This is a genomic window from Pseudomonas sp. PA27(2017) (assembly GCF_001945445.1).
Taxonomy (GTDB): Bacteria; Pseudomonadota; Gammaproteobacteria; order Pseudomonadales; family Pseudomonadaceae; genus Aquipseudomonas.
This window is the reverse complement of sequence record NZ_MSXW01000022.1, coordinates 224,417-282,087: the sequence shown is the minus strand read 5'-3', so window position 1 is coordinate 282,087 and position 57,671 is coordinate 224,417. Positions and strand designations below refer to the sequence as shown.

Below are 57,671 nucleotides of genomic sequence, written 5' to 3'. Positions count from 1 at the left end.
GTGGGTGGATGCCGATACCCTCGGCGAGCAGGACGAAACCTTCTCCGTGGTGCTCAGTGATGCCGAAGGCGCCACCATCCTCACCGGCGAGGCAAGCGTCACCATCCTCAACGATGACCGTGGCCTGAGCATCGCCGCCTTGGGTAGCGACCGCCAGCGCGAGGGTGATACCGGTGACATCACCGAATTCGTCTATCGTGTGGAGCGCGTCGGTGACAGCGCCGGCAGCGTCAGCGTCGACTGGTCGCTGCGCGGCAACGGCACCTATCCGGCCAACGCCGGCAGTTTCGACGGCGGCGTACTGCCTTCCGGATCGCTGGTATTCGCCGATGGCGAAACCCACAAGGACCTCGTCATTCGCGTGCGTGGCGACGATGTACTCGGCCCGGATCAGGGCTTCGAGGTGGTGCTCAGCGAGCCGCAGGGCATCGACCTGATCAACGACCGTGCCAGTGGCACCATCGTCAACGACGACAACCAGTTCGCCATCCGCGTGGTGGATAGTGTGCTGGCCGAAGGTAATGGCGGCGCCACCACGGTGTTCCGTTTCACCGTGACCCGCAGTGGCGATACCGCCTCGAGCGCCAGCATCGACTGGTCGGTGGCCGGCAGCGGCGCTGCTCCGGCGGACGGCAGTGATTTCGTCGGTGGTGTGCTGCCCACCGGAACCCTGCAGTTCGCCGCTGGTGAGACCAGCAAGGTGCTGGAGATCGTCGTCAACGGTGATGACCTGGGTGAGTCCGACGAGCAGTTCACGGTGCAGCTATCCAGCAGTGGCGGCGGCAGTAGCGTCAACCCGCTGCAGGGCAGCGCGCGGGCGACCATCCAGAGCGACGACGTCGCCGTGACCGTACTGGCGCTGGACAACAGTCGTCTGGAAGGCGCTCCGGGTACCACCACGCCGCTGACCTACCGCATCCTGCGCGCCGGGCCGGATGGTGCGGCACTGACCATCGGTTACAGCATCGTCGGGGCGGTAGACGCCAACGATTTCACCATACCGCTGACCGGCACCATCACCCTGGCAGCCGGTGTGTCGGAGATGATCTTCAGCCTGCCGATCCGCGGTGACTCGCTGCGTGAGGGCGACGAGTCGTTCAACCTCACCTTCACTCATCCGGCCATCGCCGGTGGCGCCACCACCCTCGGTGGCACCATCCGCGACGACGACCTGGGCCTGGCCATCACCGGCCCGGACAGCCTGGTGGAAGGCGACAGTGGCCTGCAGACGGTCACCTACCAGCTGACGCGCAACCCCACGGGCAGCGCCGAAACCTTCTACTGGAGCGTCACGCCGGGTGCGGGGCAGGGCGTGGACGCCGATGACTTCGGTGGCACCCTGCCGGCGGGCAGCGTCACCTTCGCCGCCGGCAGTACCACGGCCAGCTTCAGCTTCCAGGTCAGTGGCGACCGTGCCGTGGAGGCCGACGAGATGATGTCCATCGTGCTGCGCGCCACGGCCAACAGCCCATACGTGCTGATCAGCAAGGACGTGGTGCTGCGCAATAACGACCAGGCCGGGGCCGGCGACGACCTGCTCACCGGGACGGCGGGTGCCGACAACCTGTCCGGCCTGGGTGGCAACGACCGGCTGTTCGGCGGTGCCGGCAGCGATGTACTCAACGGCGGCGATGGCGACGATCTGCTGGTCGGTGGCGCAGGGGCCGACGTGCTGAGCGGCGGGGCGGGGGCGGATCGCTTCCACTACAGCTCGCCAGCCGATGGCATGGACGCGATCCTCGACTTCCAGGCCGGGGTTGACCACCTGACCTTCGACCCCACTGCATTCGGTGGCCTGAATAGCCTGACCTCGGTGTCGCAATCCTTCACGGGGGACATCATGGACACCCTGGCGCAGCTGGCCGGGCAGGGCAACGCCGACGTCTATCGCGTCAGCTTCGCGCCTGGGCAGTTCCAGTTCGGTACCGGCAGCAATGGGCATCTGGACGAGTTGGAGGCGGCGATCAGCGGTAATGGGCAACACAACGGTGCCGCCTTCTTCCTGATCTCCAATGGTGATGTCACGCGGCTCTACTACGATGCTGATACCGCCAGCGGTAGCGATGGCAGCGGCCTGGTGGCGCTCGCCGAGCTGGCTAACCAGCCCGATGCGCACAGCCTGCCGCAGGACATCATCCAGCCCTACACGGTGTAACCCCTTTCCCTGCGCGGTCGTGCGCAGGGAGCTTTTCCCGAGTGTCACGATGAACGAGTTTCTCCGCCGCATCGCCCTGCAACCCAGGTTACGCCTGGAACTGTGGCTGTCCTCGCTGTTGATCAACCTGCTTGGCCTGGCCAGCTCGCTGTACAGCATCCATGTGCTCAACCGCTACCTGGCGCTGGGTGTGGATGCGACCCTGGTGACCCTGACCATCGGCGCCGTCATGGCGGTGGGCTTCGAGGTCTTGCTGCGCAACGCGCGTTTACGCCTGGCCCAGTGGCTGTGCGCGCGGGCAGATACCGAACTGGGCGAGACGCTGTTCGAAGGTGCCGTGCGTGGCCAGTACGCCCTGGTCGAGCAACTGCCGCATACTGCTCGGCGGGAAATCCTTTCCGGGCAGAGCACCGTGCAGCAGTGCTTTGGCGCGCCCAACCTGGTGACCCTGCTGGACACGCCGTTCGCCTTCGTGTTCGTCGTGGTGCTGGGCATGCTCAGCCCGTTCCTGGCCTGTATGGCCCTGCTGGTGATGGCCGGTGTGACGCTGGTGTCGTTGTTGGCCCAACGCCGCCTGCGTGAACCGATGGAGGCGCAGAGCCGCATCGCCATGCAGATGGCCGGCTACCAGCACAACCTCACCGCCGGTGGGGAAATGGTACGGGCGTTTTCCGCAGCCGATGTGTTGAAGGAAAAGTGGCGGGCCTGCGCCGACGAGCAGGCCGAACAGCGTGCCCAGCTCAATCGCCTGCAGAACACCATGCAGAACGCCAGCTATGCCGGCACGCTGATTCTCAGCATGGTGATCATGGGCCTGGGCGCCCGCGAAGTGCTGGCCGGTAACCTCGACATCGGTTCGCTGATCGGCTGCAACATCCTCGCCAGCCGGGCCCTGGCGGCCCTGACCCGTGCCCTCGGTCTGGGCGAGCAGATCGGCCGAGGCCAGCGTGCGCTGGAACTGGCCCGCCAGTTGTGCGCCATCCCTCGCGAGCGCGGCGAAGGCGTGCGCCTGGGGCAGACCCGCGGCAGCCTGCGTTTCGAAGACCTGGCCTTTGGTTACCCCAAGCAGGCCGTGCCGGTACTGGAGCATTTCGATTACCAGCTGGAGGCTGGCAAGGTGCTGGCCTTCACGGGTGCCAACGGCAGTGGCAAAACCACCTTGTCGCGCCTGTTGGTCGGGCTGCTGGAGCCCAGCCGCGGGCATCTGCTGGTCGACGGCATGGACTTGCGCCAGGCCGACCCGCAATGGTGGCGCCGGCAGGTCGCCTATCTGCCGCAGGAGCCGCAGTTCTTCGACGGCACCCTGCGCGAGAATCTCTGTGTGCTGGCGCCGGAAACGACCGATGCACGGGTTTTGGAGGTGTGTCGTGAACTGGCGGTGGGCAGCTTCGTCGAGGGCGGTGCTGAAGGCCTGGGGCTGACCGTGCGCAATGGCGGTGGCAGCATCCCATTGGGGATCCGCCGACGCCTGGCGCTGGCGCGCGCCGTCATCGGCGGTGGCCAACTGGTGGTGCTGGACGACCCCACCGAGGGAGTCGATGCGGAGGGCTGCAAGGCCATCGCTGCCTTGCTCAGCCGCCTGGTACGCGAAGGCCGTACGCTGGTGGTGATGAGCAACGAAGGCTTCATTCTCGGCGCTGCCGATACGGTGATCGACCTCAACCATAAACCGGTACCACGCGTGTTGCGTGACGGGCCGCGCGAACCTGCTCAGGGAGGTGCCGACCATGGCTGAGCACGATATGTCGATCAATGACGCACCGAGCCGCCTGGGGCGCCTGGGTGACCGGGTACTCGGCACCTTCGAGAACCACCCGCTGCTGAGCCGTTTCGCCGGCTTCTTCCTGCCCGGCAAGACCGACCCGGCGCTGCCCGGTGACGAGCTGCTGGGCAGCCGCCTGACCATTCGCCTGCTGGCGCTGATGCTCGGCGCCATGTTGCTGTGGTCGCTTTTCTTCCCGCTGGACATCGCCAGCCACTCGACCGGTGAGGTGACGTCGCTGGGGCAGACCAAGCTGGTGCAGCACCTGGAAGGCGGCATCGTGCGGCGCATCCTGGTGCGCGAAGGACAGCGCGTTACCGCTGGGGAGCCGCTGGCGGAAATCGAGCGCGTCGCCATGCTGTCCGAAGGTCGCGAGACCGAGGCCCTGTTGGCCGCGCTGCGTATCCGCGCCTTGCGCCTGGAAGCGCAGTTGGCGGGTGCTGCCGATATGGCGGTGCCGGAGGAGTTGGCCCGTGACTTTCCCGAGCAGGTCAAGGTCAACCGGGATCTGTTCATCGCCCAGAAGAGCCGCCTGGACAGCCGCTCCGAGGAGCAGCAGCAGAAAATCCAGCAGCGCCGTGCCGAGGAAAAGGAGCTCAAGGCGCGCATCGGTCACGTCAGCTCCAAGCTCAAGTTGCTGCGCGAACAGATCGCCATCAGCCAGAAACTGATGACCGAGGGCCTGGCCAATCGTTACGAGCACCTGGAGCTGCTCAAGGACGAACAGCAATTGCGCGGCACCCTGCAGGAAACCGAGGCTTCCCTGGGCCGCGTATACGCCGGGCTGAAGCAGGAGCAGGCTGCGCTCACCAGCCTGGACTCGGGCGGTAACGAGGAGCTGCAGAAGGAGCTCGCCGAGGTGCGCCGGCAGATCACCGAACTGCAGGAACGCCTGACGAAGTTCTCCGACAGCCGCGATCGCCAGGTGGTGCGCTCACCCATCGAAGGCGTGGTGATGACTCTGCAGGTGGTCACCGAAGGCGGCGTGATCCAGCCCGGTGGCACGCTGATGACCCTGGTACCGGCGGACGAGCCGCTGATGATCGAGACACGCCTGCCGGTCGGCGACATCGGCATGGTCACCCCGGGTCAGCCAGCCCGTATCCAGCTGGTATCGTCGATTGCCCGCGGCTTCCAGCCGATCGACGGCGAAGTGATCGACATCAGCCCGGACTCGGTGCTCGACGAGCAGCGCGTACCGTATTTCCGCGTGCGTATCCGCCCTGCGCAGGACGCCTTCGAGCACGCCGGCACGCGCTATCCACTGCTACCCGGCGTACCGGTGAGCGTCGCCATCCTCACCGGTGAGCGTTCACTGTTCGACTACGTTGCCGGCCCCCTCACCGATGGCATGCATCGCTCTTTCAGCGAGCCTTGAACCTTCAGCCATCGTTTGCCTTGCCCTGAACGCACCGCGTCACAGGGCGGGGCGGCTTCGCCCGATGTCAGCTTTTGTCAGTTTTGATGGGATGTCATATGGCTATCATTCGGTAGCGGCTCCGCGTGCCTGCCAAGGCGCCGGGCCGCGCTCACCGATATAGCCAGAAAAAGACGGTGAGCCGCCACACTTGCGTGGCTCGGACCAGCCTCTGCCCTCATTTCCATCGAGCGATCAACTATGCGTTCAACCGCCCCTGCGCAGCGTCGTGCGAGTCACCCGCACAGCCACCTCTCCCATGCCGTCGTACTGCTCATGTTGGGCACCGCCTCGGGCCTGAGCCATGCCCAGACACCCGGTGACATCGAGGCAGCGGCCCGCCAGGCCGAGCAATTGCAAAGCCAGCAGCGTGAGTTGATCGAGCGCCAGCGTCAGGAGGACGTCCGCTCCGATGCGCCGCCGACACGTCTGCAAGTGGCACCACGCCCTTTATCCGAACGGGTGTCGACGAACTGCCGGCAGATTCACAGCATCAGCGTTTCTGGTGTCACGCTGCTGCGCCAGGGCCAGTTGGATGATTTGTTGGCGCCCTATCAGGGGCAGTGCCTGGGCGTAGCGGAAATCGAGCGCATTCTCGGCGCCTTGACCAATGCCTACATCGACAAGGGCTACGTGGCGGCGCGAGCCTACCTGCCAGCGCAGGATCTGAGCCAGGGCACGCTGCTGATCCAGGTGGAGGAGGGCCGCCTGAAGAGCATCGTGGTCGAGGATGGCGGACAGAGCTCGCTGTGGTTGCCCAACCTGACCCCCGGCATGCTCGATCGCCCGCTGGATCTGCGTGATCTTGAACAGGCCCTGGATCAGATCAACCGCCTGCGCTCGAACAGCGCCACCATGGACATCGCGCCCGGTCAGGCGCCCGGCGACAGCGTGGTGACCTTTCGCAATGCGCCCTCGCGTCGTCTGCACCTGGGCGCCACCTACGACAATTACGGCCAGAAGGCTACCGGGCAGAACCAGCTGGGCGCCAACCTGGCGCTGGACAACCCGTTCGGCCTCAACGATTTCGTCAGCTTTACCCACCGGCGCTCCCAGCCCTATGACACAGGGCGCCATTCGTCCTACCTGAGCAACCTGTCGTATGTGGTGCCGTTCGGCTACAGCACCTTGAGCCTCGGTGCGTCGACCTCCGAGTACGCTAGCATCCTCGATGCGCCCAGCGGCGCCGAGCTGGAAACCTACGGTAATTCCAAGAACTACTCGGCCCGCCTGGATCATGTCGCCTGGCGCGGGCAGGACTCGATGTGGACGCTGTCCGGTAGCCTGACCAAGAAAAAGAACGAGAACTATCTGGAAGGCATCCTGCTGGAAGTCAGCAGCCGCAGCCTGACCGTGCTCGATCTCGACTCGTCCTTCACCACCCGGGTGCTGGGCGGCGCCCTGACCCTGGATGCCGGCGTCGCGCGGGGTCTGACCTGGTTCCATGCTCTCGAGGATGCCGACAATCTGCCGGACTGGGCGCCGCGCGCGCAGTTCACCAAGCTGAAGTACGGCGTGAGCTTCTACCGGCCGTTTCAGGTCGCTGGCGAAAACCTGTCGCTGAACAGCGCCTTCTATGGCCAGCATGCGCTGGACACCCTCTATGGCTCCGAGCAGATGTCCATCGGCAGCCCCTTCACCGTACGCGGCTTTGCCGAGACCCCGCTTAGCGGCGACCACGGCCATTACCTGCGCAACGACCTGAGCTGGTTGAAGCCTGTTGCCCTGCTGGGTGCGCAGACGCTGACCTTGCGGCCTTATCTGGGCGCCGATTACGGCCGGGTCTGGAACCGTGTGGCGGACGTGCCAGAGGGTGAACTGAGCAGCGTCTCGGTCGGCCTCGGCGTCTACCTCGGCCCGCTCAGCCTCGACCTGCTGCATTCGCATCCGCTTAGCTCGCCGGGCTTCATGGATGACGACGCCCGCGGCGATTCGACCTTCTTCAACATCAGCCTGGCCATCTGAGGGAGCCACCATGAACCATGTATTCCGGATCATCTGGAGCTTTTCCCGCCGTGCCTTCGTCGTCGTTTCCGAGCACATAAGTGCGCGTGGAAGGCAAGGTGGCCGAGGGGCGCTCGCGGTCGGCAGCCGCCCGGGGCTCTTCTGGCTTACGCCGATCTGCGCTGCACTGGTCGCCAACACGGCCTGGGCGGCCGGGGTCGAAGTGGCCAGCGGCAATACTGCGGTATTCAACGCTCCCAACGGCGTGCAGGTGATCGATATCGCCACCGCCAACGGTGCCGGCGTCTCGCACAACCGCTACATCCAGTACAACGTCGACCCCAGCGGGCAGATCCTCAACAACAACTCGGCGCTGACTCGCGCCGGTGCGTTGCAGTCGCAGCTGGGCGGGCAGATCGTGCCCAACGTCAACCTGACCAACGAAGCCCGGGTAATCCTCAACGAAGTGGTGGCGCCCAACCGCTCCTCGCTACGCGGCTACACCGAGGTGGTGGGCGGCAAGGCCGACGTGATCGTCGCCAACCCCTACGGCATCACCTGTTCGGGATGCGGCTTCATCAACAGTGACCGCGCCACGCTGACCACGGGCGTACCGACCATCGGTGCCGACGGCCGGGTAGCCGGCTTCACCGTCAACCAGGGTGACATCCTGGTGGAAGGCAACGGCATCGACGCCAAGAACCAGAAGGTGCTCGATCTGGTGGCGCGTTCGGTGAAGATCGATGGCCAGCTCAACGGCCAGGATGTCGCGCTGGTGGCCGGCGCCAACGACTATGGCTACGCCAACCGCGAGACCACGGCGCGCGCGCCCAGCGGTGACACGCCGCTGTATGCTATCGACTCCACGGCACTGGGCGGCATGTACGCCAACCGCATCAAGATTCTCGCGACCGAGGGCGGCGTTGGCGTACGCATGCGCGGCGAAGCGGCGGCGACTGGGGATGACTTCACGCTCAGCGCCTCAGGCAAGATCGAGATCAACACCCGCCTCAGTGCCGAGCGTGATCTGGCTCTGAGCAGTTCGACCAGCGGCGACGCCATCGTCGTCGAAGGTGCGAATACCCAGTTGAGTGCCAAGCGTGACCTGGCGCTGAGCGCCAGCAGCGGCGCGACCAGGCTCGATGAGGCGACCTTGACCGCGAACCGTGACCTCAACGTGACCGCTGCCACCCTGAGTGATACCAGCAGCACCGGCAAGAAGCGCTATGCCGGGCGTGACACCAGGATTCAGACCCAAGCGGCAACCACCCTGGCGGGAACTACCTGGGGGGCGGGTAACGACCTGTCCGTGCAGGCTGGCAGCCTGACGGTGACCAACACCGGCAACCTCTACAGCGGCGCCGATGGCCAGGCAGCGAGCAAAGCCCTGACGCTGCGCACCACCAGTGGCGACCTCAAGCTGACGGATGCCAACTTACAGAGCACGGGCGCTCTGAAACTGGATTCGGCCGCTGCGTTGTCCGTTGGCAGCGCTACCACCATCAAGAGTACGGGCGACTACGAGCTGAAGGCGGCTCGCTCGATCGACAACGCCGGCAAGGTCAGTGGCTCGGCCGGCGGCAAGGTCAACGCCGGCACGACGCTAAGCAACAGCAACCTCTTGCATGCCAATGGCTCTTTAGCGGTCGAGGCCGCTTCGATCGGCAACAGCAGCACTGCGGGTATGTCCTCGCTCAATGAGTTGAGCCTGAAAGCCAACACCAACATCGACAACCACGGCGCTCTGTATGCCGCCGAACACCTGAATCTGCAGGCTGGTGGTCAGTTGAGCAACTACGCCAGCGGTACGCTGAGCGCAGCCAACAAGCTCGATATCCGGAGTGCCCGTCTCGTCAACAACGGCGCTATCGTCAGCTTCGGCGATGCCTATATCAAGACCACCCAGTCGTTCGTCAACGAGACGCTGTGGAGTGGCGGCACCTTGACCAAGCGCGACGGCGCGGTTTCTTACGGCGGTGTTATCAGCGAGGACAAGATCGCCAACGAAGGTTCGTTCGACAGCGGCATGAACGCCTGGCTCTACGACGAGAAATACAGCTTCGACGAGCAGTTGGTGGGCCTGACGCTGAGTGAGCTGCAGAACCTGCAGAAAGCGCAGATCATAGCCTACGGTGCCGGCAGCAAACTGACGCTCGACTATGGTTCCAGCGGCCTGAACCGGGTTGGCGTGATATCCGCACCCAATGTCGAGATCACGGGTACCGGCACCTTTACCAACCAGGAGTTGGCGCTTTACCACTACGAGAAAACCCTGCGCTGGATTCGTATCGATGACGAGTCGAGCGGTGATGACGACTTCATCGCCTGGGCGCGCACGGATTCCACTGTCTACTGCTATAACGGTGCGCCTGCCAATTGTTCGGGCCGTGATGATGACCTGGCCAATAGCCCGGATGACGACGACTACAACTGGGACGAGTGGAGCCCGGGCGCCGGCTGGACCAAAACCCGGCACCTCTCGGGAGGCGGCTTTCCTTCGGTACTGGGCGACGAGGCCAGGGAAATGGCTATACAGGGCGGCGTTTTCCGCGATGCCAGCGTTATCGGGCGCAGCGGCGCCGGCATCTTTGCCACCAACATGAGCATCACTGGCACAGGCACCCTGGTCAACGATGGCTCACCGTGGCCAGACGACCAGGCGCGGGTGGCCCAGACTACGCTGGTCACTGGCTCGGCCAACGGCCCGGCTGGTGGTACATCGACCATCAATTTACCGACCAACCCCAATGGCGATTTCGTCCCCAGCAAGAACCCGAATACCAAATACCTGATCGAGACCAACCCCAATTATGGGGTCGGCTCAAACTTCGTTGGTTCGGACTATCTGGCCAAGCGTTATGGCTTCAACCCGGACGACGTACAAAAGCGCCTGGGTGACGCCAATTACGAGGCCTACCTGATTCGTCAGCAATTGATCCAGAAGACCGGCAGCAACGTCATCAATGGCTACGCCAATGAGGTCGACCAGATGCAGCGCTTGATGGATCAGGCCTATGGTGAAGGTCAGAGGCAAGGCCTGCAGTTTGGCAAGCCATTGACTCCCGAACAGGCGGCGAACCTGACCCAGGATATCGTCTGGATGGAAGAAACCGAGGTCCAGGGGCAGAAAGTGCTCGTGCCTCGGGTCTACCTGGCAGCCTCCACCGTTGCCGCCATCGCCAGCGGTGCGGTGATCGCCGCGGACAATCTGGATATCGCCGGCGGCGGTCTGAAGAACACCGGCGGCACCATCGAAGGGCGTGATTCGCTGAGCGTGAAGACCACCGGTGACATCACCAACACCAGTGGCACCATCAAAGGTGGCAACGTCAGCCTGACCTCTACCGAGGGCAGCATCCGCAACGAAACCCTGGCGGTCGGGCAGGGCGATGGCACGACCTATACGACGGCTATCGGCAAGACCGGCACCATCGAGTCGAACAACAACCTGAGTCTGGATGCGGCCAAGGACGTGACCGTGCTCGGTGCCGACGTCAAGGCAGGTGGCGACGCCTCCATCGCTGCAGGCGGCGATGTGACCTTCGACACCATCGTCGACAAGAACACGACCACCAGTTACACCGAGCGCGGCGGCTTCCTGGGCGGCAGCAGCACACGCACGTCGGTCAGCACCGAGAAGAACCTCGGCTCGAATCTGTCCACTGGCGGCAACCTGACGGTCAAGAGTGGTGGTGATACCACCCTCGCCGGCAGTAACGCCGATATCGACGGCAACCTCGATGCGCAGACTGGCGGCAGCTTCAATGTCGTGGCCCGGCAGGACAAGGAGACCGTGGAAACCCAAACCAGCACATCGGGTGTCGGTGTTGGTGGCGGTCTCTACGGCAGCCAGAAAACCACGGTGAACGACTTCACCGGCACCAACAAAGGCTCGACCCTGAATGTCGGCGGCAATGCCAACGTCAAGTCGGACAAGGCCATCGTTCTGCAGGGCTCGGATGCCAACATCGGCGGTGACGCCAACCTCGAAGGCAAGGAGGGCATCGCCATTCTCGATGGCCTGGACGAGAAGCGCACCAGCACGCGCGTCGAGACCACTACCTTCCTCAAGGTGGACAGCTCCAGCGGTGCCGAGGCCAAGGCCCAGGCCAGTGCTGTCGGCCTGCAGTCGGAGGCTTCTGCAGAGGCCAGCGCCAAGGCGTCGGCCAACCTCAAGCTGGCGGAAACCAGCGTCACCACCACCAACGAGGGCAAGAACACCAGCGTTGCCTCGAACCTGAAGGTCGGCGGCAGCCTGGGCATGAAGAGCGACGGTACGGTTACCGTGCAGGGCTCGAACGTCGAGTCCGGTGGTGATCTGGCCATCGATGCCAAGGATGTTCAGGTACTGACCGGGCGCAACGAGGAATGGCGCGAGAGCGAAACCAACACGACCTCCGTCGGTATCTACAACGATGCCGAAGCCAAGGCGGGCGCGTCGGCCTCGGCGGGTGTGAGCGGTGGCGGCGTGGCCAGCGGCCAGGCGCAAGCCGGTGCGGATGCCGGGTCGACCACGACGGCCGGGGTGCGCCACGAGCATTCGCAAGAGTCCAGCTACAGCCTGACCAACTCGTCCTCGACCCTCAAATCCGGCGGCAACATGAGCGTGACCGCCAAGGACACCGCGACCTTCCTGGGGGCCAACGTCGAGTCCGGTGGCGACATGAACATCCAGGCCAAGGACATCAGGAATGTCGCAGCCCAAGATGTCAGCCGCTCCAGCAGCTCGGCCGAGACCCACACGGCAGGCGTTTACCTGGGCACCGGCGCGTCGGCCGAGGCCAGCGCCAATGGCAATTCCCAAGGTCAGGGCGATGCGTCAGCCAGTGCCTCGGCCGAGGCCAGTGCAGGCCTTCGCTATGCCTACGAGTCTGAGAAAAACAGCGAAGGCTCGATCACCCAGGTGACCAACAGCTTCAAGTCTGGCGGCAACTTCACCCGCCAGGCGCAGGACACCATCGTCGATCAGGGTACCCAGGTGGAGGCGGCTGGCAACATTACCCAGTCGGCGCGAGTGATCCGCGACGAGGCGGTTTCCGATTCCAGTTGGTCGAGCAGCGATGCGCAGAGCCACGATGCCCGCGTTGGCGTTTACGCCGGCGCGGAAGCCAACGCCAGTGCCAGCGGTGGCGCCGAGGCCAGCGCCGGGGTTGGGGTCAAGGCGTCCTATCAGGGCTCCATTTCCAGCGAGAGCGAGCAGCAGAGCACGGCGGTCACCAGCCGCTTCAAGGCCGGTGGCGACATCAGCTCGACGTCGAAAGAGCAGACGACCCTGGTCGGTACCCAGTTCGAGTCGGGTGGCGACACTACCATCGACGCCGGTTCGCTCGATTACCAAGCGGCGAAAGACACCTCCAGCGCCAAGGGCAGCAGCCACGACATCAATGTCGAGGCCAAGGTCGCCATCGCTGGAAACGACGCCAGTCTCGACGCGGGCTATGACATGGCCAAGAGTTCCGAGAGCGCTTCGACCGCGCGCACCGGTAGCATCCAGACCGGAGGCAACCTGACCATCCGTACGCGCGGCGATGCCACGTTCACTGGCACCGAACTGTCGGCTGGCGGGAAGACCAGCATCGATTCCGGCGGCAATGTTACGTTCAACGAGGCGCGTGACACCGCCAACAGCTCGTCCCTCGACCTTTCCGTCGGTGTCAGCGCGTCGTCGAGCAAGACCGACACCGGTGGCAAGGAAAACGAAGGTGAGCTGGGGCTCGGTGTCGGCTACGGCACGGCCTCGAGTTCTACCGCGCGGGTTGGCAGCATCAGCGGCGGGCAGGGCGTGAGCATCAGCAGTGGCGGTAATACCACGCTGGTGGGAACGCAGATCGAGTCAGGGGCGCAGACCGACATCAGTGCCGGGGGCAAGGTCAACCTGCAGGAGGCCGTCAGCACCTCGTCGAACTTCGCCGTTCGGGCGGAAACCTCGGTCAGCGGTAGCAGCAGCTCGGAGCCGGCCAAGCCAGCTGGCGAGGGGGCCTCCAAAGGTGCTGCGAACAAACCGGCAGAGGATGCTGGCGGGGACGAGGATGGGCCGATCGGGGCGTCGGGGCTGGAGCTCGAGGTGGGCAGCAGCCGTGAAGCCACCAAGGTCAACATCCAGTCAGCCGGCGGCACCACGATCAGGCAGGGGCAGCGCTGAGGGGCAACAGCCCGAATGCAGAAAAAGCGCCTGGGCACTAATGCCCAGGCGCTTTGGTGTTGGTCTGTCGGGCTCTGCCAAGGGCGTACGAGCACTCACACCTTGAACTGATCCATCAGCTTCATCTGCTGGTTGGCCAGGCTGTTGAGCTGATTGCTGACCTTTGCCGACTCGGTGGCTTGTTCGGTCAGGGTTTCGGTCACGGTGCGGATGGCAGCGACGTTGCGGTTGACCTCTTCGGCCACGGCGCTCTGCTGCTCGGCGGCGCTGGCGATCTGCAGGTTCATGTCGCTGATCACCGACACCGCGTCGCTGATGCGCCCCAGCGCCTGGGCGGCATGCTGGATCTGCTCGACGTTGGTCTGCGCGTGCTGCTGGCTGGCGTGCATGGTGGTCACCACGCCGCGGGTGGCGCCCTGGATGCGTTCGATGACCAGGCGGATTTCCTCGACCGAGTCCTGGGTACGCCGGGCCAGGTTGCGTACCTCGTCGGCCACAACCGCGAAGCCGCGGCCGCTGTCGCCGGCACGGGCCGCTTCGATGGCGGCGTTGAGGGCCAGCAGGTTGGTCTGTTCGGCGATGCTGCGGATCACCTCGAGCACCGAGCCGATCTGTTCGCTGTTGAGGGCCAGGGCTTCGACTTCATTCACCGCCTTGCTGACCTCGTCGGCCAGCAGGCGAATATCCTGGCTGCTGCGCTCGATGATGCTCTTGCTCTGCTGCGCTGATTCGTCAGCACCGCGGGCGGCTTCGGCGGCGTTGGAGGCGCTGCTGGCGACCTCCTGGGCGGTGGCGCTCATCTGGTTGGAGGCCGTGGCCACCTGGTCGACTTCGCGGAACTGGATCTGCATGCCTTCACTGGTCTGGCTGGCGATATGCGAGGACTGATCGGCCGTGCCGCGTGCCTCGGTGATGCTCTGCTTGATCTGTGCGATGGTCGGCTGGAGCTTGTCGAGGAAACGGTTGAACCAGCTCGCCAGTTCGCCCAGTTCGTCGCGCTTGTCGTAGCGCAGGCGCTGGGTCAGGTCGCCTTCACCGCTGGCGATGTCTTCGAGCATGTGCGCCACCTCGTTGATCGGCCGGGTGACGCCGGAGGCGGTCAGCCAGATCAGCACCAGCCCGATCAGGCAGGCAGCCAGTGCCATTGCCAGCGCCTTGAAGGTGCCGCTGGTCTGCGCCTGGTCCAGGAGGTTCTGCAGCTTTACCGCGTCGGCCAGCAGCACTTCCTCTGGCAGGCCGATGGACACGCCCCAGGGCTTGGCATCGGCGATGGGGCTGACCGGGTGGATGGCATAGATGAAGTTGCCCTGGCTCAACACACTGGACGCCTGGTTGCCCACTGCGGCGAGAATCTTCTTGCCTTCGTCACCCTGGGCTTCGCCGATGTTCTTGCCGATCTGGCTATCGTCGGTGCTGTAGGCGGCGAGAGTGCCGCTTGGCGACACGATCAGCACGCGGCCGGCGTTGTCGAACAGGCCGCGCTGGGCTTCACTGGCGGCCGCCTGCAGTGCGGCAAGTTCCAGGTCGACGCCCAGGGTGGCGATCACCTTGTCGCCGTCCATCAGCGGGATGGACAGCGAAGTCATCAGCAGGCGCCTGCCTTCGGTCGTATCGGCGTAGGGTTCCAGCAGGCAGGCGCCTTTACGCTCGCGGGGGCAGGTGTACCAGCTGTTGTAGGGCGTGCCGCTGATGCTCAGCTCGGTTTTTTCGATGTCACCCTCGGTGATCATGATATTCATCGGTTGCGGGGTACTGCGCGTCCAGGCACTGGAAAATCGACCGGTCTCGTTGGAGCCGCGGGCGCTGTCATCGACGAATTCGGTATCCCGACCGTCCAGGGCGTTGGGCTCGAAAGCCAGCCAGATGCCCAGTACTTTGGTATTGCGCTCGAAGGCGGTCTTTATGCTCTGGTTGATCGCCGCCCTCAGGTCGCCAGCCGGCATGCCCGTTCTGGCCGCCAGGGCGCGCACATCGTTCACCTGGTCGGCGAGGCCGGTGATGACCAGTAGGCTTTCGCCGAAGGTGCGTTGCAGCTTGATGGCCTGCTCGGCGGCGCGAGCTTCGAGCAGGTGCTCGACGCTGTCGGTCAGCATCTGACGGCTGGAGGTGCTGGTCAGCTCGTTGTTCTGGCCGCTCTGGTAGAGGTTCATGCCCACGATCAGGGCGGTCACGCCAAGCAGGCACAGGCCGGAGAGCAGGACGATTTTCAGTCGAATGGACATGGAATTGAACATGGCGCTCTCTCTTGTCTTGAGCAGCATTGCAGCGAGGCCTGCGTGCTGTACTGCATGGTTGAGTACTTGATCTCTATCGGCGCAAAGATTTCTTTCGTGAGGGACAGGTAGACGAAATGACGCTGCCTAGCAGCCGCCTGTCGCTTGGGGTGTCATATAGACACTAGTCGACTTGCGAGGTAGCGCCCTGGCGTCATTGCCGAGCCGCCTTGAGTTTCTGCCAGGCACCATCGAGCGCCGCCTTTTGGGCATCGCTCAGGGACTCCAGCAGGTAGCTGCCGCGCCGCTGGGTAGCGTTCATCACCTGCATCGGGTGCTCGTTGGCGAAGCGCTGCATGAGCGCCGAATCGCTCGGCAACGGTGCGTAGAAACGCGTGGCCCGAGCATTACGCACGGCATTTTCCGGCGTGATCATGAAGTCGATGAAGCGGTAGGCCAGTTCCGGGTTGGGCGCGTTGGCGGGAATGGCCAGGGTATCGATGTACATCGCAGCGCCTTCGTCGGGAATCAGGTAGCTGAGCGCCGGGTTTTTCTCGATGGCCATCAGGGCGTGGCCGCTCCAGCTCATGGCAATGCACAGCCGGCCTGCGGCCAGGGCGTCGATGTATGCCCAGTTGTTCAGTTCGGCGAGCTTGGGCATCAGCGACGCCAACGGCTGCAGGGCCTTGCTGATCTGCCGTGGGCTGCTGACTGCCGGGTTGCGGCCCTTGTAATTGAGCAGCAGCGAGGTCACTTCCTGGGGCGCGTCGGGTAAGCCCACGCCGCAGGTGAGCAGGCGCGCCACCTGCTGGGGCTCGAACAGCAGACTCCAGCTGGTGCGCAGCGGCTCTTGATAGGCGGCCTGGGCCTTGGCTTTATCCAACGCGATGCCCACCGAGCCCCACAGGTAAGGCACCACATGCTGCTTCGCCGCGGGTTGGCCGGCTAGCATCGACAACAACCAGGGATCGAGTTGCTTGTAGTGGGCCAGGCGGCCGGTGTCGAGTTTCGCCAGCTTGCCGTTGCCGGTCAGGTCGTTGAGCATGAAATGCGAGGGCACGATCACGTCATAGGCGGTGCCTGACTGCATGGCCTGCATCAACTGCTCGGCGGTGGTGAAACTCTCGTACTCAACGCGGATGCCGGTGTTGCGTTGGAAGTCCTCGATGACCGCGGGGTCGAAGTAGTCCTGCCAACTGAAGAAACGCAGCACCTGTTCGGCGTGGGCGCTGGTGCAGACCAGCATCACGAACAAGCAGATCAGAGGTTTCATGGCGTCGCTCCTTGAATGACCAATGCCACCGGTGTGCTGATCGAGCGAGCCGAGAGGCTCAACGGGCGTGGCTGGTGAATCGGTTGTCCGGCGAACCGAGTACGCTGGCCTGGTGGACGTCGCTCAGCCGGCAGCGGGGGAGCGCGTCATCACTGCTGTCCCGTGTGGGGTCGATGGTAGAAGCGGTGTTTGCGCGGGCGTTATCCCGAATTGGCAATGTCATGGAGCGGTGCTGAACGGCCGTGAACCATCTTGGCAATGGGGCATTTTTTGGCTGCCAATTTGGGATAACGCACCGCAGGGGAAGGGCCTAGGATCATTTTCGACAGCCAATAACAATTGCGTTTCGGTCGGCCAAGCGGGCGCGTTGCCTTCTTCCGGCCCTTGAAAACTGCCTCATAAAATAAGGTCAAGAGAATGAGCGTATCCATGAGTTCGCCTGCAGGCTCGAACGAGCTGCGGCGCGGTGCCTTGAGCGTCGGTTTCATCATCTTCTTCGTGATTTCCGCGGCAAGCCCGTTGAGCGTGCTGGCCGGCGGGTTCCCGATCGGCATCATGCTGGGCAGTGGCGCGGGCACGCCAGCCCTGCTGGTGATAGCGCTGCTGGTGCTGCTGTCGTTCGCGGTGGGCTACACCACCATGGCGCGGCACGTCACCAATGCCGGCGGTTTCTACGCCTTCTCATCGCGTGGGCTGGGCGGCCTGGCCGGTGGCGCGGCAGGGATGTTGGCGATGTTCGCCTATAACATCCTGCAGGTCGGCCTGTATGGCATGTTCGGCGGTGTGATGGCCGGCACCATGTCCAGCGTGTTCGCCATCGACCTGCCGTGGTGGTCTTACTCGCTGATGGCCATGGTCAGCGTGGCCATCCTCGGTTACCGCAACATCGACCTGTCGGCGCGGGTGCTGTCGCTGATCGTGGTCGCCGAGTACCTGGCCATTCTGGTGCTGGACATCGCGATCCTGCACAGCGGTGGCGATAGCGGAGTGAATTTCGATTCCTTCAAGGCCGAACAGGTATTCAGCGGCAATCCGTCGATTGGCCTGCTGTTCTGTTTCGCCGCGTTCATCGGTTTCGAGGCGACCACCATCTATGGCGAAGAGGCGAAGAACCCGCAACGGGCCATTCCCATCGCCACCTATGTGTCGGTGCTACTGATCGGCTGTTTCTACGCCCTCTCGATCTGGTCGATGGTCATCGGCGTGGGCACCGACAAGATCGTACCGACCCTGCAGAGCCTGACCGATCCGACCACCTTCATCTACGGCCTGTCCGATCACTACGTCGGCGCCGAGCTGACTCAGGTGATCCGCGTGCTGTTCGTGGTGAGCATCTACGCAGGGCTCCTGGCTTTCCACAACTCTGCGGCGCGCTACTTCTACGCCATTGGCCGTGACGGCCTGCTGCCCAAGTCGCTGGGGCTTACCCACCGCATCCACCAGAGCCCGCACATGGGATCGGCCTTGCAGAGCCTGATCGCGGCAGTGGTCGTGCTGATCTTCGCGGTGATGGAGGCCGATCCGATCCTGCAGCTGTTCGCCTGGTTCTCCAGCCTGGCCACGCTGTGCCTGCTGTTGCTGATGGCACTGACCTCGGCCGCGGTGCTGATGTACTTCAAGCGCAACCCGCAACTGAAGCTGGGCCTGCTGCGTCGCCTCGTTATGCCGGCCTTCTCGTGCATGGCCCTTTGCGTGGTGCTGGTCATCGCGGTCATCCACTTCGACGTGCTGACCGGCTCCAGCAAGGCAATTTCCTATGCGCTCTGCGCGGTTATCCCGGCGGCGCTGATCGGTGGGGTGCTGCTGGCCATGCGCCTTCGTCGCAAATCGCCGGAGTGCTTCGCCAGGCTCGGCAGCCACAAGCTGTAAGCCACTCCCTTCTATGCCAATCCCACTGCGCGGTAACGCTGCCGGTGGGTGGTCATGAGCAGACCGCACACTCATCGAAAACGGCCGCCAGCGGGTGAGGGCGGCTGTTTCGAGGCGGCACCGTATCCGGGGCAAGCCAGCGAAGCATGCACCCGGACCCAACGCCAACCACGATAAAACGGACGTGAAAGGAGCATCACCATGGAACATCGCAAACGGGCAATTCGCCTCTCCAGTGGCGGCCTAGCCTTGAGCCTAGCCATCGGCCTGGCTGCGCCGGCAGGTGCTGTCGAGCTGTACAGCGACGATGACGCCCATCTCAACGCCGATGTGCTCGCGGTATTCGGCATGATGAACAGCCGCAAGAACTACGACGGCACCAGCGGCGGCTCGACCTGGCGCGAAGGCTTCATCAAGTACGGCCTGAGCGGCGACCAGGGGTTGGCCGGGGCGGGTACCGCCTACGGCGCCTTCAGCCTGGTCAGTTCGGCGACCTGGGGCGATGGCGATGCCGGCGGCAATTCGGACGGCTCCGAACGCACCACCAAGATCGAGGATGCCTACCTGGGCTGGCGCTCTGGCGACCTGTTCCCCGCGCTCGGTCAGGATGGCGTGGATTTCTCCGCTGGCCGTCAGGTGGTCAAGCTGGGGCGCGGCTTTCTGATCAACGACGACGGCACCAACCTGGGTAACGGCCCTCAAGGGCCGAACGGCGGGAGCCTCAACCGCGGCGGTGCTTATTACGCCGCCGCGCGGCATGCCTTCGATCGCACCGCGGTATTGCGTCTGGGTGGTCAGGAGGGCGTACATGGCTCGGTTCTGTGGCTCAAGTCCGACAACCGCGTGCAGGCGCAAACCGAACTGGCCGCCAGTACCCTGGACTACACCACCGATGCCGGTACCCTGGGGCTGACCTGGATCCACGGCCTGGACGTCAATGAGCGCTGGGCCAATCCGATCCAGGCGCAGCGCGACAACATGGACGTGTACAGCGTTCGCGGTGAAGGCAGTGCCGGTATCGAGAACGCCAACTTCGCTTTCGAATATGCCTGGCAGGATGTCGATACCGGCGTGGAAAAGGCCTGGTACGCCGAGGCTGGCTACACCTTCGCCGATGCGCCCTGGGCGCCCAGCCTGACCTACCGCTATACGCGCTTCTCGGGCGGCTGGGATTCGCTGTTCACTGGCCTCAGTACCGGCTACGGCACCTGGTTTCAGGGCGAGGTGGCGGCCAACTACGCCGGCCCGTTCAACACCAATACCGGTATTCATCACGTTGGCCTCAAGGCCACGCCGATGCAAGGGTTGACCCTGGGCGCGCTGTTCTTCGACTTCAGTACGCTGCACGACCGCGACACCATCAATCGCGACGCGCGTGAGCTCGATCTGTACGCCGAGTGGGCGGTCAGCGAGCACCTGACCATCGCACCGCTGGTGGGGTTCTATCAGCCCAAGAAGAGTTCCGACGACGGTGGCATCGGCAGCCAGGTTGGCGGCAATGGCACCAACGTCTACAGCCAGTTGATGGTCATCGTGCCGTTCTAAGAAACTGTTCACGATCCTTCTAGGCATGGCTATGGGCAGCTATAGGCAGAAGCGGACATCAGCGCAGTAGCTGTGGGAACGGGCGGGGACGCCTAGTCCATGCCCGCGATTTTTCGCGCGCATGGCGCGCTCCCACAGTGGATCGGGGAACGGCCGCTTGCGCCACGTTGCAGTCAAATAGATCAAACCCAGCATGAAGATCGTGAACTACGCGCCACCCGAGCGGCGTTCACCTAACCCTCTTGGCGACTCGCTCCACGCATTTGGTCGCACGACTGCCCGTTCGCGGGCAGTCGGTTTTCCTTTTCCCTTATCCGCTTCACGCCGCTGGTATCGAGCGCTGCGCGTGAATGTTCTGGGCGATGCGCCTGGTGGTGTCGATGAGCATGTCGAGCACCGTTTCCTGGCGTAGCAGGCGGAAGTTGGCCGTGGTACCCACCGCCGAAATACTGCCCATTACCTCCTTCTCATCGACGCTGACGATCGGTGCGGCAATGCCGGTGTGCCCGGTATTGAGCTCGTCGTGGGTGATGCTGTAGCCGTCCTTGCGGATCTTCTTGGCCATCCTGGCGAACTCCGACCAACTGCAGGCGCTGTACGGATTGCTGGGGTCGCGGGCGATTTCTTCATGCAGCTTCTGCAGGCGTTTGCCCTTCTGCGAAGCGACCAGCACCTTGGATTGGGCGCCGCGAAACAGCGGCAGCGGGTGGCCGCGGCCGAAGGCGAAGTGCGAAGCGTCGTGGGATTCGGTGATGTAGGTGTTGATGATATGCCCGTCGTAGAAAACGCTGGCGAACACCGCCAGGCCGGTCTTGTCGGCCAGCTCGTGCATCAGCTCGCGCCCGGCGCTGAGGATCGGGTCGTACTGGCGCATCATCCAGTCCAGCTCGATGATCCGCGGCCCCAGTCCATAGCTGCCGGCGCCAACGCGGGTCAGCAGGCCCGCCTCGCAGAGATCCTTCACGTAACGGTACACCGTGGCACGTGAAAGCCCCATGCGCGCGGCGATGGTCTCCGGGTCGACCTGCAACTGCTCAGGGCCGAACAGATCCAGCACGCCCAGAGTCTTGCTCAAGCTGCTCATCTCACTCCTTGCGCGGCATCTGCTTGCCGCTTCGCGTTTGCAAAACCTGCGGGCCCTGACGAGGCCTGCACGCATACGCCGTTGGCGCAGGCGGGGGCAGAGAATCTCGCAGGATGATAACTGATTGTCAAATTACGCTTAAAAATCTCATTTGTCTCGTATTTTGAGTAAATCTACAAAAATTGCTTGGAAGTTTTTTTATTTGATGGAATAAATCTCAAAAAACAAAGCAAGCCTGCGAGGGCAGACGAATGAATGGTGCCGAATTACTGATCGAGGCCGCTGCCGCCAGCGGAGTCGAATACTGCTTTGCCAACCCGGGAACCACCGAGATCCCCCTGGTCGCTGCCATCGCGAAGCATCCCGCGCTGACACTCAAGCCCGTGCTATCGCTGTTCGAAGGCGTGTGTACCGGTGCCGCTGATGGCTACGGACGCATCGCCGGCAAGCCGGCCATGACCCTGACCCACCTGGGCCCTGGCTTTGCCAACGGCATTGCCAACCTGCACAACGCCCGCCGCGCCAACACGCCGATCGTCAACGTGATCGGCGATCACGCTTCCTGGCACGTCAACTACGATCCACCTCTGGCCAGCGATATCGAGGCCCTGGCCGGCGCGGTATCCGGTTGGGTGCGAACCTCGCGTAGCGCCGAGCGCGTCGGCGAGGATTTTCAGAGTGCCGTGCAGGCCGCCTGGCAACCACGCGGGCAGATTGCCAGCCTGATTCTGCCGATGGATCTGCAGGCCAATGAAGTGTCGGCTGGCGCCTCGCGCTTCGCGCCGCTGCAGGCGCCGGTTCGTCGCCTGGCCGGTGACAAGGTCGAGCAGGTAGTAGCCGCCCTCAAGGCTGGTAAGCGTCTGGTGTTCATCGTCGGTGATAGCGGCCTCACAGCTGAGGGGCTGGAAGCCGCTGGCCGCCTGGCTCACCTGCCGGGTGTGCGCCTGTTCGCCGAAACCTTTCCGCGGGTCAGCCATCGCGGTGGGGGCCTGCCGGATCTCGACCGCCTGCCGTACTTCCCCGAAGTGGCCATCGAGATTCTCGACCAGTACGACCTGGTGGTGTGCGCCGGTGTGCCGGAGCCGATCAGCTACTTCGGCTACGAAGGCATCGCCTCGCGCCTGGCTGAGCGTGACCGCCTGCTGTCTCTGGCCGAGGTCGGTGACGACGTGGTCGGCGCGATCAGCGCGGTAGCCGACGCCCTGCAGGCGCCGGCTCATGTGCCTGCGCCGCAAGGCATCGAGATGCCGCCGGCCGAAGACGCGTTGTCGCCGCAGTCCATCGGCAAGGTGCTGTCGGCGGCCCTGACTCACGACTGCATCGTGTCCATCGAAGGCGGCACCTGCGGTTACCCGTTCTTCACCGCGTCGGCCGGCGCGACCCGCCACCGCGTGCTGACCAATACCGGCGGCGCCATCGGCCAGGGCATTCCGGCCGGCTTTGGTGCGGCCCTGGCCGAGCGCGGCAACACGGTGTTCTGCCTGCAATCGGACGGCAGCGCCCAGTACACCATCCAGACGCTGTGGAGCATCGCCCGTGAGCAGCTGCCGGTGATCATCCTGATCGCCGCCAACCACCGCTACGCGATTCTGCAGAACGAGCTGCGCCGCTACGGCGTGAACGACTTCGGCCCGCAGGCCCTGGCCCTCACCGAGCTGGATCGCCCGCGGGTGGACTGGAAGGCCCTGGCCAAAGGCTACGGCGTACCGGCAAGCACCGTGCGTACCAATATCGAACTGCGTCAGGCCCTGGCGAGCGCCATCGCCAGCGCCGCGCCCTGCCTGATCGAAATGGAGCTGTGAGCCATGAGCGAGATTCAACTGCTACCTGCCGTCCGTGAGTTCCTGGCCACGCCCAAGCGCCTGCTGATCGGCGGCCAGTGGGTGGAGGCGGCCAGCGGCAAGCGGTTCGCCGTCGAGAACCCGGCTACCGCCACCGTGCTGTGTGAAGTCGCCGAGGGCGAGGAAGCCGATGTCGATGCTGCCGTTGCCGCCGCCCGTGCCGCCTTCGAAGGCCCGTGGCGCTGGGAAACCCCGGCCCGTCGCGGCTACCTGCTGTTCCGCCTGGCCGAGTTGATCGACGCGCACCGCGAAGAGCTGGCGCAACTGATCACCCTGGAGAACGGCAAGACCATCGCTTCTGCCCGTGGTGAGGCCACCGCCGCTGCCAACATCGTTCGCTATTTCGCCGGCTGGCCGACCAAGATCGAAGGCAGCACGCTGCCGGTTTCGCCGGCCAGCGGCGCGCCGATGCTCAACTACACCCTGCGCGAGCCGGTGGGTGTGTGCGCCTTGATCGTGCCGTGGAACTTCCCGCTGAACATGTGCGTGTGGAAGCTCGGCCCGGCCCTGGCTACCGGCTGCACCGCGGTGCTCAAGCCCGCCGAGCAGACCCCGCTGGTGGCCGTGCGCCTGGTCCAGCTGATCGAGGAAGCGGGCTTCCCGGCCGGTGTGGTCAACCTGCTCACCGGCTTCGGTGCGCGTACCGGCGCGCCGCTGTCCCAGCATGCCGATGTCGACAAGATCGCTTTCACCGGCTCGACCCACGTCGGCCGGCTGATTGCCCAGGCCGCTACCAGCAACATGAAGAAGGTGTCCCTGGAGCTGGGCGGCAAGTCGCCGAACATCATCCTGCCCGACGCCGACATCGTGCGCGCTGCCAAGGGTGCTGCCGACGGCATTTTCTACAACCAGGGGCAGGTGTGTACCGCTGCCTCGCGCCTGTACGTGCATGAGTCGGTGCTCGACCAGGTGCTCGAGGAACTGCGCAAGCACGCTGCCGCCCACGTCATCGGCTCCGGCCTGGACAGTCGCAGCACCCTCGGGCCACTGGTTTCCGAGCGCCAGCTGGGCACCGTGACCGGCTACCTGGAGCGCGGCGTGCAAGACGGCGCTGAGCTGATCTGCGGCGGCAAGCGCCCGGCGCATCTGGAGCAAGGCCACTTCATCGAACCCACGGTTTTCTTCGACCGCGCCGAGCAGGCCTGTGTGGCCCGCGAGGAAATCTTCGGCCCGGTGCTCACGGTCATGAGCTGGAGCGACGTCGACGAACTCGCTCAGCGCGCCAACGACTCGCCGTACGGCCTGGCTGCCGGCCTGTGGACCCGCGACCTGCGCTCGGCGCATCGCCTGGCGGCGCAGCTCAAGGCCGGCTCGGTATGGATCAACTGTTGGAACGTGGTCGACCCGGCCTCGCCCTTCGGTGGCTACAAGCAATCCGGCTGGGGCCGGGAAATGAGCAAGAACGTGATCGACGCCTACACCGAGACCAAGAGCGTCTACGTCGATCTCGCCTGAACACACGATAACAAGAGGAATCATCATGGATCTGCAACTCAAAGACCGCGTCGCCATCGTCACCGGCGGCGGCATGGGCATCGGCAAAGAAGTCGCGCGCTTTCTCTCCGAGGAAGGCTGCAAGGTGGTGATCTGCGCACGCCGCATGGAATTCCTGCGCGCTGCCGCCGAGGAAATCACTGCGCAAACCGGCAATGAAGTGCTGCCGCTGTTCTGTGACACCAACGACATGCAGGCCGTGTCGACCATGGTGCAGCAGGCCAAGGATCACTTCGGCCGTATCGACATCCTCGTTAACGGTGCCGCTGCGCCGTCCGGCGTGGTGCGCAACGACATCGAGCACGCCGGCGACGACGAGCTGCTGTCGGACCTCAACACCAAGGTGATCGGCTACTTCCGCTGCGCCAAGGCGGTGACCCCGCACATGAAGGCCGCCGGCTTCGGTCGCATCATCAACATCGGTGGCCTCACTGGTCGTGGCAGCAAGGTGCTGTCGGGCATGCGCAACCTGGCCATCACCCACATGACCAAGACCCTGTCCGACCAGCTCGGCCCGTCGGGCATCACCGTCAACCTGATCCACCCCGGCGTGGTCGACACCCCGCACATCCACGAGCTGTACGAGCGTGAAGGCGTCAAGCAGGGCAAGACCCCGCAACAGGTCGAGCAGGCCTATATCGACTCCACGCCTATCCGCCGCACCCTGCAGCCAATCGAAATGGGCTGGCTGATCGGTTTCCTGGCATCCCCAAAAGCGGCCGCTGTTACCGGCGAATCCATCGGTATCGATGGCGGCCTGACCCGCGGCATCTTCATCTGAGGAGGCAACCATGAGCAACGGAACCCTGTTGGTGGCCACCGTCGGCCAAGCGGTGATCCGCAGCGCCGACGACGGCAAGACCTGGCATCGTCTGGGCCTCGGCCAGGACATCGAGTTCGACGCCATCACCCGCTCGCTGAGCGTCAGCCCGCAAGCGCCGGAAGTGATCTACGCCGGCACCGACGTCGGCCTGTGCGTGAGCCACGATACCGGCGGCAAGTGGACCCGCGTCGACTCGCCGTTCAATGGCGAGACGGTGTGGAAAGTGGCGGTCGACCCCAAGGATGCCAAGCGCATCTTCGTCGGCACCGGCGCACCGTCGCGTGCCGTGCTGTGGCGCACCCTCGATGCGGGCGCCAGCTGGTACCGCGTACCGGTGGAGATTCCCGAGTTCTGCGAGGGCGTCAGCAAGCCGCGCCTGCTGGCGTTTGCCTACGACCCGACCGACCGCAACCAGGTTTGGTTCGGCCTGGAAGAGGGCGGCCTGTTCCACAGCCGCGACGGCGGCGACACCTTCACCCGTGTCGATGACCGCCTGCTGTGGGACTACAACTCCGATGTTCACAACATCGTGGTGCTGCCCAACCATGGCAAGAAGATCATCGTGGTGGTGTGCGTCAACGCCGTGTACCGCAGTTTCGACGAAGGCGCGACCTGGACCGGAGTCATCGGCGCCGAAGCCTTCGGCCTGTACTACGTGCGTGTGCTCAATGCGCCGGTGGGCAGCGAAGACACCCTCTACCTGAGCATCTCCGACGGCACCCCAGGCACCACCAGCAAAGTGCTGGTCTCGCGTGACGCCGCTGCCACCTGGGAAGTGCTGCCGCTTTCGCAGCAGCCCAACTCCTGCGTCTGGGCCATCGCTTTCAACCCGGCCAACCCGCAGCAGATCGTCGCTGGCACCAAGTACGGGCATCTATTCACCTCGGTGAACGGCGGCAACGGCTGGCAGAAACAGTGGCGCGAATTCAGCGAGATCGCCGACGTGCTGTGGACGCCTGCGGTCGCGCAGATCAAGGCCGGGCACACGTCCGTCATCAAGAAGTGAGGGCCATGCGATGAAAATCGACATCTTGCGCACCCATATCTCGCTATTCGTCACCGACCCTGACGCTTCGGCACTGTGGTACGCCGATGTGCTGGGCATGCATGAAAGTGCCCGCGGCGAGGCCTGGGTGATGATGGCGTTTGGCAGCAAGCACCACGACATCGCACTGATCAAGGCCGAGCCCGGCGCCCATCAGGGCGGGCTGGGCCTGCAGCACTACGGGCTGGAAGTGGCCGGCGACATGACCACGCTGCGCGAGCTGTACGGCATGTTGCTGAGCAAGGGTGTGGAGATCGTCAAGATCACCGATCACGAGATCGGCAACGGCCTGTACTTCCACGACCCGGACGGCAACCGCCTGGAATTCTTCTTCGAAACCGAACACGACGACGCGCTGGCCAAGGCGCGTTTCAAGGCGGCCGGGGCACCGAGCCGCAACTTCACCGTCGACCCCCTCTGAGCAAGGAACATACCGATGAAAGCCAAGAATTTCGCCAGCTACCACATCCGCAAGTGGTACAGCTTCACCGAAGAAACCCACGCCAACGAAACCGGCCAACTGGCCGATGGCGAGCCGGTGTTCAAGTACGTGATCGCCGCGGCTATCCATAACCCCTACGCCGGGCGCTTCAGCGAAAACCTCGATGAGCTGATCAATGATTCGCCGCTGCTCGGCAAGGAGTTCGGCCGTCGTATCAATGAGCTGGCCGCCGGTCGCAGCGTGATCAGCTATGGCAAGGCCTGCCTGGTGGGCAGCGCCAGTGAGTACGAGCACGGCAACGCCTTTCTGACCAACCCGGCCGCCGATCCGATTCGCGTCGCCCTGGGTGGCGGCAAGTCATGGGTGCCGTCGACCGGCAAGCGCGGCGCACCGGGTGTGACCATCGACATTCCGCTGGCCCACAAGGATGCCCTCTATGTGCGTTCGCACTACGACACCGTATCGGCCTCCTTTGGTGACGGCCCGGCGCCTGACGAAGTGATCATCATCTGGGCCTTCGCCACCCGCGGGCGCCTGCATGCACGCCTGGGCGGCCTGACCGCCGACGCCATCAAGGGCGACAACGGGCTGACCTGATCGAACCTCGCCGGCCGGAGAACCGCCATGTCCAACAGTCACTTTTTCCACAACCGCTCGATGCTGCCGCTGCACTTTTTGCAGTGGGGCAAGCTGGACGCCGCGCCGGTGATCCTGCTGCACGGCCTGCGCGCCTATGCGCAGACCTGGCAATCGCTGGCCGAGTCCCTGGGGGATGCGTTCTGCTGCTATGCGCTCGACCAACGCGGACGCGGACTGAGTGACTGGGCCTACAGCCGCACCTACTGCACCGAGTATTACGTGCGCGACCTCGAAGACCTGGTCGAGTACCTGCACCTGGACCGTTTCATGCTGGTCGGCCATTCCCTGGGCGGCGCCAATGCCCTGGAGTACGCCCGCCAGCATCCGGGCCGCCTGTCGGCCCTGGTGATCGAGGACATCGGCCCGGGCTCGTCGAGCGTGGGGGACGGCGCCGAGCGGATCCGCCGCGAGATGCGCGAAACCCCCCTGTACTTCGCCGACTGGGAGCAGGCGCGGGCTTTCTGGCAGCGCTCGCGTCCGGGCCTGTCGGCTGAGGGCTTGGCCTCGCGGCTGGCGCATTCGATGAAGGAAACCGAGCAGGGCATCACCTGGCGCCATGACCAGCAAGGCATTGCCGAGGCGCGTCTGAGCATCACCCCGACCGACCTGTGGCCGGCGGTGCATGCATTGGATTGCCCGACGCTGTTCATCCGCGGTGGTCGTTCGGATTTCCTGCCGCTGCCAACCCTGGAGGCGCTGCAGAGCGCCAACCCGAACATTCAGACCACCGTGATCGACGACGCCAGCCACTACGTTCACGACGACCAGAGCGCGCTGTTCAATCAGGTGGTCGGCGACTACCTGCGCGCACGGCGTGGCTAGCTGCACTACACCAAAACCTACAAGAAACAGGTGAAAGCATGAAACGCGAGACGACTCAGGTAGTCATCGTCGGCGGAGGGCCAAACGGCATCGCCATGGCCCACTACATGGGCCATCACGCAATAGAGTGCGTGGTGTTGGAGCTGGCCGAGGGCATCCTCCCGTACCCGCGTGCGGTCGGTATGGACGATGAGGCGCTGCGCGTACTGCAGGGCATCGGCATCGCCGACATCGCCATTCGCGACATGATCTGCGATGTGCCGCTGCGTTATTACAACGCCCGTGGCGTGTGCTTTGCCGAGGTCAAACCAACGGCCGCCGAGTATGGCTGGCCAATGCGCAACATCTTCATGCAGCAGCTGCTCGAAGGCACCCTGCGTGACGCGTTGCCGCGCCACACCAGCGTCGACTTGCGCCTGGGCCACGAGATGCTCGACCTCAGCCAGAACGAGGAGGGTGTGACCCTGCAGGTCAAGGGCGCCGATGGCGAGCCCTACGAGCTGCATGCACAATACGTGGTCGGCGCCGACGGCGGGCGTTCCTGCGTGCGCAAGAAACTCGGCATCGAACTGCTGGGTATGACCCACCCGCGCAAATGGGTGGTGGTCGATGTCACCAACGATTCCCTCGACGCCCCGTACACAGCACTGCACGCCGACCCCGAGCGGCCGTTCGTGTGCATCTACCTGCCGTACCGCCAGCGCCGTTGGGAGTTCATGCTCAAGGAAGGCGAGGACGAGGCGAGGATGTGCGAAGAGGGCACCATCCGCCAACTGATTCGCAACCACATCGGCGATGCGGTGGACGAGCTGGAAATCGTGCGCATCCGCGCCTACACCCACAATTCACGGGTCGCCGCGCGCTTCGTCGAAGGCCGCGTGGCACTGGTCGGTGACGCCGCGCACATTTCCCCGCCATGGGCCGGCCAGGGCCTGAACTCCGGCCTGCGTGACGTCGCCAACCTGGCCTGGAAACTGGTCGCCGTGCTCAAGGGCCGCGCGTCGCCGAAGATCATCGCCAGTTACGACGTCGAGCGCCGCGGTCACGCCACTGACCTGATCAGCCTGGCCGACAATATGGGTGCCGTGCTTGGCCTGACCAACCCGCTGATGGCCGGCGTACGCGATTGGCTGTTCCAGGCAGTGAACACCGTCGACAACCTGCGTTCGCACCTCCTGGAGTTCAAGTTCAAACCCAAGGCGACACTCATCAAGGGCCTGGTGCACCACGAGCGCGAGGAGCTGCGCGAAGGCGACCTGGTTGGCCAGCTGTTCGTGCAGCCCTTCGTCGAAGATGCCGAGCGCAACAAGCGCCGGCTCGATGAAGTGCTTGGCGACTCCTACGCGGTGCTCGGTTACCGGGTCAACCCAACGGTCGAGCTCAGCGACGAAACCAGGGCCTATTGGGCACGCTGGAATACCCGATTCATCCAGGTCAATCGCTCGCGCAGCGGCAGCCGTAACCAGCCGCTGAGCGCTGACGGAGTGATCAGCGTGGAAGACGTCGATAACAAGCTCGGCAACTGGTTTTCCAAGGTGCGCGACTGCGTGGTGGTGGTACGCCCGGACCGTTTCGTCGCTGCGATCACCACGCCCGAGCGCCTCGAAAGCGTGCTGGCCAAGCTGCAGGGGCAACTGTCATGAGCCAGGCCAATCTGGCCCAGCGCCTGCTGCAGGCGGCCCGTGAGCGGGTGGCGCTGCCCCGCGAGCAGGGCGACGGCCTGAACCTGGCCGCCGGTTACGAGCTGCAGCGCCTGGGCGTGCTGGTCCGTGAAGCGCGCCATGAACGGCTGAGCGGCTGGAAGGTGGCCTTTGCCGGTGCTGCAGCCCAGCGCCGTTTCGGCCTGAGCGAGCCGGTGTATGGCGCGTTGACCGACGCCATGGCGATTGCCGAGGGGCAGCCGGTCGATCTCGCGCAATTGATCCAGCCCAAGTTGGAAATCGAGCTGGCGGTGATCCTTGGCCAGGACCTCAACCCAGGTTTCTACAGCGATGAGGAGTTGCTCAGAGCCATCGGCGAAGTGGCTGCGGCCTTCGAAATCGCTGATTGCCGCTGGCAACACTGGAGTTTCGAGGCCGGCGCTTTCGTTGCCGACAACTCGGCTGCTGCTGCCTATTGCCTGTCCGCTCGCCAGCCCTTCGACGCGCGGCGTCATGCCCAGGTGGAGTATCGGCTGGTGCATGAAGGCCGTGCATTGGGCGACGGAGTCAGCAGCCTCGGTGAAGAGTCGCCGCTGAGCAATGCCTGCTGGTTGATCCGCCGGCTGCTGGCCGATGGGCATCGCCTCAGTGCCGGACAGATCATCCTCTCCGGTGCGCTGTTACCACCCGTTGCCATCGAGCCTGGTGGCTACCGGCTGAGCATGCTTGGCATGGATTTGGCTCTGCAGTTCCAAGCGGGGCAAGGGCCGGAGAGCCTGTAGTGGCATATCGCCTGTTTAGGTGGTGTCGCGAATAACGATAAATGTGGCCGGGAAGGGGAAGTGCGCGTTTCGCTACAGCGTCTTTCACCGCCAGAGCCGCGTGTGGCGAAGCGTTACACACAAGCCGTGGAGTGCACCGATCATGTTCGCAGAAGTTCGATCCTTCAATGACCCGCAACAACACGCCGGGTCGATTCTCGGCTGGCGTCAGGTGTACGACCAGCTCGGTCGCGGCAGCCTGAGCACGCAATTGCAGCAGGTATCTTCCGAGCGCTTCCAGATCTTCCAGGAAGTGCTCGACAAGCGTGTCGTGCAACATGGGTATGCCCCGAAAGGGCGCCTGTGCCTGGCCCTGGTGCTCAGCTCGGCCTGTGCGCCAGTGGTGCAGAAGCACGAGGTGGGTGCCCACAGCGTGGTGCTGCTGCGTGACGGCGAGGAGTTTCTGCTGCATGCCCCGGAAGGCACCCACTTTTTCGCCGTGACCGTGGACACCGTGCGCTTCGCCAAGCTCGCCGCCCTGGAGTTGCCCCAGCAACAGCTCGACCTGCTCAAGAGTGCTTCGCAGATCGATGTGCCGGATGCGGCGCTCAAGCGCTTCCAGCAACAGGTCTATCCGGTGTTCCAGCACTTGTTGCAGGCCTCTGGGGGCGTCAGCGTGGCTGCCGAGCGGCTGCTCGAGGACGGGCTCATCGATGCGTTGCTGGACCTGTTCGGCAGTGCGCAGCGTGAGCATCGCGGGCGCCATGGCAACCTGGCGGTAAGCTCCTACCTAGTGAAGAAGAGCCAGGAGCTGGCCCTAGACTGCGTCGACGAGCCGCTGAGCGTGCTGGATCTGTGCGAGCGCCTGCGTGTCAGCCGCCGCACACTGCAGAACAGCTTCCAGGTGGTTGCCGGCATTCCACCGGTGGAATATTTACGCAACCTGCGCCTCAATGCCGTGCGTCGGCGCCTGGCCAGCACCTCGACAACCGCGTGTGGCGTCGGTGAGGCGGCCGCGCAGATGGGCTTCTATCACCTGAGCCACTTCTCGCGAAACTACCGCGGCCTGTTTGGCGAGTACCCATCGCAAACCCGCCGTGCTTCCGGTTGATTCTCTTTTCGCCAACCCGAGACCGCCCTAATGTCTTCGCTTACCCGGCCACGCGGGCTCGTGTGGTTGCTGGCCACGCTCGCCGCTTTTTCGCCGCTGTCCATCGACACCTACCTGCCGAGCCTGCCGGACATCGCGCGCGACCTGGGTACTCAGGATGCGCGCGTGCAACTGACCATCGGCGTGTTCCTGGCCGGTCTCTGCTCGGGGATGCTGCTGTACGGGCCACTGTCGGATCGCTACGGGCGCCGTCGCCTGTTGCTGGGCAGCCTGGTGTTGTACATCCTCGCTTCGCTGGGCTGCATCTGGGTGGCAAGCGTCGAGCAACTGATCGTGCTGCGCTTCGTGCAGGCGGTCGGCGGTGCCGGCGCACTGGTGCTGGCCAGAACCGTGGTGCGTGACCTGTTCCCGCTGAGCGAGGCGGCGCGTGTGCTGTCGCTGATGCACGTGATCGCAATGGTCGCCACGTTGCTGGCGCCGATTCTGGGCACCTATCTGGTGCTGCTCGGCGGCTGGCGCACCATCTTCGTCATGCTGTCGCTGCTCGGCGGCGCCTGCCTGCTGGCGGTGACGACGTCCCTGCAGGAGAGCTTGCCCGCTGATGCACGCACCCGTTCGGTATTGGCCTCCTTCATTCATTACGGTGCAGTGCTGCGCGACCCGTTGGCGCTGTGCTACATCCTCGCCATGGGGCTGTCGGTGGGCGGCATGTTCGCCTTCATCACCGCGTCGCCGTTCTTGTTCATCCACCACTTCGGCTTTTCGCCGCGGGCCTTCAGCCTGCTGTTCGGCTTGAACATCCTCGGCATCATCCTGGCCACCGTCATCAATGCGCGCCTGGTGCGTCGTCTCGGCCCGTTGCAGATGCTCGGCGTTGGCAGCGCCGTAGCCGCCTGCGCTGGCGCACTGCTGATCGTCATTGGCCTGGCCGGCTGGGGGCAGCCGTTTTCCATCACCGTTGGCGTACTGTTGTTCATGGGCATCAGCGGCCTGATCGGTGCCAACTGCATCGCCAGCCTGATGAGCCTGTTTCCGGGTAATGCCGGTGCCGCCGTGGGCCTCGGCATTTCGCTGCAATTCGCCTGTGGCGCGCTATTCAGCTGGGTGGTCAGCGCGCTGGCCGACGGCACGGCACGGCCCATGTGTCTGGTGATCGGCTTCGCTGGCTTGGGCAGCCTAGCCTGTTACCGGGCCATCCGTCATCAATTGCGTAAGCCACGACGTGCCGAGCTTTATCGCGCTCTGGCAGGCAACGGGAACTGAGGCGGATCTTCTAAAGAGAGCCTCAGGCCTGCCGAAGCGCGTCGCGACACTAGATTTATTGATGCGCCATTAGGAATAAAGGTTCGGATATTTGCATTTGAACGAATTATCGCCCTCTGCCATTCTCGCCTCCGACCCCGCCGTACGCCTGCATTCGCTCATCGCTTCCAACTGTCCTTGGCCAGATCTGCGGCACGCTCGTGCCTGCCCGTGATCTGTCCAGGCGCGGCAGTTGGCAGGCATCTGTCGATACCGGGCAGGCTCGCCTGGGGCGACGCGTTTGGCGCAAGCATCGACCATAAGGGTGCAGCTCGCCTTGCCGCGGTGATTTTCAATGTCTGGGGAAAGGAGCTTCTGCCATGTATCACTGGCTCGCGAACGTGAGTGTTGGGAAGAAACTGATGATCGGCTTCGGCTTGTTATTGCTGATGAGCCTGTTGATCTTCTGGTCTGGCTGGAGCTCTATCGCCGGGCTTTCCTATCGCATGGATCGCATGAGCGCGGTGAACAGCCTGATGGACGAGCTGGGCAGCATGCGCCTGGCCCGTGCCGGTTACCTGCAGAGCCAGGGCAGTGTGGACAAAGCCGAAGCCCTGGATGGCCGAATCGAGGCCACCGGGAAAACGTTGCAGGCGCTGCAGTCGTTCTTCACCACCAGTGCCAATGTCCAGCACGTCGATGAGATGGCGCAGAGCCTGATGGGTTATCGGGGCGCGGTGGCCGGCCTCAAGACCAGCTACCAGCAGATCGAGGCCTCGCGCCTGGTGCGGCGAACCACCGGCGACAAGGCACTGCAGTTGCTCGACGGCCTGGACACGTTGATCGCCGCCGATATGAGCGTCGAGGATCAGTACAGGATCTACCGGGCGGTCAAGGATTTGCAGATGCAGTTCCTCTATGCCCGCTTTGAAACCCGTGCCTACACCTACGGCAACAACCCCAAGAGCTTCGCGGCGGCGGCCAAGGCCGTCGACCAGACGCTGGGCAGCCTGGCGGTGCTGCGCGAGACGCTTGGCGGTGCCGAGCAGGCCACGCTCGACGAGCTGGGCAACAACGTTCAGGCTTACCGCGACAGCCTGCAGACCCATCAGAGCGCGTTGCAGCGGATCGACGCCGACAGCTTCGAGGTGCAGAAACAGGGCGATTCCATGCTGAGCATCAGCCAGGCGCTCTATGCCAACCAGATGCAGCTGCGCGCCGAAGATACCCATCGCGCCGCCTGGACCATGGGCCTGTGCCTGGTTCTGGCATTGAGCCTGGGCGTGCTCGGCGCCGTGCTGATCACCCGGCAGATCGCGCCGCCGCTGCGTGCGGCCCTGCAGAACGTGCAGCGCATCGCCAGCGGCGATCTCACCTTCCAGGCCAGCGCGCAGCGCCGCGACGAGATTGGCCAGCTCGAACAGGGTCTGGCTGAAATGGCCGGCAACCTGCGCCAGCTGATCGGCCATATCGGCGATGGCGCAACGCAGATCGCCAGCGCCACCGAAGAGCTCTCGGCGATCACCCAGCAGACCCGCGCCGGGGCCAGTGAACAGAAACTGGAGACCGAGCAGGTCGCCACCGCCATGCATGAAATGACCACCACGGTGCACGATGTGGCCCGTAACGCCGTGGACACTGCCAACGCGGTGGATCATGCCGCACGCGACGCCAACGATGGCGCGCGCATCGTGCTCAAGGCCATCGAACAGATCGAGAACCTCACCGGCGAGGTGCAGCTGACCAGCGATGCCATCGGCAGCCTGGCTGCCGAGGGTGACCGTATCGGCAGCATGCTGGACGTGATCAAATCGGTCGCCGAGCAGACCAATTTGCTGGCCCTCAACGCCGCCATCGAGGCGGCACGGGCCGGCGAGGCTGGCCGTGGCTTCGCCGTGGTGGCCGACGAGGTGCGTGGCTTGGCACAGCGCACCCAGCAGTCCACCCAGGAAATCGAAGGGTTGATCGGCGCGTTGCAGCAGGGCACTCGCAACGCCGTGCAGCGCATGGACGCCAGCCTCAGCCTGACCACCGACAGCGTCGAACTGGCCCGCAATGCCGGGCAGGCGCTGTCGAGCATCACCGCGAATATCTCGGCGGTGCAGAGCATGACCCAGCAGATCGCCGCCGCGGCCGAGCAGCAGGGCGCCGTGGCCGAGGAGATCAACCGCAGCGTGTTGAACGTGCGCAGCATCACCGAACAGGCCTACACGGCCAGCGAGCAGACCAGCGAGGCGAGCCAGGAACTGGCCAAGCTCGGCGGCGCACTGCAGAGCCAGGTGCAGCGCTTTCGGGTGTAATCAGGCGGCAAAGCCTGCAGCGCTTCCTGGCGCTGCGGGCATTCAATCCTTCAGCAGCATCACCAGCATGCCCGCGGCCAGGGTTATCAGCACCAGGCCCGAGAGTCGTTCGAGCAGCGGCAGGGCGCGCTGGAAGTTGCCCAGCAGCCGGCCATTGCCGATGGCCAGGGCCACCAGCAGATCCCAGCCAAGCACCACGGCGAACATCCACAGGCCATAGAACGCCTTCCAGCCGGCACTGCTCTGGGCGCCTAGCATGCTCGCCAGGCTGACGTAGAACAGCGCGTTCTTGGGGTTGAGGATGCCGGACAGAAAACCCATGCCGGCCGCCTGCCGCCAGGAGGCCCGGCTGGCCGGCGCCACCTCGCCCGGTGCCTGCAGCACGCTGCTGCCGGCATGGCGAATGAACAGCACGCCCAGATACAGCAGGTAGAGGCAGCCGACCAGCTGCAGGGTGATGAACGGTGCGCTGCCAGGCTGTAGCACCGACACGCCGGTAAAGGCGGCGACGATGAACACGCCGTTGGCCACGGCGATGCCCAGGCAGGCGCCACTGGCGACTCGCCAGCCCGCTGCCAGAGAGGTGCGGGCGACCAGAAAGAAGTCCGGGCCGGGGGAAATCAGCGCCAGGAAATGGGCGGCGGCAATGATCAGGAACTGCTGCATGGCGGGCATCGCTCGTCTGGGAAGAAAGGCCCGCCAGTCTGTCGCTCCGTACCTATGCCGTATTGAAGGAAATCGTCAGGCAGCGGTTTTACCAAGCGTGTCGCTCAGGTCGGATTTCGCCATGATATCGACCGGTAGGTCCTCCACTGCCGGTTACCGGGCCAGCCGCGCATCGGGCGGCCGACCTGGGCGTTCGCTACCAGCGGAAGTTCACCGCGGTCACCAGTTGGCGCTCGTCGCCATAGGTGCAGGTGGCGAACTCGCAATAGGTATATCGCTTGTTGGTGAGGTTGTTGGCGTTGAGGCTGATGTCCCAGTTCGCGTCGAGCTGGTAGCTGACCATGGCATCGAAAAGGGTGTAGGCGGGCATCGCCGAGTCCATGCCGGAGGCCTGGGTGGTGCCCTTGTAGCGGGCGCCTGCACCGACGGTGAGCTGCGGCAGGTTGAGGCGCATGAAATTGTAGTCGAACCACAGCGCCGCCTGATGATAGGGCGTGTCCTCGCTGCGTTGGCCGACTTCGCCGGCGATGCTGCTCTCGGTAATGCGTGCATCGATATAGGCGTAGGAGGCGATCAGGCTGAGGTCCTCTGTCACGTCCGCCTTGGCTTCCGCCTCGAAGCCGCGCGAGCGCACTTCGCCCGTCTGCGAGGCGATGTTGGTGGCAGGATCCTGCTTGAACACGTTCTGCTGGGTCAGCTCGAAAACCGCGGCACTGAGCAGCAGGTTGCGGCCCTCGGGCTGGTAGCGAATCCCTGCTTCGTATTGCTTGCCTTCGGTAGGCACGAAGCTCTGCCCGCCGGCAACGGCCACTGACACCGGGAAGAACGATTCGCTGTAGCTCAGGTACGGCGCCAGGCCGTTATCGAACTTGTACACCAGGCCGGCGCGGTAGGTGGTGGCCTCGTTGTCCTGGCTGGTGCGCACGCCGTTGCGATGCTGTTGCTGGTCCTGGTCGGCCCAGTCGTGGCGCACGCCGAGTACGGCGACCCAGCGGTCGTCGATGTTGATCTGATCCTGCAGATAAATGCCTTTTTGCAGGGTGTCGATCTGTGAGCCGCGTTCCAGGCTGCGGTCCTTGTTCACCACCACCGGCTGCCCGTAGTTGTAGCGGCTCAGATCCAGCGCTGGCGCGACGCCGCGAAAATTGTGCGAGTCGTAGCTCATGTCGTAGGCATCGAAGCCCAGCAGCACGCTGTGCTGCGCACCACCAAGCTGCCATTTCGACTCGATGCTGGTGTCGCTGGCCAGGCCTCGGGCGCGTTCGTGGCGGTCGCTGTACTGGCGCTGCAGGATGCCTGTAGTGGCCGCCTGATTGATCACGGCGGCATTCAGACCGTTACCGCCGGTACGCACCTGCAGGTACTTCCAGTCCACTTCGGTCTGGTAGTAACGCAGCTTGTGGTTGATGCGCAGCTGCTCGTTGAAGTGGTGCTTGAACTCGTAACCGAGTGTCGACATCTCGCCGTTCATCTCGTTGTAGTCGGGCTCGCCGATGAAGTCGTGGCGACCGATCTGGTACGCCGCGTCGCCCACGCCCTTGACCAGCTGGTAAGGCAGCGGCGCGGAGAAGCCCGTTTCGGTCTTCTGGTAGAACGACAGCAGGGTCAGGGAGGTGTCTTCGTTCGGGCGCCAGGTCAGTGCCGGGGCGATATAGAGCCTGTCGTCGTCGATGTGATCCTGGGGTGTGCCGCTATCGCGCGTGAGCAGGGTCAGGCGGTAGCTCAGGGTATCGCTGTCACCGAGCGGGCCGCTGAAGTCGGCGGATAGCTGCTTGCGGTCGTTCTGGCCGACCTGCAGGTTGAGTTCGTGCTGTGGCTCCCGAGTCGGCCGCTTGCTCACCCCGTTGATCATGCCGCCTGGCGACAGCTGCCCGTAGAGCACCGAGGCCGCGCCGCGAATCACCTCGACACGCTCCAGGCCATAGGGCTCCTGGATGCCGTCATAGGAGTTGTTCTGCAGGCGCAGGCCATCGCGCAGCGAGCCGCCGGTGGCGGACTCGACATCGAGACCACGGATCCGAAAACGATCCGCCGTGCGGTTGAAACTGGTCGGCTGGCTGGTGACGCCCGGTGTGTAGCTGAGTGCCTGGGAAAGGGTCTCCGACTGGCGATTGCGCAACTCGTCGCGAGTGACCACCGAGATCGATTGCGGCGTATCGACCAGGGCGGTATCGGTCTTGGTAGCGCTGCTATTGCGCAGGGCCACGTAGCCGGCCAGCGGCTCGCCCGGTAGCTCGGCATTGCCCAGGGCGATGCCGGATACGCTGGTGCTGTCCAGCTCCAGCGCGCCGCTGGCCGGCAGCGGGCGCAGCACATAACCGCCGCCGCCCTGATCGACTGCCTCCAGCCCGGAGTTTTGCAGCACCAGGGCGAGCCCGGTGGTGACCGAGTAACTGCCGTTCAGGCCGGGGCTGGTCTTGCCGCTGGCCAGGTCGTTATGGCCGGCGAGGTAGATGCCGGCCTGGGCGGAAAACTGGTTGAGTACGCTGTTCAGCGGCCCTGGCGCGATGCTGTAGGTGCGCACCGCCTGGCTTTCCTGCGCGGTGGCCGGCCGGGCGATCAGCAGCGTCGGGGCGAGGGACAGCGCCATGGGCAACGCCAGGGCGAGTGGTCGCAGGGATAAGTGGAAAGCGTGCGCGGCTGGCAAGTGCATGGTGGCCCCAGGGGTGGTCTGATCGGTTGGCTTCTCAGAACTGGTCCAAAGTCTGCTGCGCGTCGGCACTGCGGCGTTAAAAACAGGCTGGATTGCCAGCCCAGTCGGGCTGCTCATTTACAGCTCGTAAACTCCGCGTCCTCGCCTGTTTTAGCGGGGCCGCTTAGGCCTTGCATTGCTCTAGCTCGCGAGACTTTGAACAGGTTCTCAGGGATTACCGAGCCAGATCTGCAAAAGGGAACCGCGCCGATGAATTAATTTCGATCAGGCCCCGCTCGGCTCGACGCTTACCCACCAGTCGGTCAGCCGCTGCACCCGAATCGGCAGGGCGGCCTGCAGCAGGCGCAGGCTTTGCTCGCTGTCGTCGAGCGGGAAATAGCCCATCACCGGCAGGTTGGCGACCGCCGGGTTGCAGCCCAGGTGGCCGCGGCGAAATTGCCCCAGCTCGTCGAGCAACTGGCCCAGCGGCATGCCTTCGGCGGCCAGTACATGGCGTGTCCATGATTCGCGGGCGCCGGTTGCGGCTTGCACGGCGCCAATCTGCGAGGCGTCGAAGGTGACTTGCTGACCGGCGGGGATGCGCAGGGTTTGCTGGTTGCCTGCGGTGCGGATTTCCACCGTGCCGTCGAACACCGTCAGCCAGGTTTGCGTATCGCTCTCGCGCACGCTGAAGCGCGTGCCCAACGCCTGCATGCGGCCGTGCCGGCTGGCAATGAAGAAGGGGCGGGAGTCGCGGGCGGTGTCGATCAACACTTCGCCAACGCGCAAGTGCAGCAGGCGAACGGCGCCGTCGAAGTCGGCATCCAGCGCGCTGCCAGCGTTGAGCCACAGGCGGGTGCCGTCGGCCAAGCGTGCTTCGCGCACCTCGCCGATACCGGTGGCGAAGTCGGCGCTCCAGCCGGCCACCAGGCGCGGCAGGGCCGTGTGGCGCCAGGCGCTCCACGCCACCAGGCTGCCGGCGCCGACGATCAACAGGCTCTTCAAACCCTCGCGCCGGGTCAGGCCGGAGCGACCCGGCTGGGCCAGGGCACGGCGCAGCGCCTGCCCGTCGTCCTGTTGCTGCAACTGGCCGAAACGCTGGCTGACGCGCTCGACATAGTGCCAGGCGTCGCGGTGTTCGCCGTGTTGCTCCAGCCACCGCTGCCATTGCTGGCGCACCTGGCCATCGGCCTGTTCGTCGTGCAGGCGCACGTACCAGTCGGCGGCCTGCTGCAGGCTGGCGTGGCTGAGGGTGTGGGCGCGCGGGCTGATCATTCGACCAGCAACCCGTCGAGTTCGGCTTCGAGCAGGGCGCAGTGCAGCAGCGCCTGGGCCAGGTATTTCTTGACCATGCGCTCGGACACGCCGAGCTGCGCGGCGATCTCGCGATAGGGCAGGCCGTCGAGCTGGGCGAGCAGAAACGCCTGGCGCACCCGCGCGGGCAGGCGCAGCAGCATGGCGTCCACTTCGTGCAAGGTTTCGATGATCAGCGCGGCCTGCTCCGGCGACGGCTGTCGCGCTTCTGGGCGGCTGGCCAGCGTGCTCAACCAGGCCTGTTCCAGCTGTTTGCGGCGCCAATGATCGATGCTCAGGCCACGGGCGATGGTCGCCAGGTACGAGCGTTCGCCGCTGTGGCTGTCGAAGCGACGCGGGCGCAGCAGCAGGCGCACGAAGGTGTCTTGCACCAGGTCAGCGGCATCAGCGCTGTCACCCAGGCGACGGCGCAGGAACTGCTGCAGCCAACCGCGATGGCTGGCGTACAGCTGGTGCAGGGCGGAGTTATCGGAAGGCGTCATCGAGAGCACGGACCCGAAGGCGTTTGCGCGCCTCAATGCAGATAAGAATTAGTCGCAAATTAGAGCAAGATGCGTCGATTGCTGCAAGAGAGTGGTGCTCGATTCCCTGGGCTGGTGCCGAGCGGCTCGCTCCGGCCCAACCGATCTCGGGCCGGTCGTTAGGCCAGGCGGGCTGATGGAGCGATTACTGCTTGAATCGGATCAGCGTAATGATCCATAAAACGTCAACTGATTGGTCCAAGCGAGACGATGATGGCGAACAGAAAAGCGGGCCCCCTGGTTGTTTCGCTGCCACTTGGTGCACCGCAGCCTGGTGAGAGCCTGCAGGGCTGGCTGTATGGCGCGTTGCGCGAGGCGATTCTCAGCAGTCGCCTGCCGTCGGGTAGTCAAGTGCCCAGCACCCGCGCCCTGGCCGAGCACTACGGCATGGCCCGCGGTACCGTGCAGGCGGCCTATCAGCAACTGCAGTCCGAAGGTTATCTGGATACCGGGAGCGGCTATGGCACGCGGGTATGCACGGTGCTGCCGGATGCCACGCTCAACGCCGGCGCTGCCGGGCGCCCGGCCCAGGCGCCCGTCGAACAGCCGCGGGCCGCGCCGGATACGGCGTGGTCGCAGCGCTTGCAGGCGGAAACGCCGGTGTTCATGAGTGGCGCTACCCAGCGCGGCTTGCGGCCGTTCTTCCCGCACCGGGGGGACGTGCTGGCATTCCCTATCGACCTGTGGCGCAAACTGCACGCTGCTCATCTGCGCTCCTCGCGCCTGCTGGACATGCTCGATGCCGACCCCGCCGGCCTGCCTGCTTTGCGCACTGCCATCGCCCAGTACCTGGCGATTGCCCGGGGCGTGCAGGTCGGTGCCGAACGCATCGTGATCCTCGGCAGCGTGCAGCAGGCAATGGACCTGACTTTGCGCCTGCTGGTGGCACCAGGTGAACGTGTATGGATGGAAGACCCCGGCTACCCCGGCGCCCGGCAACTGATGAAGGCCAGCGGCGTGGCGGTGGTCGATGTGCCGGTCGACCGAGAAGGCCTGCAGGTCGACACGGCCCTGGGGCTGGCGCCGGATGCGCGGTTGGCCTACGTAACGCCCTCGCACCAGGCACCGCTGGGCGGCGAGCTGTCGCCAGCGAGGCGCCTGGCGCTGCTACGCTGGGCCAGCGAGCAGGGCAGCTACATCTTCGAGGACGACTACGACAGCGAGTACCGTTTCGTCGCCAAGCCCATCCCGGCGCTGCGCAGCATGGCCGGGGCCGATGCGTCGGTGATTCTCGCCGGCACCTTCAGCAAGCTGCTGTTTCCGTCCCTGCGCATGGCCTACGTGGTGCTGCCGCCGCAGCTGGTGGAAGGCTTCACGCGAATGGTGTCGTTGACCGCGCGGCATGCCAACAGCATGGCCCAGGCGGTACTGGCGGACTTCATCGATCAGGGCCACTTCGATCGCCACCTGCGACGCATGCGCAAGCTTTACGCCGCCCGGGCCGAGGCGCTCTCGGCGGCCGCCGAGCAGCATTGGCAAGGGTTGCTCGAAGTACCGCCGATTCGCGCCGGCCTGGATGTGGTCTGCCGGCTTCACGGCATGGAGGAGGGTGATGCCCAGGCGCGCCTGGCCGAGGCGGGCATCGACGTGATGCCCCTGCAGCGCTATTGCGTGCAGCCCCAGGCGCCAGGGCTGGTGATGGGCTTCGCGGCCTACGACGAAGCGGCCATCGATGTGGCCGCCAGGGATGTGGCGCGGCTGCTTCGCCGCCCCTGAACGCTGCTCAACTGGCGACGATGATCACGGTGATGCAGATCATCGCCACTACGCCAAACACTAGGCGGGCGATCCAGGGGGCCGTGAGCCAGGCGGTGGTCGCGCCGGCCACCTGACCGACGTTCTTCTCGGTGAGCCAGCGAGTACCGGGCTGCGCTTTCATCGGGTTGCCGCACTGCGGGCAGGCATAAGCCCTATCGGAGATGCGGTGTTGGCATTCGGGGCAGTCGACAAGGCTCATCTCGGTCGTCCTCTGATCGGTGGCGATAGCTGGAGGTGAGACTGGGCGCCGGTAACCGAGTTCCGCGCCAGGCCAGAGCTGACGAGGGCTGCGGGATTTTTTTATCGAAATTGAGAAAGCGCTCGCACCGTGCGGCGAGCGCTCTGCGGCGTCACTTGCGGCGCCACTGGCCCTGTTGCTGGATGTATTGGCCAGCGGGGGTTCTGTCGATGGCCTTCTGGCCTGCGATGGTCTCCACGTCGCTGAGCTGGATGCCGTTCTGCTGAGCGAGCTTCTGGTACTCGGCGCGGCGTGCGGCGTTGATCTGCCTGGCGATCTCGTCGGCCTGGCCACCGGCCTTGACCACGCCGAGGTAGCCGTTGGGCATTTCACCGAGCTGTCCGCTGGCCTTGGCATCACCCAGGGCGGACATCGCCTCGTTGAGGCTGAGGGCGTGGGCCGGCAGGCTCAGGCTGAGCAGCAGCAACAGGCCGGCGAAGGGTTTGATCAGGTTCATGCGTGGCTCCTCAGAACAGTCCGCTGGATTCACTGAACATGCTGTCCAGCGCCTTATCCACCTTGATATAGATCTCGTGCTCGATCTTCACATTCAGGTTGATGTTGATCGGCTCGTTGGGCATCGCCAGTTGTACCGTCGGGGTACAGGCTGTGGTCAGCAGCCCCAGCAGCAGGGCGGTGATGCAACTACGCAAGCGCATGGCGCTTCTCCTCGTCAAGGCTCCTTGGGGGCGGTATTGCGCTGCAGCATTCGCTGCTGCACGCGCCGTGTGATGATGTCGTTGACCCGGTCGGTCAGCTGCAGGCTGGCGAGCAGGGTGGGGATGTCTTCCTCCAGGTTGATGTTGAAGTGAATCGGCCGGCCGTTCTCGATGGCCGGGTTCTGGCCTTCCAGGCGCATCCCCAGGTTCAGCGTGCCGTGCTGATCATAGTCGACCGCGCTGTTCATGGTGGTGAACCGGAAGTCCTCCAGCGATTGCGTCACCAGTTGCATTGCCGGGTTGCTGCGGCCCAGGGCCTTGATCCTTTCCGAGCTGAACTGCAGGTAGCCACCGGGCTGGCGGGCGGCGACGTGGCCGTCGTCTATCTCTATACCCTTCGGGCCCAGGCGCATTGGCAGGTCGCCGTCCAGGGTGCCGCAGCCTGCCAGGCCTTCAGCGGGGTAGAGGGCGAACAGCTGCTGGAGTTCCAGGCCGCGAAGCTGAATGCGAAACAACAGATTGCCAGCATCCAGATTCCACTGCCCCGGCGTCAGGGTGACCTGGCCACCCATCAGCGTGGTGCGTGCCAGGTTCACTTCCAGCCGGCCTTTGGCGGCAGCGGCCAGCGGCGCGCTGTAACGCACTCGGGCTTCGCCGGGGCCGATGGGCAGGCCGGGGTTGGCCTGTTGCAGTTTCACTTGTGGGATGTAGAGCTCGAAGCGCTGGCGCGCCAGCTTGAATTGCAGGCGCGTATCCAGGCCACTGAGTTCGGAGCGGTCGTAGATGCCGCCCAGGCCCTTGCCGGTCAGGCTCAAGTCGAGGCTCGGCGCGCTGCTGCCGGCGGCCAGGTCCAGATTCGCATCGGCATTCAGGCGACCGTTGTTAAGGTCGAGCAGTTCGGGCCATTGCACCAGGGTCTTAGCCAGCGGGTTGCCGGAGCGCAGGAACAACTCGCCAAGGGTGGCCTTGAGTTGCAGGTTCTGTTTCGCGTCGAGACCGGCAGTGAGGTCGAGTTGCAGTTCGCTGTCGTTGTTCAGTTTGCCCTGCAGGGTGCCGGCTCCATCGACGGCGGCCAACTGGCCTTGCAAGCGCCAGCCCTGGGGTTTGAGGTTGGTTTGCAGCAGGCGCGTGGTGCTCAGGTTCAGCGGGCCCTTGAATTGCCAGCCTTGCAGGGCGCCCTCCTGCAGCGCCAGCTTCAAGGTGCTGCCACCTACCCCGGCCTGCAGTTTCTGCGCGCTCAGCACGGCGCCTTTCAGGCTGGCAGCCTGCAGCTGCGAACCCCGCCCAAGGGTCAGTTCGATTGCGCCGTCGTCGGCGTAGCCTGCCAGGTTCAGCGCGCTGCTCAACTCGGTGGCTTGCCAGCCGGCCTGGTTCGCTCTGGCGGTGCGGGTGGTCAGGCGCGTATCGGCAAACTGCACCGCCCAGGGCGCCGAGCTGGCGACGGCCAGGCGGCCCTGCAAATCCAGGCGAGTGGTGCCGTGTAGCGCAGCGGTCAATTTCAAGGGCAGGCTGCGCTCGGCCAATTCCGGGCGCAAGTCGGCCAGTGGTGTATCCGCCTGCACCTGCAGGTGCAGGGATTCGCTGCGCAGCTCCGGCGGCAGCGCCGCCAGCCAGCCGGGATTCGGTTCGCTGAGCTGCAGATCGGCCTCGACGCGCCTGGCAATCCACTGTGAGCCTTGATTATGAGCCGCCAGGGCCAGCTGTCCCTGTAGCAGGCCGACGCCGGGCAGCGGCCACGGCTGCGGCAGGTTGCCGTGCACATCGAATTGGCCGCTCGCCGCCAGCAGGTTGTTCACATCCGGCTGGCGGCGAGGCAGGTCGAGCTGCCAGGTAGCGGCGAGGCTGGCCTCGCCCGGTGCCGCCGGCCATTGCTTGTTGGCGGGCAGTGCCCAGGTGCTCAGCAGGTTCTGCAGCGTGACGGCCTGGGTAAGCGCGGTGGCGTCGAGCTGGCCGGTCCAGCTCAGGCCGTCACCGCGCTCCTGCAGGTGGCTGGTCAGAGTCGCCTGGGGCTGTCGATCCACCGCCAGGGTTATCTGCAGATCGAGCGCGTCAGTACTGGGTTCTAGAACGAGCGCGGCGCTCACGATCTGCTCTTGTTGGGCAAAGTTTACCTGCAGGGCGATACGTTCATCGTCACCGCGCTGCAGGTCCAGGCCGCCACTGGCGATGCATTGCCCGCGAGCGCAGGGCAGGGCGGCCTGGAGGTGAGTGATCGACAGACTGCGTGGCAGCAGGGCCAGCGGTGCGGCCAGGCGATGCAGGTCGAGGTCGGGCGGCGGCGCGGCGTCTGGGGCATTTTCTTCGACCGGTCGCCAGCTTAGCGACAGGCGGTCAATCGTAATGTGCCGCCACACCGGCAGGCTGAAGCCGAAGTCACGCCAGGCCAGGTGCAGATCATTGCCGTGCAATTCGAGCGTGCCGGCGCTGCCGCGCTGGAGCAGCGCGAGACTGTCGATGCGCAGGCCCCGGTCCGAAAGCGAAACACCGTGCCAGTCGAGGGTTTCGATGCCGCTGCGCTGAAGTAAATGGCGACTGCCCAGATAAACGGCGGCCACCAGCATCAGCAGCAGGACGAGTGTGACGGACAGTCGCAGCCAGATGCGGCGGCTGAGCATGGGCGAGGATCCAAGAACCGATGAATCGGCGACGGTAACCCGAACGGGTGTGGCCTGCCAAACCGGACGCGCCTGATTGGTGCTTCATACTTTTATGGCGTGCGCGTGACAGGAGCATCATTGGTGCATGGGCTGCATGCCCCGTCCGTCGTGGCGTGCCGAGATGTCAAGGCTGATTTCGCCCTGCAAAAGGGCATTTCAGAGGCCTCGCCGGCGAACTTGTGCACAATCGCGAGGCAGCTTGTCAAGCCGCATATTGCCACTTGTCAAAAGCCGAGCAATAGCGTAGGCATAAATATAAGTTTATGAAAAATATAGACTTTTTTGATGTGGTGAAAAAATGAGCAGTTTAAGCGGGAGGCCCATTCCATCAGTGTTAGGGGATATTTCGCCCACCATACCCACAAAGTTATCCACAGCTTCTGTGGATTGTCATCTCCAGCCGCTCTGGGGCGGGCCGGGGCTTTACCTGTGAATAAAAAAGAGTAGAGTGGCGCGCCTGTTCAAGAGCCCCGCTTTATCCTTATGCCCCGCGCGTTACCCCGCAGTGAACTTCATACGCTTCCCGTCCGTACCCAGGTTCCCGTTCGTGTAGCCGCCTGGCTGCTGGACAGCCCGCGCCTTGGCCATGCGCCCAGTGTGAAACGCATCGCCGGCCGCCTGCTCAAGCAGCCTGCGCGCCGCGGCGTGGTGCAGGCGCAAAGTCGGCTGGGCCAGATGCTCTGCCGCGAATGCGGCAATACCCGTGACCGGCGCATCGGCCTGGAGCTGCTACGTCAGGCGGCGCGTGCCGGCGATGGCCATGCCCAGCTGGAACTGGGCCGCCTGTATTGCCAGCCGCGCACCCTCGAGCCGGAGCAGGCCAGGCATTGGCTGGAGCTGGCGGCGCTGCAGGGGCACCACGAGGCCCGGGATCTGTTGCGGCTTCTTTAGAGGAGCCCTGTTGTAGCCGCTGCCGAGCGGCCCGCGCGGTTATACTGCCCGGCAGTCTTGCCTGGATGCCTTTATGCCTTTCGATCTCCTGACCCTGTTGCCGGCTTTTCTGGCCGGCGCGCTGCTGGCCGCCGCTGCGTTGTGGTTGCGCATGGCCGCCGCCTTGCGACAGGCCGAGGACATGCGCCTGCAGTCGGGGCTGGCCCAAGAGCGCATGAATGCGGCGCAGCTGACCCAGGCCGGCCTCAGTGCGCAGTTGGACAATTGCCGCGACGAGCTTGCCGAGATTCTCGAAATCAAGGCTGATCAGCAGGCCGAACTGGCCGCCCTGCGCCGCGAAACCCACTTGCTGCAGAACGATCTGCAACTGGCCCGTGAGCAGCTCAAGGGCGCGCAGACCCTGCGCGAGCGCCAGGAAACCGAGCTGCGTCGTCTGGACAGCGAGCGGGCCGGGCTGGCGGCCGAACTGCACGAACAGCAGGAAAACCACCAGCAGCGCCTGGAGGATCTGCAAGGCGCCCGTGATGCCTTGCGTGCGCAGTTCGCCGAGTTGGCCGGCAAGATCTTCGACGAGCGCGAGCAACGTTTCTCGGAAACCAGCCAGCAGCGCCTGGGGCAATTGCTCGACCCGCTCAAGGAACGCATCCAGGCCTTCGAGAAGCGCGTCGAGGAGAGCTACCAGCAGGAGGCGCGCGAGCGCTTTTCTCTGGGCAAGGAACTGGAGCGCCTGCAGGGGCTCAATCAGCGTCTGAGCGAGGAGGCGATGAACCTCACCCAGGCACTCAAGGGCCAGAAGACCCAGGGCAACTGGGGTGAGCTAGTGCTCGAACGCGTGCTCGAACATGCCGGCCTGCAGAAGGGCCGTGAGTACCACACCCAGGTCAGCCTGAAGAGTGCCGAGGGCGAGCGTTTCCAGCCGGACGTGCTGATCCAGCTGCCAGGCGACAAGCAGGTGGTGGTCGATGCCAAGGTCAGCCTCACCGCTTATCAGCAGTATGTGTCGGCCAGCGAGGAAACGGTGCGGCAGGTGGCGCTGAAACAGCACGTACTATCGCTGCGCAGCCACCTCAAGGGCCTGTCGCTCAAGGATTACCAGCACCTCGACGGGCTGCACAGCCTGGATTTCGTTCTGCTTTTCGTGCCGATCGAGGCCGCATTCGCAGCGGCTCTGCAGGCTGATCCTGGGCTGTTCCAGGAAGCCTTCGACCAGCACATCGTGATCGTCAGCCCGACCACGCTGCTGGCGACCCTGCGGGTGATCGACAGCCTGTGGCGCCAGGAACGGCAGAGCCAGAACGCTCGGGAAATTGCCGAGCGGGCAGGGGCGCTGTACGACAAGTTCGTGGCCTTCATTCAGGATCTGGACGAAGTCGGCATGCGCCTGCAGCAGCTCGACAAGGCCTATTCCGGCGCGCGCAACAAGCTGGTCGACGGCCGCGGCAACCTCATCAGTCGCGCTGAAAACCTCAAGCTGCTCGGCGCCCGGGCCAGCAAGAGCCTGCCTCCCGAGCTGCTCGAACGTGCAGCCGGGCTGCCGCTGGATGAGCCGCTGGACGACTGATCCTTTTCCCTCCCGCATTCGAGCGGTGGCGTGACGCCAGGGCTGGACGCAGCCCAGATCTCGTCTATCTTGTCGGTTGTCATACTTCTTGGGAGTGTGACGATTGCGCTGTCGACCGCCTGGCAAATTGCCTCGGTATCTTCAGGTTATTCAATGGATTGGCCATAACAAGGACAATAATCATGCCGCTCATCAAGCGCCTTTTTACGCCTGTTTCTCTAACTAAATCTCATCGATCAAAGTGCGTTGTCATACCTCTGATTTTGTTGGCCAGTAGTGCCGCCCTGGCGCTGGAGGCGCCGCCGAACATCCAGGTGCCGACTCTGGCCTATGACGACCGCCAGATCATTCTGGTCTGGGAGAAACCGCAAGATGCCGCTGACATCGTCGACTATCACGTGTACATGGATGGTGAAAAGCTGGGCGGCGCCAATGCCAATAACGACCAGCATTCACCGGCCAAGCCCTTTATCGACCAGTTCTACGCGGCCGACACGGCCAATTTCCACCATCGCATCGCCTTCCATAACTACACCGTCGACGGCCTGAAGCCGGAGACGCAATATCGCTTCACTGTGCGCTCGGTGGATGCCAAGGGCCGCGAGTCGGCCGACAGCCCGGTGCTGATGCAGCGCACCACGGCGGTTCCCGAGGTGTTCAACATCGAGGCCCAGGGCGCCAAGGGCGATGGCAAGACGCTCAATACCGCGGCCATCCAGAAGACCATCGATCTCTGTTCATCGAACTGCAAGGTGCTGATTCCTGCCGGGGTGTTCAAGACCGGTGCGCTGTACCTGAAAAGCAACATGACCCTGGAAATCGCCGAGGGCGCCACGCTGCTGGGCTCCGAGCGCAGCGAGGATTACCCGCTGCAGGGTTACATCCAGTACCCGTATTCGACCATGGTGCGCCCGGCGTCGCTGATCAACGCGCTGCCGCGCGATCCGCGCCAGCACCAGTCGTTCGAGAACATCCGCATCGTCGGCAAGGGCACCATCGACGGCAACGGCTGGAAGCGCAACGACGACAGCCAGGACGAGCTCGGCAAGCCGCTGCCGTTCTACCGGGCCAGTGACAATACCCGCTACAGGGAGGACGGCATCCTGGCCAGGGATCAGGTCGAAAAGGCGGTGGCGCGTGGCATCATCGTCAAGGACGCCTACGGGCAGATGCGCTCTTCACTGATGACCCTGCGCAACGTAAAGAACGTGTTCTACGGCGGCTTCACCGTGCTCAATCCGGCCTACCACGGAATCATGAACCTGGAGACCGAGAACGTGGTGATGGCGGGTACCGTGCACAAGACCTACGACGCCAACAACGGCGATGGCATCGAGTTCGCCAACAGCAAGGGCGCGATGGTCTTCAACAACTTTTTCGACACGGGCGACGATTGCGTCAACTTCGCGTCTGGCACCGGCGCTGGCGCCACCAAGCAGCCGCCCCAGGAAGATGCCTGGATCTTCAACAACTTCTTCCGCCGCGGCCACGGCATGGTGGTCGCCGGCAGCCATACCGGTGGCTGGATCCAGAACATTCTCGCCGAAGACAACGTGTCCGACGGTACCGACACCGGCCTGCGCATGAAGAGCACCAACTTCATGGGCGGCGGCGCGCGCAACGTCACCTTCCGCGACTCGGCGATCCGCAACCCGGTCAAGCAGGGGGTGATCATGACCCTGGATTACCACGACCCCAACGCCATCCTCGACTACGAGCGCTCGGCCGTGCCGGGGCAGTTTCGTGATATCCGCGTGAGCAACGTGACGGTGGAGGGTGCCGCCGGCGCGGCGATTCAGGTCAAGGGCGACAGCGCCCACGACGCCTTCCATGAGAACGTCGCCTTCGAGCAGGTGCGCTTCAAGGGCGGGGCGGGCGCGCAGATCGACGGTCTGCGCGACTCGAGCTTCACCGACGTCAGCTTCGTCGGCACCCAGGGCGAAGCCTGGAACATCAAGGGCAGCGAGGGCCTGCGCTTCGACCGGGTCGAGCCGCAACCCAGGCGATAAAACGCGGGCGCGGGGCGCTTCAGTCGTCCCGCGTCAGCACTTCCAGCAGCTCGATTTCGAAACTCAGGTTGGAATTCGGCGTGATCGCGCCCATCGAGCGTTCACCATAGGCCAGGTGCGCCGGCACGAACAGCCGGCGCTTGCCGCCGACCTGCATGCCCATCAGGCCCAGGTCCCAGCCCTTGATCACGCGCCCGGTGCCGATCACGCACTGGAACGGCTTGCCGCGCGAATAGGACGAGTCGAACTCGGTGCCGTCCTCCAGCCAGCCGCGGTACTGGGTGGTGATCAGCGCGCCCTTGACCACCGCCTTGCCATCGCCCGGGTGGATATCTTCGATACGGAGTTCGTCGCTCATTGCTGGGGTTCCGAGAGTGCAGAAAGCCGCGTTTTTCGCAGGAAATGCGCGGCTTTGCAAGATCCGGCTACGAGCTCGATGGACGCGGGCGCCCCGTCTGTTCCCACCGTTAGTGCATCGCTATCCGGCTGCTCTACTGTAACGGCAAATGCCGGCTGATCAACGCCCGCAGCGCCGCTGGCTTCACCGGCTTGGGTAGGAAATCCAGGCCCGCAGCGTGCACCTGGGCGATCAGTTCGGGGCGGCCGTCGGCGCTGATCACCACGCCGGGCACCGGTTCGCCCAGGCGAGTGCGCAGCCAGGCCATCAGCTCGGTGCCGGTGTCGCCTTCGTCCAGGTGATAGTCGACCAGGGCCAGGTGCGGGCGTACGTCCTCGTCGAGCAGTTGCTCGCATTCGGCGCGAGTGCGCGCCGACCAGACCTGGCAGCCCCAGCGCGAAAGCAGGCTGTGCATGCCGGTAAGAATGCTTTCCTCGTTGTCGATGCACAGCACCTGGGTGCCGGTGAGCAGTTGGCCGCTGCTTTCCGGCCGCGCCCGCTGGGCCGCTGGCGCCTGGTGGCGAGCGATCGGCACGGTGACGCTGAACACGCTGCCCTTGCCGGGCCAGGAACGCACTTCCAGGCTGTGGCCGAGCACGCGGCACAGCCCGTCGGCGATCGCGAGGCCCAGGCCCAGACCTTTTTCGGCGCGGGTCTGGTGGCTGTCCAGGCGTTTGAATTCTTCGAAGATGGTCTGCCGTTTGTCCTCGGGAATTCCCGGGCCGCGATCCCATACCTCCAGCCGCAGATTCGCACCCTGGCGGCGCACGCCGAGCAGCACACGGCCCTTGGCATAGCGGAAGGCGTTGGTGAGGAAGTTCTGCAGCACGCGGCGCAGCAGCTTGCTGTCGCTGTCTACCCGCAGTTTGCTGCCCTGCATATGGAAATCCACGCCATGCTCGGCGGCCAGCACGCGGAATTCGGCGCCCAGGGTGTCGAACAGGCTGTTGAGGGCGAAGGCATTGCGGTCCGGGGTGATGCGGCCGTTCTCCAGGCGCGAGATGTCCAGCAGGTCGCTGATCAGGTCCTCGGCCGAGCGCAGCGAGCTGTCCAGGTGGCGCACCAGCTCCTGAGCCTCGTGGGGCAGCGCTTCTTCCTGGTGGGAGAGGGCGGCGGAGAACAGCCGGGCGGCGTTCAGCGGTTGCATCAGGTCATGGCTGACCGCGGCGAGAAAGCGGGTCTTCGAGGCGTTGGCCGCTTCGGCCACGCCAGTGGCGGCGGTCAGCGCCTTGTTCAGTTGCGACAGTTCATGGGTGCGTTCGGCGACGCGCTGTTCGAGGCCTTCGTTGGCGGCCTTGAGGGCGCGCTCGGCTTCGCGGAATTCGGTGATGTCGGTGAAACTCATGACGAAACCGCCGCCGGGCATGGGGTTGCCGATCAACTCGATGACCCGTCCATTGGGAAACACCCGCTCGTAGCTGTGGGCGGTGCCCTGGCGCATCCAGTACAGGCGCTTGGCGACGCTCTCCTCGACGTCGGCGCTGCCGAGCATGCCGCGCTCGGCGTTGAAGCGGATGATCTCGGCGATCGGCCGGCCGACGCAGATCAGCCCGTCCGGGTACTCGAAGATTTCCAGGTAGCGCTGGTTCCAGGCCACCAGACGCAGGGACTGGTCGACCACGCTGATGCCCTGGCTGATGTTCTCGATGGCGCCCTGCAGCAGGGCGCGGTTGAACTGCAGCACCTCGCTGGCTTCGTCGACGATGCGCACCACATCCTCGACCTGCATGTCGCGGCCTTCGATAGCCGCCTTGACCACTGCGCGGGTCGAGGAGGCGCCGAGCACGCCGGCGAGCAGGCGCTCGGTGTGGGCGATCCATTCGCTGTTGGCCGGCTGCGCCGAGTTGAAGGCCTTGCCCTGGCGGCGGGCGAAGTGACTGAAGCTCTCCTGCGCGCGCTCTTCGCCGACGAAACGGCCGGCGAGCAGCAGCAGGTCGTTGACCTGCACCGCCAGGGCGCCGCGGCCGCTCTGTTTGTTGCCGAAGTCGTGGTTGACGAAGCGCCCGGCCTGCCAGTGCTCGGACACCCGGGTGCGCGAGAAGAAGGATACCCAGGCGAACAGCGTCAGGTTGCCGGCCAGCGACAGCACCACGCCGCGGGTCAGGGCGTCGACCTCGAAGCCGATCGGCGCGTAGAGCAGGGTGCGCAGGCCGGGGAAGATATCCAGTGGCCAACCCAGGCCGCGGGCCAGTACCGGCAGCACCAGGGTGTAGATCCACAGCGCCGCGCCGGTGATCAACCCGGCGAACACGCCGCGGCGGTTGGCCTGCTTCCACACCAGGGCGCCGAACATCGCCGGCGCCAGTTGGCCGATGGCGGCGAAGGAGATTTGCCCGATGGTCGCCAGGCTGGCGTTGGTGCCAAGCAGCCGATAGCACACATAGGCCAGCAGAAGGATCAGGACGATGCTGACCCGTCGCGCGGTGAGCATCCAGTGGCGGAAGGCCTCGAACGGCCGCTCGGTGCTTTTGCGGTGCAGCAGCCAGGGCAGCAGCATGTCGTTGGAGATCATCGTCGACAGCGCCACCGACGCGACGATCACCATACCGGTGGCCGCCGAAGCGCCGCCGATGAAGGCCAGCAGGGCCAGCGCCGGGTGGGCTTCGGCGAGCGGCAGGCTGATCACGAAGGAGTCCGGGCTCACTCCGCCCGGAAGCAGCATCTGCCCGGCCAGGGCGATGGGAATCACGAACAGCGCGGCCAGCAGCAGGTACAGCGGGAATACCCAGCGCGCCAGGCGCAGATCACGGGGGTCGGTGTTCTCCACCACGGTGACATGGAACTGCCGCGGCAGGCAGACGATGGCGATCATCGCCATACCGGTCTGCACCAGCATCGCCGGCCAGTTCACCGCCTCGGCCCAGTACGCCTCGAGCTCGCGGCTGCGCTGCGCCTGGCTGAACAGGTCGCCGAAACCATTGAACAGCCCGTAGGTGACGAAGGCGCCAACGGCGATGAAGGCCAGCAGCTTGACCAGCGACTCGAAGGCGATGGCCAGTACCATGCCGCGGTGGTGCTCGGTGACGTCCAGGTTGCGAGTGCCGAACAGGATGGTGAACAGCGCCAGAATCACCGAGACGATCAGCGCGGTGTCCTGGGCACGGGTGCCGTCGGCGTCGGTTTCCGAGCCGATCAGCAGGTTCACGCCGAGCACGATGCCCTTGAGCTGCAAGGCGATGTAGGGCAGCACGCCGACCAGGCAGATCAGCGCGACGACGATGGCCAGGGACTGCGACTTGCCGTAGCGCGCGGCGATGAAGTCGGCGATCGAGGTGATGTTTTCCTGCTTGCTGATCAGCACCATCTTCTCGATCACCCAGGGGGCGAACAGCAGAAGCAGCATCGGCCCCAGGTAGATAGGCAGGAACGACCACAGTTGTTCGGCCGCCTGGCCGACGGCGCCGAAGAAGGTCCAGCTGGTGCAGTACACCGCCAGCGACAGCGAGTAGACCCAGGCGCGAACTTTCGGCGGCAGTGGCTTGCGGCGGCGGTCACCGTAGAAGGCGATGGCGAACAGCACGGCCATGTAGAGCAGGGCGACTGCAGCGATAAGCCAACTGGACAGCGACATGCAGACTCCACGAAACAGAAGGGCGATGGTGCGAGCGTACCTTGGCACGCCTGCGTAGTGTCGCAGCAAAGCTTCGCAGCGTCAGGCGCGACCAAGGTCGCAGGGGCACCACCGTGCGCTTGCGGCACTCTGGGCGCTGCCGTTTTTTGGCAGACAGACCGTTTATTCGGTGAGAAACTGACACGCCTGGCAAGCGTTGTACCTGGAGAAAACCGATGTTCAAGCCGCAATTGATCACCCTGCAGCGCGGTGCCCTGCGCATCGAACCGTTGCTCGATGGCGATATTCCGGCGCTGGTCAGCCTGGCCGAAGCCAATCGCGATGAGCTGCTCTACATGAGCGGCACCCAGCGTCTGGACTGGTACCGCCAGGCCCTGCACGATCAGCGCGAGGAGCGCGCCTTGCCTTTCGTGATCCGCCTGGGTGATCAGGTGGTCGGCACCACCCGTTTCGCCGACTTCATGCCGACCCTGCCAGCCGTGGAGATCGGCTGGACCTGGCTGGACGCCGCCCAGCACGGCACAGGCCTGAACAGCATGATCAAGTACCTGATGCTGCGCCACGCCTTCGAAAGCTGGCAGATGGTTCGCGTGCAGCTGAAAACCGCCGCCAGCAACCAGCGCTCCCAGCGCGCCATCGAGAAGCTCGGCGCGGTTCGCGAGGGCCTGCTGCGCAATCATCGCCGCCTGGCCGACGGGCGCCTCGACGACACCGTGCTGTACAGCATCACCGACCAGGAATGGCCGGTGGTCAAAGCCGGGCTGGAGGCACGCTTCGGCGTGTGAGCCATGCCCACCGGCGAGCGCATCCGCTTCTGGGAAAGCCCCGCGCTGGCCGGCGTGGAGCTGCTGCAGGCGCGCTACATCAAGCAGCGCTTCACCCCGCACGTGCATGAAGGTTTCGTGTTCACCGTGATCGAGCACGGCGCCCAGCGCTTTCGTCATCGCGGTGCCGAGCACCTGGCGCCGGTCGGCAGCATGGTGCTGATCAATCCGGATGAAGTGCACACCGGCTCGTCGGCCCACGAGCAGGGTTGGTTGTACCGCGCCTTCTACCCGGCGCCAGCCCAGGTCAATGGCGTGCTCGACGAGCTGGGCCTGGCGCACCGCGGCCTGCCGTCGTTCGCCGCCAGCGTGCTGCAGGACGTCGAACTGCACCGGGCCTTCGGCCAGTTGCACCGCCTGCTCGACAGCGATGCCAGCGTGTTGCAGCAGCAGACGGCATGGCGCGAGACGCTGCTGATGCTGTTCCAGCGTCATGCCGGGGTCAGGCAAGCAGCCGTCGCCGGTCTGGAACCGCGGGCAGTGAGCCTGGCCAAGGAGCTGCTGGCCGCGCGCCTGGGTGAGCCGCCATCGCTGGAAGAGCTGGCCGCCGCGGTGAATCTCTCGCCGTTTCATTTCGCCCGGGTGTTTCGCCGCGCCACCGGCCTGCCGCCCCATGCCTGGCTGCAGCAACGACGGTTGGAGCAGGCGCGGGCGCTGCTGCGTGATGGCTGTGCGCCGCTGAGCGTGGCGCTGCAACTGGGCTTCGCCGACCAAAGCCACCTGACGAGACAGTTCAAGCAGGTGTATGGCGTGGGGCCGGGCGAGTATCGCAATGCCTGCCATCGCCGCCCGTAGCCTGCGGTTGAGCGCAGCGATACCCAGGTTTGTTTTCCCGGGTATCGCTGCGCTCAACCCGGGCTACCTGCTATGCGTCCCCGCCCGCTCCCACAGTTACAGCAGAGAATCCCGATTATCACGAGAACTGCGCAAGATCGTTCAAGACAGCAGAGACCGGCTGGGCTAGCCTGATGCGCTTCCGGTTGCCAGCGGGCGATCTTTCCAGTCAAGCGACGAGCCGATGTCCCGATACCAAGAATTCTTCCAGGGTCTGCGCGACATGCTGCCGATGCTGCTCGGCGCCATGCCGTTTGGCATCATCTATGGCAGTCTGGCCGGCGCCGCCGGGCTCGACGCCTGGCAGACCATCGGCATGTCGGTGCTGGTGTTCGCTGGCTCCGCGCAGTTCATCGCCGTCAGCCTGCTCACGGGCGGCGCCACCCTGGCGGTGCTGTGGCTGACCACCCTGGTGGTCAATCTGCGCCATGCGCTGTACAGCGCCACCCTGCAGCCGTTCGTGCGCCACCTGCCCAAGCGCTGGCGCATCCCGCTGGCGTTCTGGCTGACCGACGAGGCCTTTGCCGTGGTGCAGCAGCGCTACGCCCAGCGCGACGATTCGCCAAACAAGCACTGGTACTTTCTTGGTGCGGACCTCGCCATGTACGGCAACTGGATCGGCTGTACGCTGATCGGCCTGCTGTTCGGCCAGGCGGTGCCGAACCTCGCCGCCTGGGGGCTGGATTTCGCGATGATCGCCACCTTCGTCGGCATCGTCGTGCCGATGTTGCGCAATCGCCCGCAGGTGGCTGCCGCTCTGGTGGCGGCGGTGGTCGCGCTGATCTTTCACGACCTGCCCTACAAACTCGGGCTGATGGCCGCCGCCTTCGCCGGCATCGTGATCGGCGTGTTGCTCGAACGCGTCCAGGCGCCCCTGCAGGAGGAGCTTTGCTGATGGAAAACTGGATTTTGATCCTCGGCATGCTGGCGATCACCTTCGCCACGCGCTACAGCCTGTTCGCCTTTCCCAACCTGCGCTTTCCCCAGGCGGTGCGTCAGGCCCTGCATTACGTGCCGACCGCGGTGCTGACCGCCATCGTGGTGCCAGCCATGCTCCTGCCGGACGGTCGCAACTGGGCCGTGAACTGGGACAACGCCTATCTGCTGGCGGGTCTGGCGACCATCGTCATCGCCGTGGTGACGCGCCATCTGCTGGCGACCATAGGTGGCGGGTTGGTGATCTTCTTTGCGCTGCGCTGGGCGCTGGGGCAATTGCCCATCTGAAGCGGGAATCGGATTGTTCCACTTATCGCAATAAAGTAATGCCGACAACGCCTATTCCTCAAAACGCGCTGCGGTCGCAAGCTGGTTGCACGGCACGGGGCTTCTCCCGGCCCACCGTCAACCAGGAGCCGACCCATGAAAATCCATCACGTTACGCTGTCAGGCCATGCCCATCGCGCCGTTCTGTTCGCTTCGCTGCTGGGCCTGAAGCCCGAACTGGTCGAGGTCGACCTGGCCGGCGGTGCCAACAAACAGCCTGAATTCCTCGCGCTCAACCCCTTCGGCCAGGTGCCGGTGCTGGAAGACGACGGCGTGGTGGTCGCCGACTCCAACGCCATCCTCGTTTACCTG

40 protein-coding genes and 3 pseudogenes (2 of these 43 running past the window's edge) are annotated in these 57,671 nt (G+C 64.6%); 29 read left to right on the top strand and 14 right to left on the bottom strand.

Annotation, left to right across the window (positions count from 1 at the left end; translation table 11 throughout):
- The 5 genes from BVH06_RS12340 to BVH06_RS12320 all read left to right on the top strand — a co-directional run.
- A protein-coding gene (locus BVH06_RS12340) for a Calx-beta domain-containing protein (protein ID WP_075934250.1) crosses the window boundary here: on the top strand, positions 1-2,155 show its final stretch. 13,397 nt of this gene lie to the left of the window's left edge; the window shows 2,155 of its 15,552 coding nt (coding positions 13,398-15,552); the start codon falls outside the window, past its left edge; it ends in the stop codon at positions 2,153-2,155.
- A gap of 49 nt (positions 2,156-2,204) precedes the next feature.
- Complete coding sequence (locus BVH06_RS12335) at positions 2,205-3,890, top strand: ATP-binding cassette domain-containing protein (RefSeq protein WP_075931157.1); 1,686 nt, start codon at positions 2,205-2,207, stop codon at positions 3,888-3,890.
- Entirely contained in the window at positions 3,883-5,295 is a 1,413-nt protein-coding gene (locus BVH06_RS12330; protein WP_083652003.1) for an HlyD family type I secretion periplasmic adaptor subunit, read from the top strand. Before BVH06_RS12335 ends, BVH06_RS12330 begins: the two co-directional genes overlap by 8 nt.
- A gap of 240 nt (positions 5,296-5,535) precedes the next feature.
- A complete protein-coding gene (locus BVH06_RS12325; RefSeq protein ID WP_075934249.1) occupies positions 5,536-7,299 on the top strand; it encodes a ShlB/FhaC/HecB family hemolysin secretion/activation protein in 1,764 nt (587 codons plus the stop codon).
- Between the two features lie 10 nt (positions 7,300-7,309).
- Positions 7,310-13,420, top strand: coding sequence for a hemagglutinin repeat-containing protein (locus BVH06_RS12320; RefSeq protein WP_075934248.1), 6,111 nt, complete (start codon positions 7,310-7,312; stop codon positions 13,418-13,420).
- 95 nt (positions 13,421-13,515) lie between these two features.
- On the opposite strand, the pseudogene BVH06_RS26300 reads toward BVH06_RS12320, so the two are convergent.
- The 3 genes and pseudogenes from BVH06_RS26300 to BVH06_RS12310 all read right to left on the bottom strand — a co-directional run.
- Positions 13,516-14,031: pseudogene (locus BVH06_RS26300) on the bottom strand (methyl-accepting chemotaxis protein); the annotation flags it as partial.
- A 390-nt stretch (positions 14,032-14,421) separates the two neighbouring features.
- Positions 14,422-15,363 (bottom strand): annotated as a pseudogene (locus tag BVH06_RS26295) (chemotaxis protein); the annotation flags it as partial.
- Positions 15,364-15,847: 484 nt separating this feature from the next.
- Entirely contained in the window at positions 15,848-16,906 is a 1,059-nt protein-coding gene (locus BVH06_RS12310) for an extracellular solute-binding protein (protein ID WP_075934247.1), read from the bottom strand.
- A gap of 417 nt (positions 16,907-17,323) precedes the next feature.
- On the opposite strand from BVH06_RS12310, the gene BVH06_RS12305 reads away from it, so the two are divergent.
- Positions 17,324-18,775: an APC family permease gene (locus BVH06_RS12305; protein ID WP_075931152.1), complete on the top strand. Its 1,452-nt coding sequence runs from the start codon at positions 17,324-17,326 to the stop codon at positions 18,773-18,775.
- A 201-nt stretch (positions 18,776-18,976) separates the two neighbouring features.
- A complete protein-coding gene (locus BVH06_RS12300) occupies positions 18,977-20,320 on the top strand; it encodes a hypothetical protein (RefSeq protein WP_075934246.1) in 1,344 nt (447 codons plus the stop codon).
- Positions 20,321-20,639: 319 nt separating this feature from the next.
- On the opposite strand, the gene BVH06_RS12295 is transcribed toward BVH06_RS12300, so the two are convergent.
- Positions 20,640-21,404, bottom strand: coding sequence for an IclR family transcriptional regulator (locus BVH06_RS12295; RefSeq protein WP_075931150.1), 765 nt, complete (start codon positions 21,402-21,404; stop codon positions 20,640-20,642).
- Positions 21,405-21,655: 251 nt separating this feature from the next.
- On the opposite strand from BVH06_RS12295, the gene BVH06_RS12290 reads away from it, so the two are divergent.
- From BVH06_RS12290 to BVH06_RS26285, 13 genes and pseudogenes are all read left to right on the top strand, one after another.
- On the top strand, positions 21,656-23,206 hold the full coding sequence (locus BVH06_RS12290) for an acetolactate synthase large subunit (RefSeq protein WP_075934245.1): 1,551 nt from the start codon (positions 21,656-21,658) through the stop codon (positions 23,204-23,206).
- Positions 23,207-23,209: 3 nt separating this feature from the next.
- Positions 23,210-24,700, top strand: coding sequence for an aldehyde dehydrogenase family protein (locus tag BVH06_RS12285; RefSeq protein WP_075931148.1), 1,491 nt, complete (start codon positions 23,210-23,212; stop codon positions 24,698-24,700).
- Between the two features lie 25 nt (positions 24,701-24,725).
- Entirely contained in the window at positions 24,726-25,520 is a 795-nt protein-coding gene (locus tag BVH06_RS12280) for an SDR family NAD(P)-dependent oxidoreductase (protein ID WP_075934244.1), read from the top strand.
- Positions 25,521-25,530: 10 nt separating this feature from the next.
- Entirely contained in the window at positions 25,531-26,568 is a 1,038-nt protein-coding gene (locus BVH06_RS12275) for a glycosyl hydrolase (protein ID WP_075931146.1), read from the top strand.
- 10 nt (positions 26,569-26,578) lie between these two features.
- Positions 26,579-27,028, top strand: coding sequence for a VOC family protein (locus BVH06_RS12270; RefSeq protein WP_027906094.1), 450 nt, complete (start codon positions 26,579-26,581; stop codon positions 27,026-27,028).
- A 15-nt stretch (positions 27,029-27,043) separates the two neighbouring features.
- Complete coding sequence (locus BVH06_RS12265) at positions 27,044-27,646, top strand: amino acid synthesis family protein (protein ID WP_075931145.1); 603 nt, start codon at positions 27,044-27,046, stop codon at positions 27,644-27,646.
- A gap of 27 nt (positions 27,647-27,673) precedes the next feature.
- Positions 27,674-28,510, top strand: a complete 837-nt coding sequence (locus BVH06_RS12260; protein WP_075934243.1) for an alpha/beta fold hydrolase — start codon at positions 27,674-27,676, stop codon at positions 28,508-28,510.
- 38 nt (positions 28,511-28,548) lie between these two features.
- Positions 28,549-30,153, top strand: a complete 1,605-nt coding sequence (locus BVH06_RS12255) for a bifunctional 3-(3-hydroxy-phenyl)propionate/3-hydroxycinnamic acid hydroxylase (RefSeq protein ID WP_075934242.1) — start codon at positions 28,549-28,551, stop codon at positions 30,151-30,153.
- The gene (locus tag BVH06_RS12250; RefSeq protein WP_075931142.1) at positions 30,150-30,932 is read left to right on the top strand and encodes a 2-keto-4-pentenoate hydratase; all 783 of its coding nucleotides are present in this window, start codon (positions 30,150-30,152) and stop codon (positions 30,930-30,932) included. Before BVH06_RS12255 ends, BVH06_RS12250 begins: the two co-directional genes overlap by 4 nt.
- A gap of 142 nt (positions 30,933-31,074) precedes the next feature.
- The gene (locus BVH06_RS12245) at positions 31,075-32,022 is read left to right on the top strand and encodes a helix-turn-helix domain-containing protein (RefSeq protein ID WP_075931141.1); all 948 of its coding nucleotides are present in this window, start codon (positions 31,075-31,077) and stop codon (positions 32,020-32,022) included.
- 30 nt (positions 32,023-32,052) lie between these two features.
- Positions 32,053-33,285 (top strand): multidrug effflux MFS transporter, encoded by a 1,233-nt coding sequence (locus BVH06_RS12240; protein ID WP_075934241.1) that lies wholly within the window; start codon positions 32,053-32,055, stop codon positions 33,283-33,285.
- Positions 33,286-33,644: 359 nt separating this feature from the next.
- Positions 33,645-34,709 (top strand): annotated as a pseudogene (locus BVH06_RS26290) (methyl-accepting chemotaxis protein); the annotation flags it as partial.
- Entirely contained in the window at positions 34,701-35,564 is an 864-nt protein-coding gene (locus tag BVH06_RS26285) for a methyl-accepting chemotaxis protein (protein ID WP_371915287.1), read from the top strand. The pseudogene BVH06_RS26290 and the gene BVH06_RS26285, both read left to right, overlap by 9 nt.
- A 42-nt stretch (positions 35,565-35,606) precedes the next feature.
- Here BVH06_RS26285 and BVH06_RS12230 read toward each other — a convergent pair whose 3' ends face one another.
- From BVH06_RS12230 to BVH06_RS12215, 4 genes are all read right to left on the bottom strand, one after another.
- On the bottom strand, positions 35,607-36,230 hold the full coding sequence (locus BVH06_RS12230; RefSeq protein WP_075934239.1) for a LysE family translocator: 624 nt from the start codon (positions 36,228-36,230) through the stop codon (positions 35,607-35,609).
- A 196-nt stretch (positions 36,231-36,426) separates the two neighbouring features.
- On the bottom strand, positions 36,427-38,820 hold the full coding sequence (locus tag BVH06_RS12225; RefSeq protein WP_139315628.1) for a TonB-dependent siderophore receptor: 2,394 nt from the start codon (positions 38,818-38,820) through the stop codon (positions 36,427-36,429).
- A 327-nt stretch (positions 38,821-39,147) separates the two neighbouring features.
- Positions 39,148-40,137: a FecR domain-containing protein gene (locus BVH06_RS12220; protein ID WP_075934237.1), complete on the bottom strand. Its 990-nt coding sequence runs from the start codon at positions 40,135-40,137 to the stop codon at positions 39,148-39,150.
- The gene (locus tag BVH06_RS12215) at positions 40,134-40,658 is read right to left on the bottom strand and encodes a sigma-70 family RNA polymerase sigma factor (protein WP_075934236.1); all 525 of its coding nucleotides are present in this window, start codon (positions 40,656-40,658) and stop codon (positions 40,134-40,136) included. The genes BVH06_RS12220 and BVH06_RS12215 overlap by 4 nt, the downstream gene beginning before the upstream one ends.
- A 252-nt stretch (positions 40,659-40,910) precedes the next feature.
- Here BVH06_RS12215 and BVH06_RS12210 point away from each other — a divergent pair, with 252 nt between their 5' ends.
- Positions 40,911-42,413, top strand: coding sequence for a PLP-dependent aminotransferase family protein (locus BVH06_RS12210; protein WP_075934235.1), 1,503 nt, complete (start codon positions 40,911-40,913; stop codon positions 42,411-42,413).
- Between the two features lie 7 nt (positions 42,414-42,420).
- On the opposite strand, the gene BVH06_RS12205 is transcribed toward BVH06_RS12210, so the two are convergent.
- The 4 genes from BVH06_RS12205 to BVH06_RS12190 all read right to left on the bottom strand — a co-directional run bounded on the left by BVH06_RS12205 (position 42,421) and on the right by BVH06_RS12190 (position 45,967).
- The gene (locus tag BVH06_RS12205) at positions 42,421-42,654 is read right to left on the bottom strand and encodes a zinc ribbon domain-containing protein (RefSeq protein WP_075934234.1); all 234 of its coding nucleotides are present in this window, start codon (positions 42,652-42,654) and stop codon (positions 42,421-42,423) included.
- 151 nt (positions 42,655-42,805) lie between these two features.
- The gene (locus BVH06_RS12200; RefSeq protein ID WP_075931133.1) at positions 42,806-43,150 is read right to left on the bottom strand and encodes a YdbL family protein; all 345 of its coding nucleotides are present in this window, start codon (positions 43,148-43,150) and stop codon (positions 42,806-42,808) included.
- A gap of 10 nt (positions 43,151-43,160) precedes the next feature.
- Positions 43,161-43,352 carry a YnbE family lipoprotein gene (locus BVH06_RS12195; RefSeq protein ID WP_013792254.1) on the bottom strand — a complete coding sequence of 64 codons (192 nt, stop codon included), beginning with the start codon at positions 43,350-43,352 and terminating at the stop codon, positions 43,161-43,163.
- Between the two features lie 14 nt (positions 43,353-43,366).
- Entirely contained in the window at positions 43,367-45,967 is a 2,601-nt protein-coding gene (locus tag BVH06_RS12190) for a YdbH domain-containing protein (protein WP_075934233.1), read from the bottom strand.
- A gap of 525 nt (positions 45,968-46,492) precedes the next feature.
- On the opposite strand from BVH06_RS12190, the gene BVH06_RS12185 reads away from it, so the two are divergent.
- The 3 genes from BVH06_RS12185 (at position 46,493) to BVH06_RS12175 (ending at position 50,470) form a co-directional block, all read left to right on the top strand.
- A complete protein-coding gene (locus BVH06_RS12185) occupies positions 46,493-46,900 on the top strand; it encodes a tetratricopeptide repeat protein (RefSeq protein ID WP_075931131.1) in 408 nt (135 codons plus the stop codon).
- Positions 46,901-46,973: 73 nt separating this feature from the next.
- Positions 46,974-48,461, top strand: coding sequence for a DNA recombination protein RmuC (gene rmuC / locus BVH06_RS12180; protein WP_075934232.1), 1,488 nt, complete (start codon positions 46,974-46,976; stop codon positions 48,459-48,461).
- A 182-nt stretch (positions 48,462-48,643) separates the two neighbouring features.
- Positions 48,644-50,470: a glycosyl hydrolase family 28 protein gene (locus BVH06_RS12175; protein ID WP_139315627.1), complete on the top strand. Its 1,827-nt coding sequence runs from the start codon at positions 48,644-48,646 to the stop codon at positions 50,468-50,470.
- 19 nt (positions 50,471-50,489) lie between these two features.
- On the opposite strand, the gene BVH06_RS12170 is transcribed toward BVH06_RS12175, so the two are convergent.
- Together BVH06_RS12170 and BVH06_RS12165 are read right to left on the bottom strand one after the other, a co-directional pair.
- Complete coding sequence (locus BVH06_RS12170; protein ID WP_075934231.1) at positions 50,490-50,828, bottom strand: FKBP-type peptidyl-prolyl cis-trans isomerase; 339 nt, start codon at positions 50,826-50,828, stop codon at positions 50,490-50,492.
- A 133-nt stretch (positions 50,829-50,961) separates the two neighbouring features.
- Positions 50,962-54,438, bottom strand: coding sequence for a hybrid sensor histidine kinase/response regulator (locus BVH06_RS12165; protein WP_075934230.1), 3,477 nt, complete (start codon positions 54,436-54,438; stop codon positions 50,962-50,964).
- Positions 54,439-54,653: 215 nt separating this feature from the next.
- Here BVH06_RS12165 and BVH06_RS12160 point away from each other — a divergent pair, with 215 nt between their 5' ends.
- The 5 genes from BVH06_RS12160 to BVH06_RS12140 form a co-directional block, all read left to right on the top strand.
- Entirely contained in the window at positions 54,654-55,223 is a 570-nt protein-coding gene (locus BVH06_RS12160) for a GNAT family N-acetyltransferase (protein ID WP_027906108.1), read from the top strand.
- Between the two features lie 3 nt (positions 55,224-55,226).
- Positions 55,227-56,057, top strand: coding sequence for an AraC family transcriptional regulator (locus tag BVH06_RS12155; protein ID WP_075934229.1), 831 nt, complete (start codon positions 55,227-55,229; stop codon positions 56,055-56,057).
- Positions 56,058-56,280: 223 nt separating this feature from the next.
- Positions 56,281-56,991 carry an AzlC family ABC transporter permease gene (locus BVH06_RS12150; protein ID WP_075934228.1) on the top strand — a complete coding sequence of 237 codons (711 nt, stop codon included), beginning with the start codon at positions 56,281-56,283 and terminating at the stop codon, positions 56,989-56,991.
- Entirely contained in the window at positions 56,991-57,320 is a 330-nt protein-coding gene (locus BVH06_RS12145) for an AzlD domain-containing protein (protein WP_075931126.1), read from the top strand. Before BVH06_RS12150 ends, BVH06_RS12145 begins: the two co-directional genes overlap by 1 nt.
- Positions 57,321-57,455: 135 nt before the next feature.
- Positions 57,456-57,671, top strand: partial view of a glutathione S-transferase family protein gene (locus tag BVH06_RS12140; protein WP_075934227.1) — the beginning only. Its footprint extends 402 nt past the window's final position; only the first 216 of its 618 coding nucleotides appear in the window; its start codon is at positions 57,456-57,458; the stop codon falls past the right edge of the window.

Coding starts and splice junctions, on each gene's coding strand:
- BVH06_RS12335 (WP_075931157.1), top strand. CDS start 2,205: ATGAACGAGTTTCTCCGCCGCATCGCCCTGCAACCCAGGTTACGCCTG.
- BVH06_RS12330 (WP_083652003.1), top strand. CDS start 3,883: ATGGCTGAGCACGATATGTCGATCAATGACGCACCGAGCCGCCTGGGG.
- BVH06_RS12325 (WP_075934249.1), top strand. CDS start 5,536: ATGCGTTCAACCGCCCCTGCGCAGCGTCGTGCGAGTCACCCGCACAGC.
- BVH06_RS12320 (WP_075934248.1), top strand. CDS start 7,310: ATGAACCATGTATTCCGGATCATCTGGAGCTTTTCCCGCCGTGCCTTC.
- BVH06_RS12310 (WP_075934247.1), bottom strand. CDS start 16,906: ATGAAACCTCTGATCTGCTTGTTCGTGATGCTGGTCTGCACCAGCGCC.
- BVH06_RS12305 (WP_075931152.1), top strand. CDS start 17,324: ATGAGCGTATCCATGAGTTCGCCTGCAGGCTCGAACGAGCTGCGGCGC.
- BVH06_RS12300 (WP_075934246.1), top strand. CDS start 18,977: ATGGAACATCGCAAACGGGCAATTCGCCTCTCCAGTGGCGGCCTAGCC.
- BVH06_RS12295 (WP_075931150.1), bottom strand. CDS start 21,404: ATGAGCAGCTTGAGCAAGACTCTGGGCGTGCTGGATCTGTTCGGCCCT.
- BVH06_RS12290 (WP_075934245.1), top strand. CDS start 21,656: ATGAATGGTGCCGAATTACTGATCGAGGCCGCTGCCGCCAGCGGAGTC.
- BVH06_RS12285 (WP_075931148.1), top strand. CDS start 23,210: ATGAGCGAGATTCAACTGCTACCTGCCGTCCGTGAGTTCCTGGCCACG.
- BVH06_RS12280 (WP_075934244.1), top strand. CDS start 24,726: ATGGATCTGCAACTCAAAGACCGCGTCGCCATCGTCACCGGCGGCGGC.
- BVH06_RS12275 (WP_075931146.1), top strand. CDS start 25,531: ATGAGCAACGGAACCCTGTTGGTGGCCACCGTCGGCCAAGCGGTGATC.
- BVH06_RS12270 (WP_027906094.1), top strand. CDS start 26,579: ATGAAAATCGACATCTTGCGCACCCATATCTCGCTATTCGTCACCGAC.
- BVH06_RS12265 (WP_075931145.1), top strand. CDS start 27,044: ATGAAAGCCAAGAATTTCGCCAGCTACCACATCCGCAAGTGGTACAGC.
- BVH06_RS12260 (WP_075934243.1), top strand. CDS start 27,674: ATGTCCAACAGTCACTTTTTCCACAACCGCTCGATGCTGCCGCTGCAC.
- BVH06_RS12255 (WP_075934242.1), top strand. CDS start 28,549: ATGAAACGCGAGACGACTCAGGTAGTCATCGTCGGCGGAGGGCCAAAC.
- BVH06_RS12250 (WP_075931142.1), top strand. CDS start 30,150: ATGAGCCAGGCCAATCTGGCCCAGCGCCTGCTGCAGGCGGCCCGTGAG.
- BVH06_RS12245 (WP_075931141.1), top strand. CDS start 31,075: ATGTTCGCAGAAGTTCGATCCTTCAATGACCCGCAACAACACGCCGGG.
- BVH06_RS12240 (WP_075934241.1), top strand. CDS start 32,053: ATGTCTTCGCTTACCCGGCCACGCGGGCTCGTGTGGTTGCTGGCCACG.
- BVH06_RS26285 (WP_371915287.1), top strand. CDS start 34,701: ATGGCCGGCAACCTGCGCCAGCTGATCGGCCATATCGGCGATGGCGCA.
- BVH06_RS12230 (WP_075934239.1), bottom strand. CDS start 36,230: ATGCAGCAGTTCCTGATCATTGCCGCCGCCCATTTCCTGGCGCTGATT.
- BVH06_RS12225 (WP_139315628.1), bottom strand. CDS start 38,820: ATGGCGCTGTCCCTCGCCCCGACGCTGCTGATCGCCCGGCCGGCCACC.
- BVH06_RS12220 (WP_075934237.1), bottom strand. CDS start 40,137: ATGATCAGCCCGCGCGCCCACACCCTCAGCCACGCCAGCCTGCAGCAG.
- BVH06_RS12215 (WP_075934236.1), bottom strand. CDS start 40,658: ATGACGCCTTCCGATAACTCCGCCCTGCACCAGCTGTACGCCAGCCAT.
- BVH06_RS12210 (WP_075934235.1), top strand. CDS start 40,911: ATGGCGAACAGAAAAGCGGGCCCCCTGGTTGTTTCGCTGCCACTTGGT.
- BVH06_RS12205 (WP_075934234.1), bottom strand. CDS start 42,654: ATGAGCCTTGTCGACTGCCCCGAATGCCAACACCGCATCTCCGATAGG.
- BVH06_RS12200 (WP_075931133.1), bottom strand. CDS start 43,150: ATGAACCTGATCAAACCCTTCGCCGGCCTGTTGCTGCTGCTCAGCCTG.
- BVH06_RS12195 (WP_013792254.1), bottom strand. CDS start 43,352: ATGCGCTTGCGTAGTTGCATCACCGCCCTGCTGCTGGGGCTGCTGACC.
- BVH06_RS12190 (WP_075934233.1), bottom strand. CDS start 45,967: ATGCTCAGCCGCCGCATCTGGCTGCGACTGTCCGTCACACTCGTCCTG.
- BVH06_RS12185 (WP_075931131.1), top strand. CDS start 46,493: ATGCCCCGCGCGTTACCCCGCAGTGAACTTCATACGCTTCCCGTCCGT.
- rmuC (WP_075934232.1), top strand. CDS start 46,974: ATGCCTTTCGATCTCCTGACCCTGTTGCCGGCTTTTCTGGCCGGCGCG.
- BVH06_RS12175 (WP_139315627.1), top strand. CDS start 48,644: ATGCCGCTCATCAAGCGCCTTTTTACGCCTGTTTCTCTAACTAAATCT.
- BVH06_RS12170 (WP_075934231.1), bottom strand. CDS start 50,828: ATGAGCGACGAACTCCGTATCGAAGATATCCACCCGGGCGATGGCAAG.
- BVH06_RS12165 (WP_075934230.1), bottom strand. CDS start 54,438: ATGTCGCTGTCCAGTTGGCTTATCGCTGCAGTCGCCCTGCTCTACATG.
- BVH06_RS12160 (WP_027906108.1), top strand. CDS start 54,654: ATGTTCAAGCCGCAATTGATCACCCTGCAGCGCGGTGCCCTGCGCATC.
- BVH06_RS12155 (WP_075934229.1), top strand. CDS start 55,227: ATGCCCACCGGCGAGCGCATCCGCTTCTGGGAAAGCCCCGCGCTGGCC.
- BVH06_RS12150 (WP_075934228.1), top strand. CDS start 56,281: ATGTCCCGATACCAAGAATTCTTCCAGGGTCTGCGCGACATGCTGCCG.
- BVH06_RS12145 (WP_075931126.1), top strand. CDS start 56,991: ATGGAAAACTGGATTTTGATCCTCGGCATGCTGGCGATCACCTTCGCC.